General features: G+C 66.8%; 47 protein-coding genes, 2 pseudogenes and 1 riboswitch. Of the genes and pseudogenes, 24 read left to right on the forward strand and 25 right to left on the reverse strand.

From position 1 onward, the window contains the following. Positions 1-274: 274 nt before the first annotated feature. Positions 275-1,276 carry a 4-hydroxy-3-methylbut-2-enyl diphosphate reductase gene (locus tag NA10_RS28775; protein WP_067573536.1) on the reverse strand — a complete coding sequence of 334 codons (1,002 nt, stop codon included), beginning with the start codon at positions 1,274-1,276 and terminating at the stop codon, positions 275-277. A gap of 147 nt (positions 1,277-1,423) precedes the next feature. Between NA10_RS28775 and NA10_RS28780 the strand changes: the two genes are divergently transcribed. From NA10_RS28780 to NA10_RS28790, 3 genes are all read left to right on the forward strand, one after another. Next, positions 1,424-2,098 carry a lipid droplet-associated protein gene (locus tag NA10_RS28780; RefSeq protein ID WP_067573538.1) on the forward strand — a complete coding sequence of 225 codons (675 nt, stop codon included), beginning with the start codon at positions 1,424-1,426 and terminating at the stop codon, positions 2,096-2,098. A gap of 128 nt (positions 2,099-2,226) precedes the next feature. Further along, positions 2,227-3,501 carry an exodeoxyribonuclease VII large subunit gene (xseA, locus tag NA10_RS28785; RefSeq protein WP_067573540.1) on the forward strand — a complete coding sequence of 425 codons (1,275 nt, stop codon included), beginning with the start codon at positions 2,227-2,229 and terminating at the stop codon, positions 3,499-3,501. Then, positions 3,498-3,722, forward strand: a complete 225-nt coding sequence (locus tag NA10_RS28790) for an exodeoxyribonuclease VII small subunit (protein WP_067573542.1) — start codon at positions 3,498-3,500, stop codon at positions 3,720-3,722. The genes xseA and NA10_RS28790 overlap by 4 nt, the downstream gene beginning before the upstream one ends. A 228-nt stretch (positions 3,723-3,950) precedes the next feature. Here NA10_RS28790 and NA10_RS28795 read toward each other — a convergent pair whose 3' ends face one another. Then, complete coding sequence (locus NA10_RS28795; RefSeq protein ID WP_174562566.1) at positions 3,951-4,502, reverse strand: DUF4245 domain-containing protein; 552 nt, start codon at positions 4,500-4,502, stop codon at positions 3,951-3,953. Between the two features lie 245 nt (positions 4,503-4,747). On the opposite strand from NA10_RS28795, the gene glpX reads away from it, so the two are divergent. Together glpX and NA10_RS28805 are read left to right on the forward strand one after the other, a co-directional pair. Beyond that, on the forward strand, positions 4,748-5,791 hold the full coding sequence (glpX, locus tag NA10_RS28800; RefSeq protein WP_067573544.1) for a class II fructose-bisphosphatase: 1,044 nt from the start codon (positions 4,748-4,750) through the stop codon (positions 5,789-5,791). Positions 5,792-6,044: 253 nt separating this feature from the next. Further along, positions 6,045-7,451: a class II fumarate hydratase gene (locus NA10_RS28805; RefSeq protein WP_067573546.1), complete on the forward strand. Its 1,407-nt coding sequence runs from the start codon at positions 6,045-6,047 to the stop codon at positions 7,449-7,451. Between the two features lie 56 nt (positions 7,452-7,507). Here the strand turns inward: NA10_RS28805 and NA10_RS28810 are convergent, their stop codons facing one another. Next, positions 7,508-8,692, reverse strand: coding sequence for an FAD-dependent monooxygenase (locus NA10_RS28810; RefSeq protein ID WP_067573548.1), 1,185 nt, complete (start codon positions 8,690-8,692; stop codon positions 7,508-7,510). Positions 8,693-8,796: 104 nt separating this feature from the next. On the opposite strand from NA10_RS28810, the gene NA10_RS28815 reads away from it, so the two are divergent. Beyond that, positions 8,797-9,516 (forward strand): TetR/AcrR family transcriptional regulator, encoded by a 720-nt coding sequence (locus tag NA10_RS28815; RefSeq protein WP_067573551.1) that lies wholly within the window; start codon positions 8,797-8,799, stop codon positions 9,514-9,516. 134 nt (positions 9,517-9,650) lie between these two features. Then, positions 9,651-10,073, forward strand: a complete 423-nt coding sequence (locus NA10_RS28820; RefSeq protein ID WP_067573553.1) for a limonene-1,2-epoxide hydrolase family protein — start codon at positions 9,651-9,653, stop codon at positions 10,071-10,073. Between the two features lie 243 nt (positions 10,074-10,316). Here NA10_RS28820 and NA10_RS28825 read toward each other — a convergent pair whose 3' ends face one another. The 4 genes from NA10_RS28825 to NA10_RS28840 form a co-directional block, all read right to left on the reverse strand. Next, on the reverse strand, positions 10,317-11,171 hold the full coding sequence (locus NA10_RS28825; protein WP_067573555.1) for an acyl-ACP desaturase: 855 nt from the start codon (positions 11,169-11,171) through the stop codon (positions 10,317-10,319). Positions 11,172-11,331: 160 nt separating this feature from the next. Then, the gene (locus tag NA10_RS28830; protein WP_067573557.1) at positions 11,332-11,856 is read right to left on the reverse strand and encodes an LGFP repeat-containing protein; all 525 of its coding nucleotides are present in this window, start codon (positions 11,854-11,856) and stop codon (positions 11,332-11,334) included. Positions 11,857-12,055: 199 nt separating this feature from the next. Then, complete coding sequence (phoH2, locus tag NA10_RS28835) at positions 12,056-13,456, reverse strand: RNA 5'-3' helicase PhoH2 (RefSeq protein ID WP_174562567.1); 1,401 nt, start codon at positions 13,454-13,456, stop codon at positions 12,056-12,058. A gap of 229 nt (positions 13,457-13,685) precedes the next feature. Further along, a complete protein-coding gene (locus NA10_RS28840) occupies positions 13,686-14,072 on the reverse strand; it encodes a DUF488 domain-containing protein (RefSeq protein WP_067573558.1) in 387 nt (128 codons plus the stop codon). Between the two features lie 21 nt (positions 14,073-14,093). On the opposite strand from NA10_RS28840, the gene NA10_RS28845 reads away from it, so the two are divergent. Both NA10_RS28845 and NA10_RS36085 read left to right on the forward strand, forming a co-directional pair. After that, positions 14,094-14,366, forward strand: coding sequence for a hypothetical protein (locus NA10_RS28845; RefSeq protein ID WP_067573560.1), 273 nt, complete (start codon positions 14,094-14,096; stop codon positions 14,364-14,366). A gap of 332 nt (positions 14,367-14,698) precedes the next feature. Next, positions 14,699-15,049 (forward strand): glutaredoxin family protein, encoded by a 351-nt coding sequence (locus NA10_RS36085; RefSeq protein ID WP_084515375.1) that lies wholly within the window; start codon positions 14,699-14,701, stop codon positions 15,047-15,049. 137 nt (positions 15,050-15,186) lie between these two features. Here the strand turns inward: NA10_RS36085 and glyA are convergent, their stop codons facing one another. Both glyA and NA10_RS28860 read right to left on the reverse strand, forming a co-directional pair. Next, on the reverse strand, positions 15,187-16,482 hold the full coding sequence (gene glyA, locus NA10_RS28855) for a serine hydroxymethyltransferase (RefSeq protein ID WP_067573605.1): 1,296 nt from the start codon (positions 16,480-16,482) through the stop codon (positions 15,187-15,189). A gap of 126 nt (positions 16,483-16,608) precedes the next feature. Then, positions 16,609-16,693, reverse strand: a riboswitch (ZMP/ZTP riboswitch). A gap of 369 nt (positions 16,694-17,062) precedes the next feature. Further along, positions 17,063-18,259, reverse strand: coding sequence for a DUF885 domain-containing protein (locus NA10_RS28860; RefSeq protein WP_067573562.1), 1,197 nt, complete (start codon positions 18,257-18,259; stop codon positions 17,063-17,065). A gap of 169 nt (positions 18,260-18,428) precedes the next feature. On the opposite strand from NA10_RS28860, the gene coaA reads away from it, so the two are divergent. After that, on the forward strand, positions 18,429-19,361 hold the full coding sequence (gene coaA / locus NA10_RS28865) for a type I pantothenate kinase (RefSeq protein ID WP_067573564.1): 933 nt from the start codon (positions 18,429-18,431) through the stop codon (positions 19,359-19,361). Positions 19,362-19,364: 3 nt separating this feature from the next. Here the strand turns inward: coaA and NA10_RS28870 are convergent, their stop codons facing one another. After that, entirely contained in the window at positions 19,365-19,958 is a 594-nt protein-coding gene (locus NA10_RS28870) for a hypothetical protein (protein ID WP_067573566.1), read from the reverse strand. 117 nt (positions 19,959-20,075) lie between these two features. Further along, a complete protein-coding gene (locus NA10_RS28875; RefSeq protein ID WP_067573568.1) occupies positions 20,076-20,855 on the reverse strand; it encodes an isoprenyl transferase in 780 nt (259 codons plus the stop codon). A 167-nt stretch (positions 20,856-21,022) separates the two neighbouring features. Here NA10_RS28875 and trhA point away from each other — a divergent pair, with 167 nt between their 5' ends. The 3 genes from trhA (at position 21,023) to NA10_RS28890 (ending at position 24,149) form a co-directional block, all read left to right on the forward strand. Then, a complete protein-coding gene (gene trhA / locus NA10_RS28880) occupies positions 21,023-21,769 on the forward strand; it encodes a PAQR family membrane homeostasis protein TrhA (protein WP_373862443.1) in 747 nt (248 codons plus the stop codon). A gap of 149 nt (positions 21,770-21,918) precedes the next feature. Next, a complete protein-coding gene (locus NA10_RS28885; protein ID WP_245677972.1) occupies positions 21,919-23,505 on the forward strand; it encodes an adenylate/guanylate cyclase domain-containing protein in 1,587 nt (528 codons plus the stop codon). Positions 23,506-23,681: 176 nt separating this feature from the next. Beyond that, on the forward strand, positions 23,682-24,149 hold the full coding sequence (locus NA10_RS28890; protein ID WP_067573570.1) for a hypothetical protein: 468 nt from the start codon (positions 23,682-23,684) through the stop codon (positions 24,147-24,149). Between the two features lie 455 nt (positions 24,150-24,604). Here the strand turns inward: NA10_RS28890 and NA10_RS28895 are convergent. Then, positions 24,605-24,946, reverse strand: a pseudogene (locus tag NA10_RS28895) (SDR family oxidoreductase); the annotation flags it as partial. Position 24,947: 1 nt separating this feature from the next. On the opposite strand from NA10_RS28895, the pseudogene NA10_RS28900 reads away from it, so the two are divergent. After that, positions 24,948-25,808: pseudogene (locus NA10_RS28900) on the forward strand (helix-turn-helix domain-containing protein); the annotation flags it as partial. A 157-nt stretch (positions 25,809-25,965) separates the two neighbouring features. On the opposite strand, the gene NA10_RS28905 reads toward NA10_RS28900, so the two are convergent. The 6 genes from NA10_RS28905 to NA10_RS28925 all read right to left on the reverse strand — a co-directional run bounded on the left by NA10_RS28905 (position 25,966) and on the right by NA10_RS28925 (position 32,893). Then, on the reverse strand, positions 25,966-28,062 hold the full coding sequence (locus tag NA10_RS28905; protein WP_067573572.1) for a thioredoxin domain-containing protein: 2,097 nt from the start codon (positions 28,060-28,062) through the stop codon (positions 25,966-25,968). 320 nt (positions 28,063-28,382) lie between these two features. Next, complete coding sequence (locus NA10_RS38305; protein ID WP_218021605.1) at positions 28,383-28,778, reverse strand: hypothetical protein; 396 nt, start codon at positions 28,776-28,778, stop codon at positions 28,383-28,385. Continuing rightward, positions 28,775-29,416, reverse strand: coding sequence for a hypothetical protein (locus NA10_RS38310; protein ID WP_218021606.1), 642 nt, complete (start codon positions 29,414-29,416; stop codon positions 28,775-28,777). Before NA10_RS38310 ends, NA10_RS38305 begins: the two co-directional genes overlap by 4 nt. A gap of 552 nt (positions 29,417-29,968) precedes the next feature. After that, complete coding sequence (locus NA10_RS28915; RefSeq protein WP_067573574.1) at positions 29,969-31,390, reverse strand: MDR family MFS transporter; 1,422 nt, start codon at positions 31,388-31,390, stop codon at positions 29,969-29,971. Beyond that, positions 31,387-32,049 (reverse strand): hemerythrin domain-containing protein, encoded by a 663-nt coding sequence (locus NA10_RS28920; protein ID WP_067573576.1) that lies wholly within the window; start codon positions 32,047-32,049, stop codon positions 31,387-31,389. Before NA10_RS28920 ends, NA10_RS28915 begins: the two co-directional genes overlap by 4 nt. A gap of 61 nt (positions 32,050-32,110) precedes the next feature. Continuing rightward, on the reverse strand, positions 32,111-32,893 hold the full coding sequence (locus NA10_RS28925; RefSeq protein ID WP_245677973.1) for an SDR family NAD(P)-dependent oxidoreductase: 783 nt from the start codon (positions 32,891-32,893) through the stop codon (positions 32,111-32,113). Positions 32,894-32,989: 96 nt separating this feature from the next. Between NA10_RS28925 and NA10_RS28930 the strand changes: the two genes are divergently transcribed. The 6 genes from NA10_RS28930 (at position 32,990) to NA10_RS28950 (ending at position 36,543) form a co-directional block, all read left to right on the forward strand. Further along, positions 32,990-33,619, forward strand: coding sequence for a TetR/AcrR family transcriptional regulator (locus NA10_RS28930; RefSeq protein WP_067573580.1), 630 nt, complete (start codon positions 32,990-32,992; stop codon positions 33,617-33,619). A 352-nt stretch (positions 33,620-33,971) separates the two neighbouring features. Then, positions 33,972-34,280, forward strand: coding sequence for a PadR family transcriptional regulator (locus NA10_RS28935; protein WP_067573581.1), 309 nt, complete (start codon positions 33,972-33,974; stop codon positions 34,278-34,280). Beyond that, on the forward strand, positions 34,277-34,633 hold the full coding sequence (locus NA10_RS28940; RefSeq protein WP_067573583.1) for a DUF1048 domain-containing protein: 357 nt from the start codon (positions 34,277-34,279) through the stop codon (positions 34,631-34,633). Before NA10_RS28935 ends, NA10_RS28940 begins: the two co-directional genes overlap by 4 nt. Before the next feature lies 1 nt (position 34,634). Continuing rightward, positions 34,635-34,949 (forward strand): DUF1048 domain-containing protein, encoded by a 315-nt coding sequence (locus NA10_RS28945; RefSeq protein ID WP_067573585.1) that lies wholly within the window; start codon positions 34,635-34,637, stop codon positions 34,947-34,949. 164 nt (positions 34,950-35,113) lie between these two features. Next, positions 35,114-35,257 (forward strand): hypothetical protein, encoded by a 144-nt coding sequence (locus NA10_RS37165; RefSeq protein ID WP_157556796.1) that lies wholly within the window; start codon positions 35,114-35,116, stop codon positions 35,255-35,257. A 326-nt stretch (positions 35,258-35,583) separates the two neighbouring features. Next, complete coding sequence (locus tag NA10_RS28950) at positions 35,584-36,543, forward strand: ADP-ribosylglycohydrolase family protein (protein ID WP_245677974.1); 960 nt, start codon at positions 35,584-35,586, stop codon at positions 36,541-36,543. 31 nt (positions 36,544-36,574) lie between these two features. Here the strand turns inward: NA10_RS28950 and NA10_RS28955 are convergent, their stop codons facing one another. The 3 genes from NA10_RS28955 to mca all read right to left on the reverse strand — a co-directional run bounded on the left by NA10_RS28955 (position 36,575) and on the right by mca (position 38,643). Next, a complete protein-coding gene (locus tag NA10_RS28955; RefSeq protein ID WP_067573587.1) occupies positions 36,575-37,420 on the reverse strand; it encodes a helix-turn-helix domain-containing protein in 846 nt (281 codons plus the stop codon). 75 nt (positions 37,421-37,495) lie between these two features. Further along, positions 37,496-37,762 (reverse strand): hypothetical protein, encoded by a 267-nt coding sequence (locus NA10_RS28960; RefSeq protein WP_067573611.1) that lies wholly within the window; start codon positions 37,760-37,762, stop codon positions 37,496-37,498. Next, positions 37,762-38,643: a mycothiol conjugate amidase Mca gene (mca, locus tag NA10_RS28965; RefSeq protein WP_067573589.1), complete on the reverse strand. Its 882-nt coding sequence runs from the start codon at positions 38,641-38,643 to the stop codon at positions 37,762-37,764. Before mca ends, NA10_RS28960 begins: the two co-directional genes overlap by 1 nt. A 155-nt stretch (positions 38,644-38,798) precedes the next feature. Here mca and NA10_RS28970 point away from each other — a divergent pair, with 155 nt between their 5' ends. After that, the gene (locus NA10_RS28970; RefSeq protein WP_067573591.1) at positions 38,799-39,215 is read left to right on the forward strand and encodes a DUF4307 domain-containing protein; all 417 of its coding nucleotides are present in this window, start codon (positions 38,799-38,801) and stop codon (positions 39,213-39,215) included. A gap of 248 nt (positions 39,216-39,463) precedes the next feature. Further along, positions 39,464-39,958 (forward strand): transcription elongation factor GreA, encoded by a 495-nt coding sequence (gene greA, locus NA10_RS28975; RefSeq protein WP_067573613.1) that lies wholly within the window; start codon positions 39,464-39,466, stop codon positions 39,956-39,958. Between the two features lie 204 nt (positions 39,959-40,162). Here the strand turns inward: greA and NA10_RS28980 are convergent, their stop codons facing one another. After that, positions 40,163-41,308, reverse strand: a complete 1,146-nt coding sequence (locus tag NA10_RS28980) for a cystathionine gamma-synthase (RefSeq protein ID WP_067573593.1) — start codon at positions 41,306-41,308, stop codon at positions 40,163-40,165. Between the two features lie 238 nt (positions 41,309-41,546). On the opposite strand from NA10_RS28980, the gene NA10_RS28985 reads away from it, so the two are divergent. Next, on the forward strand, positions 41,547-42,722 hold the full coding sequence (locus tag NA10_RS28985; RefSeq protein ID WP_067573595.1) for an acyl-CoA dehydrogenase family protein: 1,176 nt from the start codon (positions 41,547-41,549) through the stop codon (positions 42,720-42,722). Between the two features lie 65 nt (positions 42,723-42,787). Here the strand turns inward: NA10_RS28985 and NA10_RS28990 are convergent, their stop codons facing one another. Then, complete coding sequence (locus NA10_RS28990; protein ID WP_067573597.1) at positions 42,788-43,543, reverse strand: alpha/beta fold hydrolase; 756 nt, start codon at positions 43,541-43,543, stop codon at positions 42,788-42,790. 170 nt (positions 43,544-43,713) lie between these two features. On the opposite strand from NA10_RS28990, the gene NA10_RS28995 reads away from it, so the two are divergent. Continuing rightward, the gene (locus NA10_RS28995) at positions 43,714-44,058 is read left to right on the forward strand and encodes a DUF6401 family natural product biosynthesis protein (protein ID WP_067573599.1); all 345 of its coding nucleotides are present in this window, start codon (positions 43,714-43,716) and stop codon (positions 44,056-44,058) included. A gap of 160 nt (positions 44,059-44,218) precedes the next feature. Here NA10_RS28995 and NA10_RS29000 read toward each other — a convergent pair whose 3' ends face one another. Both NA10_RS29000 and NA10_RS29005 read right to left on the reverse strand, forming a co-directional pair. Then, a complete protein-coding gene (locus tag NA10_RS29000) occupies positions 44,219-45,271 on the reverse strand; it encodes a mechanosensitive ion channel family protein (RefSeq protein WP_084515384.1) in 1,053 nt (350 codons plus the stop codon). Positions 45,272-45,480: 209 nt separating this feature from the next. Then, the coding region (locus NA10_RS29005; RefSeq protein WP_067573615.1) for a transglycosylase SLT domain-containing protein at positions 45,481-45,865 on the reverse strand (385 nt) is incomplete at its 5' end.

Genomic DNA, 45,865 nt, shown 5'->3' on the forward strand with positions numbered 1-45,865 from the left:
AGCGCAAGCCCCCGCCCGAGCGCCGCGCCAATCCGGCCGAGCGCGCCAATCCGGCCGCCGCCGCCGAACCGCGCCGCCGGCGTGCGCAGAACCCCCGTGCGCAGAACCCCGAGGTGCCGCCGCATCCGCGCCCGAATGTGCGCTACCGCGAACGCGATTCGGGTCGCATCGAGCGCTAGGGGCGAACAGGCTCCCGCCTTCGTGACAAAGAAGAATCCCCGCACCCCCGCGAATTATCGCGTCGGGTACGGGGATTCGTCGTAGGTGGCGGCGTCTAGCTACGCGCGGTGCGCAATTCGCGCGGCAGCGAGAAGACCAGCGTCTCATTGGCGGTGGTGACCGGCTGCACCTCGCCGAAGCCGTGCTGGGCCAGCATCTCCAGCACGCCCTCGACCAGAATCTCCGGTACCGAGGCACCGGAGGTGAGGCCGATCGTCCGCACGCCCTCGAACCAGGCCGGATCCACCTCGCGCGCGTAGTCGACCAGGTGCGCCGCACCCGCTCCCGCGGTCAGCGCGACCTCGACCAGGCGCACCGAATTGGAGGAGTTGCGCGAGCCGACCACGATCACCAGATCGCACGCCGGGGCCATGGCCTTGACCGCGGTCTGCCGATTGGAGGTGGCGTAGCAGATGTCATCGCTGGGCGGATCCTGCAGATTCGGGAACTTGGCCCGCAGCCGATGCACCGTCTCCATGGTCTCGTCCACCGACAGCGTGGTCTGCGAGAGCCAGATCACCTTGTTCTCATCGCGCACGGTGATCGCGTCGACCGCATCCGGGCCGTCCACCAGCTGCACATGATCGGGGGCCTCGCCCGCGGTGCCCTCGACCTCCTCGTGCCCCTCATGCCCGATGAGCAGAATGTCGAAATCATCGCGCGCGAACCGCTTGGCCTCCTGGTGCACCTTGGTGACCAGCGGGCAGGTGGCGTCGATGGTGTGCAGATTGCGCTCGGCGGCCGACTCGTGCACCGCCGGGGAGACTCCGTGCGCGGAGAACACCACGAGCGCACCCTCGGGCACCTCGTCGGTCTCGTCCACGAAGATCACCCCGCGGTCCCGCAGCGTCTCCACCACATGCCGGTTGTGCACGATTTCCTTGCGCACATAAATGGGCGCACCGTGCTTTTCGAGCGCTTTCTCCACCGTCACCACCGCGCGGTCGACACCGGCGCAATAGCCGCGCGGTTCAGCGAGCAGAACGCGCTTCGGGGCGTCGGCATCCACACCAGCGGACCGGACGATTCCGACATTCAAAGGGATAGCCGAGGACATGCACCTCAGAATACTGGCCGCACGCGTGGCCTGCCCCCCGGCTATAGGCGACACCACACCCGCCTATCGCTCGCCCATTCTCCGGCGACGAACCGAAAATACCGCTCTCACCTTTGCATCACACGGCGTTTCGGGCAGGCTAGGGGCATGTTCCGACCTCCGTTCCTGGCCCGGGTCGCCGCCGGGGCTGCTGTCTATGCCCTAGAGGAAACCCGGCGGCTACCTGCCAGTGCAATCAATTTCCCGATCACCGCGATCAGTCAGCTGCTGCAGACCACCATGCATCTGCAGCAGTTCGTGACCAGCCTCGCTCTCAAGGGTGACGCCGTTTTCGACCGTTTGGTCAATCAGCCGGAAGAACAACCGGCCTGGGCCACGTTCGATGAGGACGAGGTATTCGAGCAAACCCCCAGCGCCGCCCCGGAATCGGCGCGCAAGAGCAGTTTCGATCTGTTCGAACCGGTCGATTCAGTCGATTCGGTCGAGGAAACTCCGGTCGCCACCCCGCCCGAACCCGTTGTCGACGAGCCGGAACCGGTTGCGGCCGAACCGGAGCCGGTCGCCGAATCGGAGATCAACACGCCCGCAACGGCTTCCACGGCGTCCACCAATGGTCACAACGGCAGTGCGCCGGTGCTGGAGCCCGAGGTGGCCATCCGCTACGACTACACCAATATGACCCTGGCTCAGCTGCGTGCCCGGCTGCGCATGCTCACCGTCGAGGATCTGGCCTCGCTGCTCGATTACGAACAGCACACCCGCGACCGCGCGCCGTTCGTCACCATGTTGACGAATCGGATCGCGACCGTTCAGGCCAAGTGATTCCAACCCCCTGAGCGCCGACTACCCGTGGCCGGGTACGCCCGGATGGTCGGCGCTCTCTCATGTCCGGAGTAGGTTTCGGCGGGTGTGAGCACATCCCATCGGTGGGTGCTGCCAGAATCGGTGCGGTGACCTCCGACCAACCGGCGAAGCCGACCAGTACCGCGGATAGTCCGATGCCGGTGCGCACCATCGCCGTGAAGGTGTCGCAGTGGATCGACCGGTTGGGCGCGGTCTGGGTCGACGGGCAGATCACCCAGATCAATCTGCGGCCAGGTACCCGCACCGCGTTCCTGGTGCTGCGCGATACCGCCGCCGATATGTCGCTCACCGTCACCTGCGATCCGGATCTGCTGCGCAATTCCCCGGTGCCGCTACAGGAGGGCAGCCGGGTGGTGGTCTACGGCAAACTCTCGTTCTTCACCGCGCGCGGCACGGTGTCCTTGCGCGTCACCGAGATTCGACCCGTCGGCATCGGCGAACTGCTCGCGCGGATCGCGCGGCTGCGGGCGCTACTGGAGGCCGAGGGCCTGTTCGACCCGCGGCTCAAACGCCCGATTCCGTTCCTGCCCAATCGCATCGGACTCATCACCGGCCGCGCGAGCGCCGCCGAGCACGATGTGGTGACGGTGGCGACACAGCGCTGGCCCGCGGTGCGTTTCGATATTCGCAATACGGCCGTGCAGGGGCCGACCGCCGTACCGCAGATTCTGGAGGCGCTGGCGGCGCTGGACGCCGATCCGCGGATCGATGTGATCGTACTGGCGCGCGGCGGCGGCAGCGTCGAGGATCTACTGCCGTTCTCCGATGAGACGCTGTGCCGCGCAATAGTTTCCGCCAAGACGCCGATCGTCAGCGCGATCGGCCACGAACCGGATAATCCGCTCAGCGACTATGTCGCGGACCTGCGCGCGGCCACCCCGACCGACGCCGCCAAGCGCATCGTGCCCGATGCCGCCGCCGAGGCCGCGCTGCTGCGCGAACTCCAGGCCCGCGCCGCCGCCGCGCTGCGCGGCTGGGTGGATCGCGAATCCCGTGCGCTGCAACAGCTTCGATCCCGGCCGGTGCTCGCCGACCCGCTGCGACTACTGGATCAGCGGCACGATGAGGTGGAGCGGTTCCGCACCGCCGCGCGGCGCGCCATCAATCAGTCGCTGAGCACCGAATCCACCGCCACCCGGCATCTGCGGGAGAAGCTCTCCGCGCTCGGCCCCGCCGCCACGCTCGCGCGCGGTTATGCGGTGGTACAGAAGGTTATCGGTAAGGAACGCGAGGTGGTGCGCTCCATCGACGATGCCCCCGCGGGCAGTCAGCTTCGCATCCGAGTGGCGGACGGTGCGCTCACCGCCGCCGCGCTCGGCTCCCAATCCCTGCGTCCCCGAAAGGAATCCACCCCCGAATGACTGATACCGACCTCGCCGAGATCGCCACTTTCGGCTATGAACGCGCCCGTGACGAACTCGTCAATGTGGTGAAGATGCTCGAACAGGGCGGCCTCGACCTGGACGATTCACTCACCCTCTGGGAGCGCGGGGAGGCGCTCGCCAATCGATGTGAGGAACACCTCGCGGGCGCCCGCAAACGCGTGGAAGACGCACTCGCGCACCGGTCCGAGGAGGGCTGAGCGCGATCTGATCGACGCCGGAGGCCGCCGCGGGTGTGGATCCCGGCCCAAAGCGCCGGGATGACGGAGGTTCGGCGCGCGGCACGGCCGGGATCCAGGTACGCGGAAGGCGGGCCGGAACCGGGCACACGGGAAGACTGGGCCGGACGCGCGGGAGGATTGAGACCAGTCGCAGCAAGGCCCGGCTGGAGCGCGAGGTCTGGAGCCAGGCGGTCGGGAGGGCCGGGGCTAGGTGCGCGGGAGGGCCGGGGCGTTGCCGATCGCGGTGGCGAGGACGGTGAAGGATCCGGCGTTGCCCGCGCCCTTGATCAGGACCCGGGTGTCGCCGAAGTCGGTGATCCAGGCGGGTTCGGTGCCGGGTTCGGCGTAGACGACCCATTTGCGCGCCCCGACCTGCTGGGTGCCGGTGGCGTAGCGGGTGCCGACGATCTTCTTGGCCAGCACCTCCTCGGCCGCATTGGATTGGGTCAGCTGCATATAGCTGCCCTGCGGGGTGATGTAGCCGACGGTGCTCGAGACACCGGGATCGCGACTGCCGGAGTTGGGTTTCCAGTCGGCGGGCAGCGCGGGCTCGCGAATGTCGAACGGCAGCTGACGCGCGTCCTCGGCGAGTGCGGTGTGCGCGTCGAAGTTCGGGATCTGGCCCGCGGTCGGACCATTGGCGCTGAAGGTGCACTGGCTGGCGATGCCAGCGATGACCAGGCAGATCAGGACCAGGGGTAGGAGGGACCAGAACAGGTCCTTCCAGTCGTTCATGATCCGCGGCTTCGTGTTCGGCACGCCCCCAGTATCCACGGTGACCAATTTGCCTCCGCTCCGCTCCGGCGGTTCGTGGCCCTGTCACCCCATTTCTTCCCTCCCTCCGCTCCTTCGCTGCGCTCCCCCGCTCCGCTCAGTCCAGAAATGGGGGCGGGCCACGAACATGAACGTGATCTGGGCAAGATGTGGAACGCGAGTACTTGTCTAGGGCAGTTGGGCGCAATGAGACAATTCACGCAGCAGTAGACAACCAAGGAGGCACCGTAATGACGGCACCCACGCCCGCACCCAGCCGCCGCGAGGCCCCGGACCGTAATCTCGCGCTGGAGTTGGTCCGGGTCACCGAGGCCGGCGCCATGGCCGCGGGACGCTGGGTCGGACGCGGTGACAAGGAGGGTGGCGACGGCGCCGCCGTCGACGCCATGCGCCAGCTGGTGTCAACCGTGTCGATGCGCGGCATCGTGGTCATCGGTGAGGGCGAGAAGGACGAAGCGCCCATGCTCTACAACGGCGAACTCGTCGGCAATGGCGAGGGCGCGGAACTCGACTTCGCGGTCGACCCGATCGACGGCACCACGCTGATGTCCAAGGGCTCGCCCGGCGCGATCTCGGTGCTGGCCGTGGCCGAGCGCGGCGCCATGTTCGATCCCTCGGCCGTGTTCTACATGGAGAAGATCGCCGTCGGCCCGGACGCCGCCGATGTCATCGACCTCTCCGCCCCAATCGCGGAGAACCTACGCCGGGTCGCCAAGGCCAAGAACTCCTTCGTCTCGGACCTGACCGTCTGCATCCTGGACCGCCCCCGGCACGAGCCGCATATGCGCGAGGTCCGCGAGGCCGGCGCCCGCATCCGCCTGATCTCCGACGGTGACGTCGCCGGCGCGATCGCCTGTGCCCGTCCGGAATCCGGCGTCGACCTGCTCATCGGTATCGGCGGCACCCCCGAGGGCATTATCGCCGCGGCCGCGATGCGCTGCATGGGCGGTGCGCTGCAGGCCAAGCTGGCCCCGAAGGACGAGGCCGAGCGGCAGAAGGCCATCGACGCCGGACACGATCTGGATCGGGTGCTCGGCACCGAGGATCTGGTCTCCGGTGAGGACGTCTTCTTCAGCGCCACCGGCGTCACCGACGGTGATCTGCTGCGCGGCGTGCGCTACTACGGCGGCGGCGCGTACACCCAGTCCATCGTCATGCGCGCCAAGTCCGGCACCGTGCGCATGGTGGACGCCTACCACCGCCTGACCAAGCTGCGCGAGTACGCCTCGGTCGATTTCGTCGGCGACGAGGATGCCAGCCCGCCGATGTTCTGAGCCTGGGCAGGCCCGGAAGAAGTATTGAATCCCGCACCGGGGCAATAACTTCGGACGTCTCCTGCGGACGTCCCCCCGTCATCCGGCAAGTCTTTGGCCGGGATCCACACGATCGCGGTGGATCCCGGCCAAGAAGCGCGCCGGGATGACGAGGGGGTGGCGTCGGCCGTCACCGTATTCCCGACCGCGCGTGTGCGGATTCTCCCAAGCGTGGCACCCCCACGCACCCCCGTCCCGGCCTAGGGTCGAACCCATGACCGACGACACCCAGTACCGCATCGAGCATGACACGATGGGCGAAGTCCGCGTCCCCGCACAGGCATTGTGGCGGGCCCAGACTCAGCGCGCGGTGGAGAACTTCCCGATCAGCGGCCACGGTCTGGAGCGTGCGCAGATTCGCGCGCTCGGCCTGCTGAAAGCCGCCTGCGCCACCGTCAATCGCGACCTGGGGCTGCTCGACCCGATCAAGGCCGAAGCCATCGCCGCCGCCGCCACCGAGATCGCCGACGGCAAGCATGACGATCAATTCCCCATCGATGTCTTCCAGACCGGCTCGGGCACCAGCTCGAATATGAACGCCAACGAGGTGATCGCGAGCATCGCCGCGCACCACGGCGTCACCGTGCATCCCAATGACGATGTGAACATGTCGCAGTCGTCGAACGACACCTTCCCCACCGCAACGCATGTCGCGGCCACCGAGGCGGTGGTCAAGGATCTGGTGCCCGCACTGGACCATCTGCGACTGGCGCTGCTGGACAAATCCGTGCAGTGGCGCGAGGTGGTGAAGTCCGGGCGCACCCATCTCATGGACGCGGTGCCGATCACCCTGGGCCAGGAGTTCAGCGGCTACACCCGGCAGGTGAGCGCGGGCATCGAACGCCTGCTGAGCACCCTGCCGCGCCTGGGCGAACTGGCCATCGGCGGCACCGCCGTGGGCACCGGGCTGAACGCGCCGGACGGTTTCGGTGCGAAAGTCGTTGCGGAGCTGAAGAAGTCAACGGATCTGGACGCACTCTCCGAGGCGCGCAATCATTTCGAGGCGCAGGCCGCGCGGGACGGCCTGGTCGAGCTGTCGGGTGCGCTGCGCACGGTCGCCATCAGCCTGACCAAGATCGCCAATGATGTGCGCTGGATGGGCTCCGGTCCGCTCACCGGACTCGCCGAGATCCAGCTGCCCGATCTGCAGCCCGGATCCTCCATCATGCCGGGCAAGGTGAATCCGGTACTGCCGGAGGCGGTTACGCAGGTCGCCGCCCAGGTCATCGGCAATGACGCGGCCATCGCCTGGGGCGGCGGCAATGGCGCGTTCGAGCTGAACGTCTACATTCCGGTCATGGCGCGCAATGTGCTGGAGTCGATTCGCCTGCTGGCCAATGTGTCCCGGCTCTTCGCCGACAAGTGCATTACCGGGCTGACCGCGAACGAGGAGCGGCTGCGCCGCCTCGCGGAATCTTCGCCCTCGATCGTGACGCCGCTGAACTCGGCCATCGGCTACGAGGAGGCCGCCGCGGTCGCCAAGGAAGCGGTCAAGGCGCACAAGACGATTCGACAGACCGTGATCGATCGCGGGCTCATCGGCGATGGCCTCTCGATCGAGGAACTCGATCGCCGTCTCGATGTGCTGTCCATGTCGAAGGTCGACGACAAGAAGGAATAGGACGCGACGACAAAGGGGCCCGGTGACTGACGGTCACCGGACCCTTTTGTCGAATATCACCGCGCCGCAATGATTTCCGGGTAGTTCGTCAGCTCGATGTCGTTCTTGGACTTCTCGGTGGCCTTCATCATCATGCCGAAGGCCCACGAGGTCAGGAACCAGTTGCGGAAACGCAGGCCCAGCGCGGTCTTGGGGGCGAGGAACGGTCCGGCGTTGGCACCGCCCGCCAGTTTGCTGTAGCGCTTCATCATCTCCTGGTAGCGCGGGAAGGCGACGGTGTGATCGCCGTCGGCGAGGGCCAATTCACCGGCCAGCACGTACGCGCCGACCACCGCCAGCCCGGTGCCGAATCCGGCCATGGTGTTGCCGTAACCGGAATCGCCGAGCAGGGCCACGCGGCCATTGACGAAGTTCTTCATCCTCACCTTCGCGACGGAGTCCAGGAAGAAGCTGTTCAGCCGGGGCAGATCGGCCAGCATCTGGGGCACCTGCCAACCGAGGCCGGCGAACTTCTCGGCGACGATGCGTCGCTGCTCGTCGAGATCGTCCCGGTCGAAATCGAGCTTGGGCGAGGCGAACAGGTACATCTGCCCGGCCTTGGAGCTGCCCAGCGATGCCAGCCGTCCCGGGGTGTTCAGCGCGTAGGACACCGCCCGCACCCGCGGCGCGTCCGGCCGCGTCTCCCGGTTCGAGGCCCCCGCGATGCTGTAGTAGTGGCCCTGGTGCTTGACGAACTTCTCCTCCGGGCCGAAGGCCAGCGTGCGCACCCGGGAGTGGATGCCGTCCGCGCCGAAGACCAGGTCGAAGGTGCGGGCCGGGGCGTGCCGGAACTCCACGCGCACACCGGTTTCGGTCTCGTCGAGCGCGGTGATGGTGTCGCCGAACAGGTATTCGCAGCGGTCCGCGGTGCGCTCGTACATGACCTCGGACAGGTCGCCGCGCAGGATCTCGATATCGCCGCCGGTGAAGTCGCCCGAGATGAGCGCCTGCTGGTTGCCCGCCTCGTCGACGATGACGATATCGGTCTTACCGGTCTGACGGGCCTTGACGTCCTCCAGGATGCCCATGTACTCGAGCACCGTCATATGGGTCTCGCCGGTGAAGTCGACGGCCTGACCGCCCTGGCGCAGGGCCGGGGCCTTCTCCACGACGGTGACCTGGAAGCCGTAGCGGTCGAGCCAGTAGGCCAGGGCGGGCCCCGCGATCGAAGCGCCGGAGATGAGAACCGTGGTGTTTCGCATGATGTTGCCCTTCGAGTTATTGCGTCCTTCGGCCGCTGTTGTTGATTAGCGTATGCTGGACGCAGAAGAACGTCAAGTGGAGACTTTTCCGGAAGGATGGCGAGATGCCGACCGCTTTCGAACTGCTCTGGCCCCCACCCGCGCGCCCCAAACGCGGGCCCAAACCCTCCCTGACCCTGGAGGGCATCGTGAGCGAGGCGATCGCACTCGCCGACGCCGAGGGGCTGGCGAACCTTTCCATGCAGCGCCTGGCCGACCAGCTGGGGTGCGCCAAGATGGCGCTCTACCGGTATGTGCCCGGCAAATCCGAGCTGACCGCGCTCATGCTCGACACCGCCTTCGGGGCACCACCGGAAATGACTGCCGCACACACTGATTCGGCCGAACCGTGGCGGGCCTATCTGCGCGTCTGGACCGAGACCATCTACGACCGCTTCGGCGAGCACCCGTGGGCGCTGGAGCTGACGCCCGGCATTCGGCCACTGGGACCCAATGAGATGAGCTGGCTGGAACACGGACTCACCGCCCTGGACGGCTGCGCGCTGACCGCGGCCGAACGCTTCGACACCGTGGTGCTGCTACTCGGCCACGCGCGCAGCCTGTTACAGCAGGTGGGCGGCGTAGACGAGGACGCGGAGGCCGAACTGGCCAGGGAGATGGGCGCGGTGCTGATGCAGCACGGCGACCGCTTCCCCCAGGTCGCCGCCGCCCTGGCCGAACAGGGGACGCGGCCCGAGGACGATCCGGACCGCAATAACGCACTCGACTTCGGCATCGACCGGATCCTGGACGGCCTCGGGGCATACATCGGCGGCCGGAAGTAGGTTCGGCGGGTGGGGATCCCGGCCGCGAACAGGCCGGGATGACAACCGTGCCCGCGCGCCCGCGAGGGTGCGAAGTCGAAGGCGATGGCCCGAAGTCCTCCGAACGCGCGGGAACTCGGCCTAGAGTCGAAAATATGTCGGAGTTACCTGAGTTGCAGCAGGATGCGGTTACCACGGTGCGGGAGTTCTTCGCCGCCATGGAGATGAAGGCCGTCACGGAGGCGCTCGAGCTCGCCGATCCCGGCATCGTCTGGAAGAACACCTCGCTACCGGATGTGCGCGGTATCGATCGGGTGCGCTGGGTGCTCGACAAGCTCAGCAATCCCCGCTACGGATTCCGCGCCGATATGCACCACATCGCCGCCGACGAGGAGGGCGTGGTGCTCACCGAGCGCACCGACTACCTGCGCTTCGGACCGGTGGAGATCTCTTTCTGGGTGTGCGGAACGTTCGAACTCAGCGATGGCCGAATCACCCTGTGGCACGACCACTTCAGCTGGGAGAACTTCCTGCGCGGCACCGTGGTCGGACTATTCCGAGCAGCCCGCTCCCGCTGACGGCCACCGAGTCGTCGAGGCTCACCCCGTCATGCCGGCACGGCCGATCCCGTAATACCGGCATGAACCCACCCCGCCATCCCGGCGCGTTTTTGGCCGGGATCCACACGATTGCGGTACCGCACCTTCGGGTGTGGATCCCGGCCAAAGCATGCCGGGATGACAAATAGGGGGCTGCCCCCGGGGTTACGGCGGGGGCCTACCCCGGATGACGGTGGGTAGGCCCCCGGATGGTGCTGGGGCCTACTTCAGGTGTGCCAGTTCGGTGCGGGCCTTCTCGCCGGTTTCGCCGAAGTCGGTGCGGGTGAAGATATTCCAGCGCTCGAGCAGGGGGCCGAAGACCAGCGCCGGTTCCTGCGCCTTGTCGTAGATCCCCGCCTCGGCGAGCACCTCATCGCTGGTCTTACCGTCGGCCAGATCGACCACGGGGACGTGGAAGTCGGCGATGCGGTCGGCGATGGCGCGCACGGCCTGATCGGGGACCAGGTCCAGGGCGGCCGAGACCAGGTTGGCGAAGAACACCGTCTGCAGTTCGTCATCGGCGGCCAGCCGCTCGGCAATGCTCGCGACGATCGGGTTGTCCGCGGTGGCGGCCGTATTGCGATGCCGCACAGCCGCTGCCGCCTCTTCGAAGGCGCAGGTGGCCAGCACCTCGATCAGATGCATGGCGGGGCGGCGGAAGCCGGCGGTCATATGCGCCATGCGCATGCGCTCGAGTTCGATGGGGTCGACCGCGCGCGTCACCATGAGGTAGTTGCGGACCAGGATCTCGTGCCGGTTCTCCTCGGCGGTCCAGCGACCGACCCAGCGCCACCAGGGTCCGGTGCGCAGGTATTTGCCGATCTCCCGGTGATAGGAGGGCAGATTGTCGGCAATCAGCACGCTCACCGTCAGCGCGAGCTTGGAGACCTCACTGAGCTCGGATTGCCCGGGCTCCCAATCGGTTCCACCCAGGAACTCGAAGTTGCGGCCGTCATCCCACGGCACATAGTCGTGGGGCTGCCATTCCGCCGCCAGGGCGATATGGCGAACCAGGTTTGCTTCCACCTCCGCCGCCAGCTGTTCCAGCAGTTCGTGGTCGGCCAAATCGTTCTGCACGGAGACAACCTAGCGGCTTCGGAGCAAACGCAGGCATCTTCCCAGCGCATTCACAATCGCTATCGGCGATCATCGGGGTGAACCACAATGCCGAACCGGGCCGCGTGGTCCGAAGCGGGGAAGGCTCCGGACCACGCGGTCCCCTACCCGTTGGGCCGGTTCACTTCTCGATGACGGTGGTCTGGTTGTCCACCCAGGTGACGGTGCCGCCGGTGAATTCGCTCTGCTTACCGCCGGTGATGTCGGTTTCGTCCGAGGTCGGGTAGCCGAGTTTGCCGTTCGGGCCGCCGTTCTCCTCCCATGCCTTGCGAATCTCACCCCACACCACGTGAATTCCGGTGGCCGGGCTGCTCACGATGGCCCCGCCGGTGAATTCCTGCATCTTGCCGCCGCCGGGGCCGTCCTGCTGTGCGCCGGTGGGCAATCCGAGCGGTCCGGCGACCCCGCCCATGGCGGTGTACTTGGCGAGGAAGTCACCGGCGACGCTGACCTCGGCCCCGTCCCGGGTGGCGATCTTGGTCTCGGTGGCGTGCTCGGTGGTGGTCTCGGCCGCCATGGCGCTGGTGGTGGCCGCCGCGGTATCGGATTTCGAATCCTTGTCACCCTTGTCGCAGCCCGCGGTGAAAGCGGTCACGACGGCGAGGGCCGCGAGGAATCCGGCCGAACGTCGAGCGAAGGTGCGCATTTCATCCCTCTCGATAACTGGCCAGTTGCTCAGCAATCGTTCGGCAAAACGGTTGACGTTCACCGAACTAACAGCCGAGCAGGTATTTCAGCGCAATATACCCTGCCTACTATGAGATGAAACACAGGCCAAAGATTTGCCCGACCGAGTCGACGAATCGACCCGATCGGGCAAAGGCACAAAGGGTTTGGCCCGGCGCTTACGCGTTCGGCCCGAACTCCTCCAGCATCTCGGTGACCAGCGCCGCGATCGGCGAACGCTCACTGCGGGTCAGGGTGATGTGCGCGAAGAGCGGATGTCCCTTGAGCTTCTCGATCACCGCGGCCACACCGTCGTGTCGCCCGACCCGTAGATTGTCGCGCTGCGCCACATCGTGGGTGAGCACCACCCGCGACCCGCTGCCCAATCGGCTCAGCACCGTGAGCAGCACATTGCGCTCGAGGGACTGCGCCTCGTCCACGATCACGAAGGAGTCGTGCAGCGACCGCCCGCGAATGTGGGTGAGCGGCAACACCTCGAGCATGCCGCGCGCCTGCACCTCCTCCATCACCTCCGGGCTGGCGAGCCCGTCCAGGGTGTCGAAGACGGCCTGCGCCCACGGCCCCATCTTCTCGCTCTCACTACCGGGCAGGTAGCCCAGATCCTGACCGCCGACCGCGTACAGCGGACGGAACACCACCACCTTGCGATGGGTGCGGCGCTCCAGCACGGCCTCCAGACCCGCGGTCAGCGCGAGCGCCGATTTACCGGTGCCCGCGCGGCCGCCCATGGAGACGATGCCGATGCTCTCGTCCAGCAGCAGATCCAGGGCGATGCGCTGTTCGGCCGAGCGGCCGTGCAGTCCGAACGCCTCGCGATCCCCGCGCACCAACTGCACCCGCTTGTCCGGCGTCACCCGGGCCAGGGCGCTGCCGCGCGCGCTGAGCAGCCGAATCCCTGTGTGGCACGGCATATCCCGCGCATCATCGAGATCGATGACGGATTCGTTGTAGAGCCTGTCCACGGTGTCGGAACCGACTTCGAGCTCCACCATGCCGGTCCAGCCGGAGGTGACCACATCCTGCGCGTGGTACTCCTCGGCCCGCAGGCCGACCGCACTCGCCTTGACGCGCATCGGAATGTCCTTGGACACCAGCACGACTCGCTGACCCTCGGCCGCGAAATTGAGCGCGCAGGCGAGAATCCTGGAATCGTTGCTGTCGGTGCGGAATCCGACGGGCAGCACATTCGGATCGGTGTGGTTCAACTCCACCTGGAGCGTCCCGCCACCGGTTCCGACCGGTATCCGCTGATCGAGCCGACCGTGGACCAGACGAAGATCGTCCAGCATCCGAAGTGCCTCGCGGGCGAACCAGCCCAATTCGTGGTGGTGGCGTTTGGCCTCGAGTTCACTGATCACCACGAGGGGCAATACGACGTGATGCTCGCCGAAGCGAGTCAAGGCCCAAGGGTCGGAGAGCAGTACCGACGTATCCACGACGAAGGTTTTCAGTCCTGATTCGGACGACTGCGAGGCGCGAACTCCCGGACCTGTGGTGCGCTTGCCCCGGTTCGAGGCGGCGTTCCCGGTGGGAGCGTTGACGGAGCGTGCATCAGTCACGGTGGGCTCCTTTGCCACTCGCGCGGTACCGCGCAAGCGTTCTCGCTGGGCCGGTCGGGCTCTAGGGTCGTACGACCCGAGGGCCGGGTACCGGCCCCCTCGCACTGAATTGCTCAGTCACGATCAGGACCTCCCGTACGAACCGCACCTACGCGGCCCGCACTCCCGACGCTACCGTCGAAATCGCGATCCGGCTTCCCGACTGGCAGGCACATTGGTGAAGAACTCGTTAACGCGACCCCCCCGTGAGCGTTTCGTCCAATTCCGCGAGGAGTACCGGAACATGGCTGTGCTCCGGATCTTTCACCCCCGTCACCAGCGTCAATGGGCCTGCGGCGGCCTCGCGGCGCAAACGCGCCAACGCTTCCCGCGGCGCGTCGGCGGCGAGTTCAAGTCGATACCGTGTCCCGAACTCGGCGCGTCGTGTCGGTGGGTCGGCGTGATACCACTTCCGGAGATCGTTCGAGGGGGTCACCTCCCTGACCCATTCGTCGATGGCCGCCTGCTGTTTGCCGATGCCGCGCGGCCAGAGTCGATCCACCAGGATCCGGCGACCGTCCTCGGCGGCGGGCGCGTCGTACACACGCCTGACCCGGTACCTCGGTTGCTGTGCCATCGGTCCATTACAGTCGATCGCATGGCCGATACTCAGGATCTCGAGGCGCTCTCCACCAAGGATTTGCACGACCGCGCGGTGAAGCTGGCGGTTCGCCACGGTGATGTGAAGTTCCTCTGGGAGCTGCTCAAGTCCATTCCGGCCGCCGAGGCCGCCGCCGGCGATATCGGCGAGAGCGAAGCCGATATCAAGTACGTGCTGCCCATGCTGGACGATTACGTGCACGCCGGTGAGGGTGAGATCGGCGAGGTACTGCGGCCGATGTACATCGACTACCTGAGCAAACGCTCGTAACCGCGATCACGAGAAGCCGTGCAGGCCGGTCGGAACGGCCCGCACGAAGGGTCCGAAGCCTTCCGGCCCGGACCCTTTGTCCTTGGTATTGGCGACCCACGCGGCGCGCGCGCATCCTATGCACGGTCGTCGAATCGCTCAGCTCGAAGACCGCGCGCACGATGCCCAGACGTTGCTCGAGGTCCAGGCCCGTACCTACCACGACATGATCGATATGGGCTGGGCGAAAACCGTATTCATATGTGGTCGCCATATCGCCTCCGGTCCGCCTCGAATCCCAGAAGACGACGATGATGTTCACGGGCAATCCTTTTCACCTCTAAACTCCGGACATGACCGCTGAGACCACGCCGGAGCTGGTCGTCTACCGCCGCCCGGGCTGCCCGTTCTGCGCACGCCTGCGCCGGGTGCTGAATCGCCACGGGATCATCCACCGCGAGATCGATATCTGGGACGATCCGGAGGCGGCGGCCTTCGTCCGCACCGTCGCCGACGGCAATGAGACGGTGCCCACTGTGAAGCTGAAAATCGCTGCCAAGGAACGCTATTGGGTGAACCCGCGCCCACAATGGCTGCTCACGGTGATCAACACCGACGCCCCCGCCTTGACCGGCGGCCCCAAAAGCTACTGGCCGATCCGCCGCGACGACCTCCCCCGCCCGCGCCCGCCGCAGGCTGGCTGAAACCTCCGATCGGGACCGGCCCCTCCGTCATCCCGGCATGCTTTTGGCCGGGATGACGGGGGGCGATTGCGCCGCTCAATGCGAAGGCCCGCCGCGACTTTCGGTCGCGGCGGGCCCTATTCGCTTGTGGGACAGGCTCAGCCGAGCAGGCGCCAGTCCTCCAGGCCCTCGTAGAGGGGGAAGTCCTGGGCCAGCTTGGAGACGCGCTGGCGCAGCGAATCCAGATCGGCGGAGCCGGTGAGGGCGGCCGCGATGATCTCGGCGACCTCGGTGAACTCGGTGTCACCGAAGCCGCGGGTGGCCAGCGCCGGGGTGCCGATGCGCAGGCCCGAGGTGACCATCGGCGGGCGCGGGTCGAACGGAACGGCGTTGCGGTTCACGGTGATTCCGATTTCGTGCAGCAGATCCTCGCCCTGCTGCCCGTCGAGCTGCGAGTTGCGCAGGTCGACCAGCACCAGGTGCACATCGGTGCCGCCGGTCAGCACATTGATGCCCTTGGCGGTGCAGTCGGCGGCGGTGAGACGCTCGGCGAGAATCTTGGCGCCGGACAGGGTGCGCTCCTGGCGCTCCTTGAACTCCGGGGTCCCTGCGATCTTGAACGAAACCGCCTTCGCCGCAATGGCATGCATGAGCGGTCCGCCCTGCTGCCCCGGGAACACCGCCGAGTTCAGCTTCTTGGCGAACTCCTGCTTGGCCAGGATCAGACCCGAGCGCGGTCCGCCCAGGGTCTTGTGCACGGTGGAGGAGACGACATCGGCATGCGGCACCGGCGACGGGTGCAGACCCGCGGCGACCAGACCGGCGAAGTGCGCCATATCGACCCACAGGTACGCGCCGACCTCATCGGCGATCTCGCGGAAGGCCGCGAAATCCAGCTGCCGCGGGTAGGCCGACCATCCGGCGACGATCACCTTCGGACGGGTCTCGCGGGCGATCTTGCGCACCTCGTCCATATCGACGCGGTGGTCTTCCTTGGAGACGCCGTAGGCGTGCACCTCGTACAGCTTGCCCGAGAAGTTCAGGCGCATACCGTGTGTGAGGTGACCGCCGTGCGCGAGATCCAGGCCGAGCAGCTTCTCGCCCGGGCTCATCAGCGCCATCAGCACCGCGGCATTGGCCTGCGCACCCGAATGCGGCTGCACGTTCGCGTACTCCGCGCCGAACAGTTCGGTGACGCGGGCGCGGGCGAGATCCTCGACGATGTCGACGTTCTCGCAGCCGCCGTAGTAGCGGCGGCCCGGGTAGCCCTCGGCGTACTTGTTGGTGAGCACGCTGCCCTGCGCCTGTAGGACCGCGCGCGGCACGAAGTTCTCCGAGGCGATCATCTCGAGGGTGTCGCGCTGGCGGGCGAGTTCGCCGCCCATCGCGGCAGCGACCTCGGGATCGAGCTCAGCGAGGGACTGGGAATTGACAGAGGAGGTCGTCTGCGTCACGGCGCCGAGTCTATTGGCCGTGGTCGGAGTGTCGGCCAGGGGGTTCTGTGGTGTGTCGATTACTGGATGCTGATCCATCGCAACCTCCGTGCTCGGAGAGCTCTCGGGGGTACCGAAAGTCCTCTCGCCCAGCACCCAGGCGCGCGGTGCGGGACTTCGGTGCTTCCCGGTGGTTGCTTCCACCTCGAGTGCGCCAGTCGCGGTGCGCCCATCCTATCCGCACCCCGAATTCGCGGATCGAGCCCGACTCGACAACCGCTCGATGCCCCGAAAAACAGGGGCGCCGCAATTGTCGGCGCAGCGGAAGCGGGGGATTTGCCGGAGCAGTGGACAGCATCACAGATTCAGGCTATGGCGCGGGCGAGAATCTCGGTATTGTTGCGCATCGCTGGCCTCACTGCGCCAGTGTCATTGGCCCAACTGAATTTTCGAGGTAGAGAATGCTGTACAACATCGCAGGCGGCGGTATCCAGGACATGATCTTCGCACTGCTGAAGTCCATGTGCACCATGTCCAGCGGCGGCGCTGCCTGCGCCGGGTGGGGCGCGTAAGCCCCCGAAAGCATCGGCGGGGAGTCCCCTCACATCCGGCGAATCGCGCCGGGTGTGAGGGGTTCGTCCAAGAGGCGGCGGAATCGCTCGGACCGCTCCGGCGCATCGGCCGCCTTGTCCAGCCAGCCGCCGAGTAGGCGATAGCCCTCCACATACGTGGAGATGTAGGCACGCCACAGCGGCGAAGACAGAAAGCGCAGCGACTGCCGCGCCCGATCCGGCGTCACCAGACTCCAGCGCTGCAGGAACTCCGCGACATCATCGGCGCTGCGGCCCCGATCGTGCAGCAGTAGCGCCGCATCCTGGCGCACGCCCAGCAGTTTCGCCGAGGCGGTCGAAATCCGTTCCGCGCGTTCACCATCGAAGCGCAGTCCGAGGTCGGCGTAGATCTCCTGCGCCCACCGGCCCCAGCCCGGGCCGACAATCGACCGCAAGGCCAGATCGGCCAGGCCCTCGGCCATCAGGCACTGCGGGGTGTTCACCACGAAGAGCGTCTGCTCATCCTGTCCGGCCGCCACCAGCCCGGCCTCCTTGCGGCAGTGCTCGGTGTGATGACCGGGATACGACTCGTGCGCGATCAGATGCGGCAGCTGTGACAGATGCTGTTTGAGATCGGAGTTGATGGCCACCCGGGACCGATAGTTCCCCAGGTAGTAATTGAAGCCGGACCACGGCTTATCGCCGACCACCTCGTACTCCACCCGTTCGTGATCGGGTAGCGGATAGTGTTCGCGGACCAGTTCGCGCAGTGCGCTGGAGAAGGCGTCGACACATTCCCGGAGTCGTTCGGGCGGAATCTCGTCACCGCGGCGATGGGCGGTAATGCGATCGAAGAGCGCGCCCTCGCCGGGCAGCGCCTCGTCCAACCGCCGATGCGCCTCGCGGTAGTCGTCCTCGTCGCCGGGCGCGATATCGACATCGAAGTAGGCGCGCACCTCATCGATGAAGGAGATGTCGTCACCCGCGAATTTGCGGCCCGAGCACTCCAGCGCGCGCAGGTGCGCGTCCAGGAATTCGGTGCGCTCGGCGGTGAGCCCGGCCTCGGGCAGTTCCTTGCGCAGTGCGGCGGCCTGGTCGGCGAGGTCGCGCGGCTGCGGTGCGGGTGCGTTCTCGATCTCGCGGCGCAGGGCCGGATCACCGGTGTAGGCATCGACGAAACCCTCCTCCAGCCGGTCGAAAGCCAGCCCGAGGCGGAGGTATTCGGTGACGAGTGGATGCGCTGCCATAACAGGCGACTGTATTGGATTGCACGGCTTCCGGTGTCGTGGACGGCACCCCCGCTATGGCATATGTCACGTGGGTTACCGGCCAGTAGCAACACCTGGTGTTCACCCGGTTGTTGGACCCGAGCACAATTCGGCTATGCGTTGTCGGCCGATCCTGGGACGTGGATAAATGGCACGGATGAGCGAGCCGAGTCCCTATGTGGAATTCGACCGGAAGCAGTGGCGCACACTGCGTAAGTCGACTCCCCTGGTGCTCACCGAGGAAGAGCTGACCGGCCTGCGCGGTCTGGGCGAGCAGATCGACCTCGAGGAGGTCGCCGAGGTCTACCTGCCGCTGGCCCGTCTGATTCATCTCCAGGTCGCCGCCAAGCAGCGCCTGTTCGCCGCGACCGCGACCTTCCTCGGCGAGACCCACCCGGATCGCCAGGTGCCGTATGTGATCGGTGTGGCGGGCTCGGTGGCGGTCGGCAAATCCACCACCGCCCGCGTGCTGCAGGCGCTGCTGGCGCGCTGGGATCACCATCCGCGGGTGGATCTGGTCACCACCGACGGATTCCTGTATCCGACAGCCGAACTCACCCGGCGCGGCATCATGCATCGCAAGGGTTTCCCGGAGTCCTACGACCGCCGCAAACTGCTGCGCTTCGTCACCGAGGTGAAATCCGGGGCGACCGAGGTGTGCGCACCGGTCTACTCGCATATCGCCTACGACATCGTTCCGGGCGAATTCCACTGTGTGCGCCAGCCCGACATCCTGATCGTCGAGGGCCTGAACGTGCTGCAGACCGGACCGCGGCTGATGGTCTCGGATCTATTCGACTTCTCCGTCTACGTGGACGCGCGCATCGAGGATATCGAGAACTGGTACGTGCAGCGCTTCCTGTCCCTGCGCGAAACCGCCTTCGCCGATCCGAATTCGCACTTCCACCACTACGCGCGCTTCAACGACTCCGAGGCCACCAGTGCGGCCAAGGAGATCTGGAACAACACCAACCGGCCGAATCTGGTGGACAACATCCTGCCCACCCGCCCGCGCGCGACGCTGGTGCTGCGCAAGGACGCCGATCACGCCATCAACAGGCTGCGCCTGCGCAAGCTCTGAGTTTCATAGTCGCCAGGCCGCGTCCAGCCGCGCCGCCACATCGATATCGGTGGCTGCCTGGATATTCGGCTTGCAGATCTCCGCGGCGATATAGCGCGAGACGAAGCGGCGGATCTCATGATCGACGCTGGCCAGAATGCGCAGCAGCTCCCCGCGCCGGGACGCGCTCGCCACATTGATGCGCACATTGCTGGGTTGCGGCTCGTCGATTTCGATGAGCACCCGCAGCGGTTCGGCGGTGCGGACGGTGAGGTGCAGGTGAATGGTGCCGTCCACATGGAACCGATAGCGGTCCACCGCCAGGTCGATGAGCAGATCGACATCCAGCGGGATCACCAGATCGTACGAAATGTAGTCCTGCGGTTCACGATTCAATCGCGGTTGCCCCAACCGCACCGCCGCCGAGAGTTTCGCGATGCGCCCGGGCCCCACCCCGATCGGACCGAATTCGAAGGCCTCGCCGGTGAGTTTCTCGAATGCCCCCGCTATGCGCTCCGGTGAGGCCGCGTACTCCAGGAACCGGCGACCGAACTCCTCATAGCTGAGGTAGGACTGTACATCCGCCGGGCCGCTCCGCCCTTCGTTCAGCTCACTCATGCACTCCGACGGTACGGCAGCGACAAGCTCGCGAACCACGGAAGCCATTGCACTGCAACACAACCGTTGACTTGCCGTGTTGCAAGCACAACCGGGATCACCCGCCGAGGCGGCGTGCTAGACGCCGAAGCGGCGGTGCCTGGCGGCGAAATCGCGCAGGGCACGCAGGAAGTCGACGCGGCGGAATTCGGGCCAGTACGCCTCGGTGAACCAGATCTCCGAATACGCGCTCTGCCACAACAGGAATCCGGAGAGCCGCTGCTCACCGGAGGTGCGGATCACCAGATCCGGATCGGGCTGCCCGGAGGTGTACAGGTGTTGCCCGATGGCGTCGACGGTGATCGACTGCACCAGATCCTCACCGGTCTCCCCGGCCTCGACCTCCTGGCGCACCAGCGAGCGCACCGCATCGGTGATCTCCTGCCGTCCGCCGTAGCCGATGGCCACATTCACGTGCACGCCGCTGCGGCCGCTGGTGCGTTTGGCGGCCTCCCGCAATCGCCCGGCCACATCCTCGGGCAGCTGATCGAGCGCACCCACGATGCGGACGCTCGAATTCTGTTCCGGCGCGGAGAGTTCGTCGACCACATCGGTGATGACCTCGAAGAGCGTGTCCAGCTCGTCCTGATCGCGGCGCAGGTTCTCGGTGGAAAGCAGGTAGACGGTGACCATTTCGATCCCGGACTCACCGCACCAGCCGACCAGCTCGGCGATTTTGAGCGCACCCACCCGATGTCCGTGACTCACATCGGTGAAGCCGTTCTCGCGCGCCCAGCGCCGATTACCATCGCACATCACGGCAACGTGGCGCGGATGCTGCTTACCTGCCAGTTGCTTGGTCAACCGCGCTTCGTAAATGCGATACGGCAGTCCACGGACCTGACTCGCAAGCTTCACGGAGAGGAACAGTACGCCCCCGCGGCGGCTGCCGGAGCGACCGGGACGGTGGTCTGAAACAGGACCGCAGCCGGATACGGACGACCCGGACGAGTCGATGAGTCGCCGGACACTTCCGGGCAATGCGCCGCGAACCTACGGTACCGTAGGTTACCGAGGAGGAACCTGTGTCCGATACCGTGCCACCGCCACCCCCCGCCCCCGCGGCGGACGCCCCGCTCCACGCGCCCGGCCTCGTAGAGAAGGGACTCGCGGCCGTGGGAGACGAGCTCACGCTGATCAAACCTCGTATGCGCGGCTGGATTCACGCCTGGGCCGTCGGTATCGCCGCCATCGCGGTGATCGTGCTGGTGAGCGTGGCATCGACCGTCTCCGCGACCGCCGCCTGGTCGACGGCCGTCTACGGGCTGACCGTCTGCGGCGTTTTCGGTATCAGCGCCACCTATCACCGGGTGAACTGGCGAACCGCCCGCGCGCGCATGTGGATGAAGCGGGCCGATCACTCGATGATCTTCCTGTTCATCGCCGGGTCGTACACGCCGTTCGCCCTCCTGGGCGTGCGCGGCCGGGCCGGAACCATCCTGTTGATCACCGTCTGGGCGGGTGCGCTGGCGGGTGTCGCATTGAAGATGCTGTGGCCCACCGCTCCTCGATGGGTCGGGGTTCCGCTGTATCTGCTGCTGGGCTGGGCCATTGTGCCGGTGGCCGGGACGCTCATCTCGAATGTCGGCTCGACACCGGTATTGCTGCTGCTCGCGGGCGGTATCGCCTATAGCGTCGGCGGAATTCTGTATGCCGCGCGCTGGCCCGATCCGTGGCCGGAGGTCTTCGGGCATCACGAGTTCTTCCATGCCGCGACGGTGGTCGCGGCGCTCTGCCATTACATAGCCGTCTGGTTGGTACTGCTGCGCTGAGTTCCGACGCGGCGCCGAGCAATTACTCACAAACGTGCACTGAGGGCCGAAAGGTCTCTAAAGTCCTGAGAAACACCCGGCCGGACGACCCCTAGGCATGACACCGCAATGACACCACCGACCGTCGCCCGCGCGACGCCCATGGCGACGTGATCAGCAGACTCATTCTGTGGGCGCTGCGCGCGCGGTGGGGTTTGTCGGCCGTGGTCATGGCGTGCAACCTCGGCGGTCTCGCGGTCATCACCATCGAACTCTGGCTCAGCGGGTTCTTCGGCCGCCTCGGCCCGGAGTGGGTGAACACCTTCACCCAGGTCGCCATCTATCCGAGCATCGGCGCGGCCATCGGCATCGTGCTCGCGGTGCGGGATCGGCAGTTGAACTTCGGCTGGCTCGATCAGCGCCGACCGCCGACCGAAGCCGAGGCACGGCGACTGCTCCAGGTGCCCTTGGCGGTCACCCTGCGTGCCCTGGCCATCTGGGTGCCCGGTGTCATCATCGCCGCGGCGGTGTTCGCGCACGCCACGCCGCAGCGGGATTTCGCGGTGGTGCTGTCCATGTTCACGCTCGGCGGGATGGAATCGGCGGCGATCACCTATCTGATCGTGGACCGGTTGATCCGGCCCACGATTCCGGTGGTCGCGGAGGTGCTGGACGATACCGCGCACTGGAGTTCGACCGTGCTGATGCGGGTGCTGGTCACCTTCGCGGTGGTGGGCGCGGTGCCGCTGTTCATGCTCATCACCGTGCTCGCCGACCCGTCCTCGGCCTATCCGGATCGGGTGCGCACCGCCATCTACCTTGCGGTGGTGGGACTTTCGGCCGGATCGGTCGCCACCGCGGCCCTGGCGCGCGCGGTCGCCACCCCCATGCACACCCTGCGCGACGCACTCGACCGAATAGCGCACGGCGATCTCGACGTGCGGGTGCCGATCGGCAGCACCAGTGAGATCGGTCGGCTGGAGCATTCGGTCAACGAACTCGCCACGAATCTGCGTGAGCGCGAACGGATGCGGACCGTCTTCGGGCGGCACGTCGGCCAGGAGGTGGCCGAGCGGGCGCTGTCCGGGAACGATATCTCCGGGGTCACCAATCTCACCGGCGATACCCGGGTGGTGACGGCCCTTTTCGTGGATGTCACCGGATCGGTCGCGCTCGCCACCGAACTCGCGCCGCACGATTTCGTCGCCAAATTGAATCGGCTGCTGTCGATCGTGGTGGCGGCCACCGAGGAGAACCACGGGCTGGTCAACAAGTTCGAGGGTGATGCGGCGCTGTGCATCTTCGGCGCGCCCCTGGCCTTGGACGACAATGCGACCCCGGCCCTGCGCGCCGCCCGGCGGATTCGCGATGAGGTGGTCGCCGCCGGTGAACTCGATATCGGCATCGGGGTGGCGCGCGGGGTGGTCTTCGCCGGTGATGTCGGCGCGGACACCCGACTCGAGTTCACCGTCATCGGCGACGCGGTCAACGAGGCCGCCCGCCTCACCACCGAGGCCAAACTGGTGCCGCGCCGCATTCTGGCCAGTCAGGCGGTTATCGACGCCGCCGCCGAGTTCGAGCGCAGTAAGTGGGAGCTGCGCGACATCCTCCACCTCCGCGGCCGCAAAGAGCCCACTCCAAGCTGGACCGATATTCCGTCCCGCACGTCAGCCCGCCGCAACGGCACCGTCCCGCCGGGCGAGCGGGAGTCGGCCGCACCCCCGGAGACCGCCGCCGACCTGGCAAACGATCACTAGTCATGCATGGCATTCGCGGTGACGAAGGAACGGTACGAGAGCGGAACGGTACACATGCCCCGGACTGTAGGGACCGCGACCGGGGCTGAGCAAAGGGTTTTGTCCTACTCGGGGACTAGTCGGATCGGTACCTGTGGGGGATTCGGCGATGGGGTGGGAGAGGTCACGCTGGAAGCATGACCGACGTCAGTGCTTCGCATCGATTGCCCGCCACCCCGGAACCCGTTCGCGCACCGCTACTTTCGCTGGCCTACCGGGCGATCGTCATCGCGCTGCTGGCCGGGGTGGGTGAGACGGTGCTGCGTGCCGGCATCGCCCTGGCCGATCCGGACACCAATGCCGGTGGGCTGGTGTACGGATTACTCATCCGCGCCGCCATCTACCTGACCGTATTGACCGTCGCGGTGCGCATGGCCGCCGGAATCGGCTGGGCGCGAATAGCTTTGATCCTCGGCCTGGGAACCGTCGGGCTGGCGTCGCTGGTCGCCGAGCCGATCGGCGCGGTGTTGTCCGGAACGGTGTCGGTGGACTGGAACGCCGGATCGTTGGCGATCGGTGCGCTTCGGACGGTGCATATCATCGCGGTCCTGGTCGCCGTCCCCGCCATGATCCGCGCGGGCATGCGGGTTCGGGGGTTCCGGTAGTAATCGCCGAAAAAACAACGGATATGCGTAATCCTTTGTTAGCGAACTAGTTTCGCGCTCGGGCTGCGGGTTTGGGCTGGTAGTGCTTGGCTTGGCGCTGATGTGAGTGGTCGCCGTGGAGGGGTCGGGGTTCGCGGCAACGCGGGGTATTCGCGGACGGGGGAGGCTGGTCAGGTCGCCCATGGCCTGTGGCGACGGTTTGAAGCTGGGTGTTCGCAATCCTCCCGTTGCCGGTCATCGCCGGCTGTGGCGGAATCGCGGTGTCGATGAGGACGGCGGCTTCGCGGGCGGTGTCTGCGAGCCGCGCGGCGACGGCCTTCTTGTAGTCGCGTGCGCACTGGGACGCGCGCGGTGCTGCGGGTCGTGGAGTTCGACGGCGATGTAGGGGCGCAGGGGTGTCGTGGGGGATGTCGAAGGCGGGTCGGGGTGGTCACCGAGGGTTCTTTCGATGGTGGTCAGCGCTGCCGGGCCGGCCGCACGACGATTTCGTTCACGTCGACATCGGCGGGCTGATCGATGGCATAGGAGATGGCCGCGGCGATGGCGTCCGGTGCGAGGGCGTGTGCCCGATAGGCGCGCATCGCCTGCGCCGCAACGGGATCGGTGATGGAATCCGCCAACTCGGAGGCGACCACGCCTGGTGAGATGGTCGTGACCCGGATCGACGGATCGCATTCCTGACGCAGACCCTCGGTGATCGCCCACGCGGCGTATTTACTCCCCGAATACACGGCGCTGGTCGGCACCACCTGGTGCGCACCGATACTCGCGACGGTGACGAAGTGTCCGAATCCCTGATACCTCCGTGCCCGGCGAGCGCACCTTCGCCCCGAGCAGGTGAATCTGCCGTCTTCGGGGCCGCGCCGGGTCCCGGGCTTGCGGCGCGAGGAAGTGGCTCTGCTGGTCGGTGTCAGCGTCGACTACTACATACGACTCGAACAAGGCCGCGAGCGCGGGCCGTCGGTTCAGGTCGTCGATGCGCTGTCCATCGCGTTGCGGCTGACCGAGGACGATCGGCAGCATCTGCTTCGGCTGGCCGGGCTCACGCCCCGAGCTCGGTCGACCGCCGTACGCGACCGCGTCGATCCGAGCCTGCTACAGCTGATGGACCTCTGGCCCGGCAATCCCGCCATTGTTTACAACCGCGCCTACGACGTGCTCGCCTCCAACGCGCTCGCCGACGCGCTGTTCCACGATTGGGCCCATTCACGCAATCTGATGCACGTCGTGTTCGCCGATCCCACCGCGCGCACCTTCTACCGGGACTGGCACGAGGTCGCCCGCAACTCGGTAGCCGGGTTCCGGCTCGGTTACGGTCACGCACCCGACGACCCACGGATTCAGCAGGTGCTGACCGAATTACTCGATCGCAGCCCCGAATTCGCGCATCTGTGGACCCGCCATGACGTGCGCGGCAAGGCCCTCGAGCGCAAACGCTTCGACCACCACGCCGTCGGCGCACTGACCCTGACCATGCAGACCTTCGACGTCCGCTCCAGCCCCGGCCAGGAACTCGTCGTCTACCACGCCGAATCCGCGTCCCCCAGCCACGAGGCCCTCGCCCTGCTGGGTTCGCTGGCCGCCACCAGTCGCGTGGAGTCTTTTGGTTCCACCGACCCTCTCATGGTCTCCGAACAGGGGCCGCCCGCCGAGCCCTGATCAAGAATCGGGCGAGCGCTCCGAAGGCAACCACGGCGGACGGCCCAAAGTCATCGATGACGACTCACTCACCTTCGCCGGCATGCTTGTGGTCGGGATCCACACCACTTACGCCCCAACGGCTTTCGGTGGATCTATCCCGAGGTGGCAGTCCAGCTCAGACCGGGGGCCGCAGCGCCGTGCGCACCTCCGCCAGCGTGGTGACCGGCAGATCGCAGACCGAGCCCCGGCAGACATAGGCGGCCGACAGGTCGTGCACCGGTGGGCGGTCCGCCAGCAGGGGCTGGGAGTCCTGGTCTCCGGAGACGATCACGGTGCCGCCGGGGGCCGCCACGCGCGCGGCGGTGAGTAGACAGGCCGCCCAGCCGTCCAGATCGGCATCACCGGCGGACACCGCCACCTGGATGGGACCGCGCAGCGCGGCTTCGGCCACCGCGAGCCAATGTCCCGCCGAGCGTGGGGCTTTGGCGAGCAGGACGGTGCCGCGGGCGAGGGTCTGATCGGCCAGCTCGCGGTATCGCAGGGCCTGCTCCGGATCGCTCAGCGCGGCGGCGGTGAGCAGTGCGTCGGCGAGAACCGAAGTGCCGGAGGGGGTTGCGCCGTCGATCGGATCGCGGGGGCGGGTGACCAGGGTTTCCGCGTCGTCGGCGGTGTCGAACCAGCTGCCCGGGGTCTCCGGGTCGGCGAAGTGCGTGATGGCGGCGTCCAGAATCCGCTGCGCCCGCGCCAGCCAATCGCCACTGCTGGTTTGGTGCAGGGTGAGCAGTCCCAGTGCGAGCCAGGCGTAGTCCTCGAGGACGCCCGGCGCGGTCCCGGCGACACCGCCGAGCGAGGCGCGACAGGGGCGGTCGTCCCGGACATGGGTGTCCAGCAGGAAGCGCGCGCAATTCTCCGCGGCGGCGATCCACACCGGATTCAGATGTGCCGCACCGGCTTCGGCGAGCGCGGTGATCGCCATACCGTTCCAGGCGGTGACCACCTTGTCGTCGCGTTCGGGCTGCGGCCGTCGTTCCCGGGCATCGCTCAGCATGCCCCGGACGCGTTCGAGACGCTCGTACTCCGCGTCCTCCGGATCGGCGTACCGGGTGAGCACCGACGTGCCGTGTTCGAAGGTTCCCGCTGTGGTGACGCCGAAAACCGCTGCGGCCCAAGCTCCGTCGATCGCACCGAGGACACCGTTCAGCTCCGCCGGAGTCCAGACGTAGGTGGCGCCCTCGACACCGGGTTGCCCCGGCTCCAGATGCGTATCGGCGTCGAGCGCCGAGGCGAATCCGCCCTGCGCGGTACCGAGATCGTTCAGCAGGAACTCGACGGTCTCCCGAGTCACCCTGAGCGCCAGCGGTTCCGAGGCGTCGGGCGCGGCCAGCGGATCCCGCCAGGGCGCATCCTGTCCGTCCTGGCCCCGGCGCGCCAGATGCGAATACACCCGCACCAGCTGTGCGTTGTCATAGAGCATCTTCTCGAAATGCGGCACCACCCAGGCGGCATCCACCGAATACCGCGCGAACCCACCCCGCAGCTGGTCATAGATCCCGCCCCGCGCCATGGCCTCGGCGGTGAACGAAACCGCCTGCAACACAGCGGAGTCGCCGGTCCGCTCATAATCGCGCAACAGCCCCTCGAGCAAGGCCGACGGCGGAAACTTGGGCGCGCCGCCGAACCCGCCGTGGCGCGGATCCAGGTCCTTCGATATCGAGGCCACCGCATGATCCAGCAGATTCGCGGTCAACCGGCTGCTGCTCTCCGGCAACCCCGCGGTCTGCTGCCGCAACGCCTCCCCCACCTGCCCCGCCGCCTGCTCGACCTCACCCCGCCGATTCACCCAGGTATCGGTGACCGCGGTCAGCAACTGCGTGAACGAGGGCATCCCCTGCCGAGCCGTCTTCGGGTAATACGTCCCGCAATAGAACGGCTCCCCCGCAGGCGTCAGGAAACAGGTCATCGGCCACCCGCCCTGCCCGGTCATGGCCACGGTGGCATTCATGTACACCGCGTCCAGATCGGGCCGCTCCTCCCGATCCACCTTGATACACACGAAGTTCGCGTTCATCAGCGCGGCCGTCTCCGCATCCTCGAACGACTCATGCGCCATCACGTGGCACCAATGGCAACTCGCGTACCCGATCGACAACAGAATCGGTACGTCCCTAGCCGCCGCCTCCGCCAGCGCCCCGGCACCCCACTCCCGCCAATCAACCGGATTGTCAGCATGCTGACGCAAGTAAGGCGATGTCGCACCAGCCAATTGGTTCACGGTTCCAGCCTCCCACGCCCGGTAAGCACACAGCGTGACCCACGCACTACCGCGCAGGGGCGAACGGTACACGGGCGCACAGCCGCCACGGCACCTACCATCCGCCCCCGTTCCTACTAATGCGCCATCACACAGGACTAGTTACATCATCATTGTGCCAACCGATCCGGACGGCGCTCGGAGGCGCTCAGCCTGCGATCTTCGGTGGCCCCGGCTCCCGAGTCGACGCCCTTCGGGCGATCATGCGGCCGGGCGGCATCCGGTTCGAGGTCCGTCCGCCTGGCTCACCGGAACCGGGTGGAGCCGTTCGGCCGACCGGATCAGAGCCCTGCTGGGTATGGCGCCCGCCTGGTCTCGTAACGGAGCAGATTGAAGAAGTCCGTCATTGCGACGGCGACGGGCGCGTCGCGGATGAGCATCGCCGCGGCGGTCTCCGGGATCCCAGTTGGCGCCTGGCCTGACGCGTACGCACGCAGGCGGGACTCGCGCTGATCACGACCGAGACCGAAGAGCTCGGTCACCAGCCACTGCCCCGTGTACATCGCGGCGTAGCAGCGGTCGTAGTTCACGTGCCGCTCGAAGAAGGCGAGCTCGTCCGCCGCCAGCTCGAACCGGGAGGAGATCGCCAGTCCATAGTCTGCGAAGTAGAGGCGCTCGCCGTCTGTGAGCAGATTCTGAAAGTGTGCGTCGAAATGCAGCAGGCCGTTGGCGTTCATGAACGCGAGACCTGCCGCCAGGTCCCGATCCGCCATGGCCAACGCGCGGTCAGCGGCCGCACCGTCGGCCCGGAGCTGCTCACCGAGCCAGTCGAATAGGTTCCGTGGGATGTATCCAGGAATAGCGCGAGGCTCGCCGAGGACGAGCGCTGCTCCTCGAGTCGCCGTCGGATCTGTGCCCCGCCTCCCCAGTATTCGACGACCCGATCGACATCGGCCAGCTCCTGGGGCAGCGGCGTCGTATCCGGCAGAACGCGCCAGTGGTACATCAGCGGGACTCCCGCGAACTCACCCGCCAGCGCCCAGTTGGTGGTCATGGCATGCGCGGCGAGTTCGCGCCACGCTCCGAACCCCGGGCCGCCGATGCCGTAGTGGCAAAACATCGGTAGTTCGAAAAGATTGGCCGTGGAATGGACGTTCTCGGGCCGCAGTTCCAAGTCCGTCAGCGGTACCCGCTTGACGAACACCGGCCTCCCGGCGACCTCCAACAACACCGACTTCCCGCCGATGCCCGATCCGACCGGCTCCGCGGCGTCCAGCGCCTGCTGCAACGCGAGATCGCTGAGCAAAGCCAGGGACGTCGCGACGGAACCATATGCGGCAAGGCGTGTTTCGGAGCACAGGGACGACATGGACATCAGACTGTACTAGCGCCGAACCGGCCAGCGCAGAGGCGAGAGATCGACCCATGTCGCCCGGCTCTAAATCTCGACACCGGCAGCACCCCCGCACCCGGCGGAACACTCGTCCATTCGGCTGCCCGCTGTCTTGTTTGGCGTCGCACTCCTCCGGGCCGCACTGACGGCCCGCTCCGCGATGTGGCGGCCTATACCTCCACGATGCGAATCTGCTTGCCGCACAACTTGGTTAGGTCATCCACAGCCGAAGTCATGAGCACGACCGGCTGCACCGCCCGCAGCGCTCGGCCTCGCACACGGGCGGGCGCATCACACGGCACCGCGCCCGCTCGATCGCGATCTCGCGGCGCAGCCACCGCCGACCTCCGTTCGGCCGGAAACGCTTGCCTGCCAAGAAAAGAACTAGGATCCTGATGTACGGCAGTGGCCGGTCGGCCGCCGATCGCGCTCGTCGCCGAGCAGCAACGGGAGGGTTCCCATGAAGCGGCGGGTATCCGACAGACCGGCGGGTTTCGTGCCGATACTGGGTCGCAGGGCGACGTTCCCGCTGATCTATCCGCTGGCCGGGATCGCTCGCGAACCGCCCCGGCGGGCCGGGAGCAGCAGCGCGGGCAGGACCGCGACGGCGGCGATCACGAGGGCGTACCAGTACGTTCGGGTGAATGAATCGAGGTCGGGGGGTTGGGACTGCTGATCGCGCTGGATCAGCACCAGCAGGGCGGCCACGCCGAAGGAGCTGCCGACACGCAGGCCGACATTGGTAGCTGTTGTGGCCGAAGCGATTTCGGAGTGGCGCAGGGTTTCGTAGCTGGCGCCCATTGCCGCGGGCATGACCATGCCGTGCCCCAGGCCGATCACGAACAGCATTGTCATGATCAGGATTTCGCCGGTGTTCGGGTGGATCTGGGTGAGGCCGACGATGCCGAGCAGGGCCACCGGCAGTCCGGCGAGGATCAGAAGTCTCGGGGAGTATGCGTCGCTGAGCTTGCCGGTGATGAGCGTGGTGATTATCGCGCCCACTCCGAGCGGCGCGACCAGCGCTCCGGAGCGCAGCGGGCTGTCGCCGTCGACGATCTGAAAGCTCAACGGCAGCAACGCCATCAGGCCGGAGATGGTGCCGATATAGAGGAACATCATCGCGTTGACCGCGGCGAAGCTCCGATTCCGTAGCAGCCGGACGTCGACCAGCGCCGTGTCACCCCTGCGGTGCGCGTGCCAGAGGTAGCAGCCGACCAGCGCGACCCCGGCCAGCACGGGCGCGGCGACGCGAATGTCGGTCGGACTCCTACCGCTGCCCGCCTGCGCGGTGCCGTACACCAGTGCGCCCAAACCCGGTGACAGCAAAGCCAATCCGAGGAGGTCGAGCCTGGCGTCGGGGTCGCGGACCGGATCGGCGGGCAGCAGCCGCATCGCGGCGAGCACCGCGATCGCACACAGCGGAATGTTGATGAAGAACATCCACCGCCAGGACAGGTGTCCCAGGATCAGGCCGCCGACCGTCGGGCCGAGCACCGGGGCGAGCATCGCGGGCACCGCGACCGCGCTCATCACGCGCCCCATGCGGGCGGGTCCGGCGGCGCGGGCCAGCATCGTCTGCCCGATCGGCAGGATCATCCCGGCGCCGAAGCCTTGCAGCACCCGAAAGACGATGAGAGCCGTTATGTTCCAAGCTATTCCGCACAGGATGGATCCGGTGATGAACAGCAGCAGCGAGACGATCCACATGGCCTTGGGACCGAATCGGGTGATCGCCCACCCGGTCAGCGGGATACTGGCCGACAGTGCCAGGGTGTATCCGGTCAGCACCCACTGGATCGCGGTGAGCGAGGCATGGAACTCGGTGCCGAGGGTTTTCACGGCAACGGTGGTGATCGTGGCGTCCAGGATCGTCATGATCGCGCCGAGGACGACCACGGTCACGAGCTTGCGCAGTGCCGGGTCGAAGTCGGTCGACGCCGGGGGTGCCTGTGTCATTTGTTCTGTCCCTCATCGATATCCGGTGACAACCAGCCGCGGCGCGGGCGGATATAACCGGGCTCGAGCACATAGCGGTAGAGGACGCGGATCGGAGCGGGCAGGAAGCCGAGCATCTTGGCCCGCGCCTCGGCGGGCGCATCGTCCAGTGCCCACGGCAGGTACTCGGTGACGGCGCGAATTCCATTGCGTTTGCGCATTTCCGTACCGAAGGCCGCCCATCCGGACGGGCCGACGGTGCGGTCGATGAGCGGTAGCGCCAGCTGTTCCTCATGGGTGAAGTGCGTATCGAGCGCGGCGGCCAATGCGTCCACATCGGACCGCGGTCCGGGGCCGCCGTCCGCGGTGGCGATACCGTGTTCGACCTTGCCCAGCAGGTCCTCGATGCCTTCGTGCTCGGCCTCCATGTCGTCGAGAATCGCCAGGTCAGCGGGGTCGGTGACGGTGGTGCGCACCAGCGGCCAGAGCGCGTGATCCTCGGTGCTGTGATGGCGGTCGAGTTGACGCCGGAAGGTCTCCCAGCCGATCCGCACCGAGGGTTCGGTGAGGCGATTCTCGGCGACGGCGGCCGTGAGGCGGATCAGGTCGCGCATAAAGGCGTCGTGGGCCAGATACATTCCGAAGAAGTCGATCGTGGTGGCAGGTCTGTGATTATCCATGGCTCTTCGCACTCGCTATCGGTGAAAATCTTTGTGCTACAGCAGGTTCGAGTACCGGGGCTCACGGCATGACCGAGCCGCCCGCAATGTCGAGCGTGATGCCGGTGATCCAGGACGATGCGGCGGAGGCGAGGAACAGCGTCGCGGCGGCGACGTCGTCGGGGGTGCCCAGCCGGCCGAGCGGGAAGCCGCGCGTCAGCTGCTGCCGTTGTTCGTCGGATATGGAATGTCGTACGCGCTCGTGTTCGATCATGGCGGGCGCGACACAGTTGACCCGAACACCCTGCGGTGCGAGTTCTTTGGCCAGATGGCGGCTCATTCCCACCACACCCGATTTGGCCGCGGCGTAGGCGGCGGCGGCCCGGGTGGCCTGCCGGGCCGCCGAGGACGCCATGGTCACGACGGTGCCGCGACGAGCGGTCAGGTCCGGCAGGAAGGTCGAGATGGTCAGGAAGGCCGCCGTCAGGTCGGAATCCACGACGTGCCGCCAATGTTCGGCGTTCTCCTCGATCGACGGCACGGGTTGGCCGTAACCACCGGCGAAGGCGATCACGATGTCGACCCCGCCGAATCGATCCAGCACCAGCGCCCGCAACCGGTCCAGATCGGGTTGGGCGGTGCAGTCGGCCACGGCCGCGAGGGCCCGGCCGCCCGCATCGGCGATCGAGGTCGCGACGCCGTCCAAGGCATCACGGTCGCGGCCCACCACCGCCACCGCGACGCCGTTGCGGGCCAGCGCGGCGGCGGTGGCCGCGCCGATCCCACGGGAACCGCCGGTCACCACGGCGGTCTTGCCCGCCAGATCCGGATGGTCGGCCGGCACTACAGGGTCCCGAGTAGTCACACCACTGTCCCTTCGCCCGCACGGTGTCCCATGCGATTTAATTTAGTCAGACGGTGTGTATGAATAAATCAGCCGCACCCGGTAATGTCAACGCTCATGAGTCCCCGCCAGTACAACCTGGGCAAGCGCACCGCTCAGATCGAGCAGAGCCGCCGCCAGGTTCTCGATGCCGCCCGGGCACTGCTGGGCGAGACCGACAACTATCACGGATTCACCCTCGACGCGGTGGCCAAGCGCGCGGATGTCTCCCGCGCCACGGTCTACTACCAGTTCGGATCGAAAACCGGTCTGCTGGAAGCGGTCTGCGATGATCTCGCGGTAGCGGGCGGTCTCTCCGAACTGGTCAAGGCATTCACCAACCCCGACCACCGCGCCGCCCTCGCCGAATTCATCACCTGCTTCGCCCGATTCTGGCAAGCCGACCGCCCCGCCATGCGCCGACTCCGCGCCCTGGCCGCCCTCGATGCCGAGGTCCACGCGGTGATCAGTGCCCGCGACGAGCGCCGTCGCGAGGGCTTGGCGGTGCTGTCCGCCCGATTCGCCGAGGGTGCCGCGCCCGCGCCGGACACCACCCAGCGTGTCCGTATTCTGTTGGCCCTCACCAGCTTCGAAACCTTCGACACCATGGCCGGACCGGACGGCGACCTGTTCGCCGCCGTCCCCGTGATCACCGGCCTGGCGGCCACCGTGCTGGGAGTCGAGGAAAGCGACGTGGCGGCGGATTGAGCCGGGTGCCGCCCGTCGCTGCTCACGGGATATGCGATTCAGGGGCCGGTGGAAGCCGAAACCGGTTGCCGGACAAGGCAGGTACGGGTGCGCAAGCTGGGACGGCGGATTCGGCGGATTCGGGGGCCGCGCGCAGAATCCAGGTTTGCACGCCAACGGGGATGCCGCCGAAGGACAGACGCTGACCCGCCGGATCCCGGTGACCGCGGCGTGGCGGCCGGTGCTCGGCGCCGCCGAGGCCGCGGCGGCCTGATCACCGCGGGCGACCACTACTCTGTGCTACAGTCTACTGGTAGTCAGTAGCACTGAATAGTGCGGAGGGCAGGAGGACGCCACGGACAATTTGACGGAAATGCTGAAGGGCACGCTGGAGGGGTGCGTACTCCAGATCATCGACAACGATGAGACCTACGGCTACGCCATTACGCGCCGACTCAATGAACTCGGATTCGCCGATGTCATCGAGGGGACGGTCTACGCCATTCTGATCCGCCTGGAGAAGAACGGGCTGGTCGATGTCTCCAAGCGCCCCTCCGGCGTCGGGCCACCGCGAAAGTTCTACGCGCTCAACGATGCCGGGCGTGCGGAGCTCGCGACATTCTGGGCGAAATGGAAGTACGTCTCGGCGCGCATCAATGAACTCGAGGGAATAAGGAAATGAGTTTCTGGGAGAAGGTCACGGGAAGTGATCTCAGCAGGGAGTACCAGGGATTCGAGGCTCGCGCCCGGGTACTTCCGACCGAATACCAAACCGCGTGGGAGCAGATCAAAATCCAACTCGCACCGTATGGAGACTTCTCGGGCCGCAATCTGATGCCGATTCTCGACGGCGTGCTGGGCCTGCTCGAGGAAACCGCGGCGGACGGCCAGCGCGTAGGCGAGGCGGTCGGCGATGACATCGCGGGCTTCTGTGCGGCCATTGCCGGTGAAGAAGGGGTCAAGAGCTTTCGCGAGAAATGGCGCGAGGAGCTGAACGACAATGTGGCGCGCAAACTCGGCCGGTTGGGAGCATGACATGGGAATCCGGGACATGATCGACGGTAAGCGGGAGTGGCGCGCGCATATGGCGCGAATCAAGGCACTCCCGCCCGACTACCAGATCGTCTACAAGGAAATGCAGAAGTATTTCTTCAAGGTCGGCCCGGTCGATCTCGCCGATGGCGGCCTGCTCTCCGGAATCCTCGACTTCTTCGAGGAGGGCGTCGACAACGGCAAGGGCGTCATCGAATTGACCGGCGCCGACGTCGCGGCCTTCTGCGACGACCTGATCAAGGACTCCCCCACCTACGCCGACATCTATCAGGATTCACTCGGCAAGGGCGAGAAGTAATCCCGTCGAATCCGCGCGGGACGGTCAGGGCCGGTGCCGCAGCACGAATTTCCCCGGAACGCCGTTTTCCCTGTCCGCGAAGGCTTTCCGCGCCTCGGCAAGCGGGGTGGACGACGGCCTCGGGCAGCCGGATGGCGCCGGTCGCCAGGAGAGTGGCCAGTTCGGTGAGCTGGTCGCGATTCGGCTCGACAATGAAGTACACCGCCCCGCCGCACGGCGGTACGGGCGGCCGAACGGTGCGCGGCGACGGCGGCCAGCGCACCGAGTGCGGCGATGACGGCAAGGCCGAGCTCCAACAGGCGCGGTGAAGCCCGCGCGGAATCGCCGAGGTTCACCAGTACGCCGGAGAGGGCTGCGCCCGCACTGACCACCTGCGCCGGCGTCCAGCCCAAAGATGCCGCCGCGCCGACGAATCCGGCCGCCAGCGGGGCCCGCTCACCCAGCTCCTGGGCGAAGAGCGGTACGAAGTTCTCCACCACCGCGTCATCGAGTCCGGGGAGCAGTTCACCGTGCGAGAGCGCCGGACTGGAATCGGTGGGCTCGGCGGTGATCCGCCCTCACCAACCGCTCACCGCGCGCTCGCCACCCGATCGGACGGCACGATGATGTCCGACCGCGGCTACGATCGGACGCGATGCATATCGATCTGATGCTCGATTCGCTCGATGGTCTCTCCATCGGGGATGCGGTGGGGGCCGAATTCCCGGTGCTGGGGCGGCCGCTCACGGAGCTGGCCGACGGTGATCTTCCGGCTGGGCGGTGGGAGTGGACCGACGACACCGAGATGGCCTGCACCGTGGTCGGCGAACTGCGCGAATACGGTGAGATCAATCAGGATCGGCTGGCGGCCGCCTTTGCCGAGCGGTTCGACGGTCGGCGCGACTACGGGTTCATGACGGTGGACACGCTGGGGCGGATCCGGCGCGGTGTGCCCTGGCGGGAGGTGTCCGCGGCGGCCTTCGACCGGCAGGGGTCGTGCGGCAATGGGGCGGCCATGCGGGTCGCACCGCTGGGCGCGTTCTACGCCGGGGATATGGAAAGGGTTGTGGCCGAGGCGGTTCGGTCCGCACAGGTGACGCATTGGCATCGCGAGGGTGTCATCGGCGCCGTCGCGGTCGCCGTCGCGGCGGCGACCGCCGCGCAGACCCGAATGGCCGAAACCCGGCCCACACCCGCGGAATTCATCACCGCGGTGCTCGACCGGCTGGACGGGGGCGATACCGCCCGGCTGATCCACCGCGCCCGCGCCCTGCTCGGCGCACCGGTCGAACAGGTCACCGCGGAGCTCGGCACCGGTATTCGGGTGACCGCACAGGACACCGTGCCCTTCACGATCTGGGTCGCGGCAACATATCTCGGCGACTACCGGTCCGCGGTCGCCACCTGCGTCGGGGCGGGCGGGGATACCGACACCACGAGCGCCATTGCCGGCGGAATCGTCGCCGCCCACACCGGAATCGGGGCTGGCGGGGTGCCGCCGGCCTGGGTGGCGGCGCGAGAACCGTTGCCCGCCTGGCTCGATCAGACCCGGCCCCGGCCGCGCGCGAAATCGGCTTCGGCTCGCCTGCGCCGGTGGCTGTCCGGCACAAGCTGATCCATCGCGCGGCGCGCCCGGGGTATCCCGGTCAGGTTCGCGGGGCGTAGGCCGGGGCGGCCCAGGCGAGCGGATCGACCGCCAGCCAGGGCGCGACGGCGAGCGCCTTGGGCGTCAGGCCGGTGAAGGCCATGACATCGCGATGGAAGTGGGATTGGTCGACATAGCCGCACTCAGCCGAGACCCGGGCAGCACTGTGCCCGGCGGCCAGGCGATGCGCCGCACAGTCGAACCGGACCAGCTGTGCGCCGTATTTCGGTGTCAGACCGATCTGGGATCGAAAGCGCGACCACAATCGCTTCCGGCTCCAACCCGTCTCGTCAGCGAGCCGATCGATGCGAATCCCGCCGTGGCTCAACATGATCCGCCGCCACGCGAACGCCACCTCGGGATCGACCGCCCGCCCCGCCCGCTCCCGGGCGGTCAACAGGTCGGCAATGATCGCGAAACGTTCGTCCCACGATCGGGTGGCATGCAATCGCTCGCGCAGGCTTTCCACTCCGCGGCCCCAGAGCGCGTCCAGCGGCGCCACCCGCCCGGACAGACCGGATGACACACCCAGCACGGAATGCGCCGCCACCGGCGACAACCGCACCTGGATGAGGTCGATATCCCGCCCGCCCCCGTGCGCCCCGACCGTGCCGAAGCCGACCACGCTACTGCCGTGTGTCCGTGCGCCATTCGCCTCGTCGAGCATCAAATCGTCACCGAGATCGATGAACAGGGTCAACGCCGGGTACGGAACCATCTGCAGGTCCACCCACTCCATCGCCCGGCCCCGGAACCCGGCCATACTCACCCCCGGTACACCACCGGACCGCACCGGGACCGCGATCTCCACCTCGGCCCCCGCTATCCGGAACGGCTCCACGGGCATACCACCCAGCTTACGACCGGTACGAAATCGCCGGCGAGGCCGGCGAACGCGCGGACTGGCCGTTCTGAAAACGGTTCAGCTGGTGGAGGACTCCGGCTTGACGGTTTCCTGCTCCTGCTTGATGACGCTGCGCTCGGTGCCCTCGTCCGCCTCCTGATCCGGCTCCGGATGCTCCGGGGAGAAGGTGGCGGGCAGGTTCTTCAAATGCCGGTTCATGCTCACCACGAGCAGCACCGTGCCGACCAGCAGCACCAGCACGATCACCAGGCCCAGCGGTGACGCCTTACCGAACTCCGGTCCGGTGGGCGCGTTGTTCTGGGCCTGGGCGAGCAGGGTGAGCATCATCGGTCGAAGTCCTCGGTATCAGCGTCGTCGATCCCCGCGAACAGGTCGGTCTCCGGAATGGCGGTGCGCACCCGGGTCTTCGCGAGCTCGAACTCCTCGGTCGGCCACAACTTCTGCTGCAATTCGATCGGGATGGCGAAGAACGCGCCATTCGGATCGATCTGGGTGGCGTGCGCGCGCAGGGCGTCATCGCGCTGCGGAAAGTACTTGGCGCATTCGATCTGGGTGGTGACCCGGCCCATGATGTCGCCGCGATCGCGGGCGTACCCGCGCATCCGGTCCATCCACTCCTGCATGGGGAAGGGTTCACCGCGCCGCTCGTACTCGTCGGCGAAGATCTCCAGCCGGGCCAGGCTGAAACCGTGGTTGTAGTACAGCTTCAGCGGCGTCCAGGGCTCGCCCGCGTCCGGAAAGCGCTCGGGATCGCCCGCCGCCTCGAAGGCCGCGACCGAAACCTGGTGGCACATGATGTGATCCGGGTGCGGATAGCCACCCATCTCGTCGTAGGTCGTCATGACGTGCGGCTTGAATTTCCGCACCACACGCACCAGCGCCTCGGTGGCCTCCTCCAGGGGCACCAGCGCGAAGCTGCCCTCGGGCAGCGGCGGCAGCGGATCCCCTTCCGGCAGACCGGAATCCACGAAGCCGAGCCACAGCTGCTCGACGCCGAGCACGTCCGCGGCGGCCGCCATCTCCTGCTTGCGCACCTCGGAGATGTTGTCCTTGATACCGGGGGTGTCCATGGCCGGGTTGAGGATGTCACCGCGTTCGCCACCGGTCAGGGTGACGACCAGGACCTCATTGCCCTCGGCCGCATAGCGCGCGGTCGTGGCCGCGCCCTTGCTGGATTCGTCGTCGGGGTGCGCGTGTACCGCCATGAGGCGAAGACCACTCACTTCTCGTTCACCTCACCGATCACTGTTTTCACCTCATCGCTCTCCGCCAGGTCCAGGCAGGGGGTGTCCGATCTCCATTCCCTATAGTTCCATCCGACCATCGTTTGTTCCGACCTACCCCCCGGGAGGGGCCTGTCATGAGCGAAAGACCGGCCGGGCGGTACGGCGCGGCGCGGCGCAAGACCCCGCGCTGGATGATGCTCGCGATCGGCGCGGTGGTCATAATCGCAGGTCTGGTCGTTTCCTATGTCGGCTACAAGCAGTACGGCCCCAAGGACATCGAACCCGATCGACTGGGGTACACCGTGGTCGACGACGCCACCGTCGAGGTCGACTTCAAGGTGACCCGCAAGGATCCAGGCAAACCGGTCGTTTGTATTGTTCGCGCCATGACCGCGGACAGCGAAGAGGTCGGCCGCCGCGAGGTGCTCATCCCGGCTTCGGACAGCGGCACCGTCCGGCTCACCACCACGATCAAGACCACCGCCCGCGCCGGCGCGGGCAATGTCTACGCCTGCACCGATGATGTGCCGGCGTATCTGCGCGCCGGGTGAAAAGTCCGGTACGCGACCCGCTTTGATGCCTCTACCTGCATCTTTGCGAATCGTGCTAAAATAGCTCAACACACGGTTCCGGGGTTCGGAGCCGTGTTTGCTGCATTGACGGCCGGCGCTGTCGGGAACCTCCCCCAGGATGGCTCTGGCTGTCCGCTGTTGTCATGTCCGCCCTCGGGCAGGTGTGAACAACGGATTTCAGGGAAATCCCGACACGCGTCGGGGACAACTACTAGGGAGTGATCGAGATGACTGAGACGAACGTGACCTGGCTGACCCCGGAGTCGCACGAGAGGCTCACGAGCGAACTCGGCGTCCTCATTGCCAACCGTCCGGTCATCGCGGCCGAAATCAATGAACGCCGCGAAGAGGGCGACCTCAAGGAGAACGGCGGCTACCACGCGGCGCGTGAGGAGCAGGGCCAGCAGGAGGCGCGCATTCGCCAGCTGCAGGAACTCCTGAACAACGCCAAGGTGGGCGTCGCCCCGACCAAGTCCGGCGTCGCGCTGCCCGGTTCCGTCGTCAAGGTCTACTACGACGGCGATGAGAGCGATACCGAGACCTTCCTCATCGCCACCCGCGAAGAGGGCCTCAATGGCGACAACCTGGAGACCTACTCCCCCGCCTCCCCGCTGGGCGGCGCCCTCATCAACGCGAAGGTCGGCGAGACCCGCGAATACACCCTGCCCAACGGCAACACCATGAAGGTGACCTTGGTCAGCGCGGAGCCGTACCACAGCTAGCTCTCCCGCCTCTCCGCGACTTCGGCGCACGGCTGAGGGCCGTTGACCGTTGGGAACGCGTAGGAGCGGTTACGCGCGACACCGATTTCGGGGGTACCCGGGGAGTTACTCCGAACTTGCGAAATCAGTTGTCCCGCCCCGCAACAGACGAAAGCGCCGCACCGGAATTCCGGTGCGGCGCTTTCGTTCTTCTCATGCTGAGCGTCAGGCGAGAGCCTGCTCGATGTCGGCCAGCAGGTCGCTGATGTCCTCGATGCCGACCGAGAGGCGGACCAGGTCGGCGGGGACCTCGAGGGCCGAGCCGGCGGTGGAGGCATGGGTCATCGCGCCCGGATGCTCGATGAGCGATTCCACGCCGCCGAGGGATTCGGCGAGGGTGAAGAGCTTGGTGCGGGCGCAGAAGTCCAGGGCGGCTTCCTTTCCGCCGTGCACGCGCACCGAGATCATGCCGCCGAAGCGGCGCATCTGCTTCTGCGCGACGGTGTGACCCGGATGCTCGGGCAGGCCCGGATAGATGACCTGCGCGATCTTCGGGTGATTGGAGAGGAATTCGGCGATGGTCTCGGCATTGTCGCAATGCCGGTCCATGCGCAGGGCCAGGGTCTTGATGCCGCGCATGGTCAGGAACGCGTCCATCGGACCCGGAACCGCGCCCGCGCCGTTCTGCAGGAACGCGAACTTGGTGTCCAGCTCCTGATCATTGGTGATGAGCGCACCGCCGACCACATCGGAATGCCCGCCCAGGTACTTGGTGGTCGAGTGCAGCACGATATCCGCGCCCAGCAGCAGCGGCTGCTGCAGGTACGGGGAGGCGAAGGTGTTGTCCACCACCAGCTTCGCGCCGCCCGCGTGCGCCACCTCGGCCAGCGCCGAGATATCGCCGATATTCAGCAGCGGATTGGTGGGCGTCTCGATCCACACCAGCTTGGTATTCGGCCGCATGGCCGCGGCCACCGCGTCCGGATCGTTCACATGCGCCACCGAGTACTCGATGCCCCACTGGGTGAACACCTTGTCGATGAGACGGAAGGTGCCGCCGTACGCGTCATCCGGAATGACCAGGTGATCGCCGGGGCGCAGATTCGCGCGCAGCGCACAGTCCGTCGCGGCCATACCGGAGGAGAAGGCCCGGCCGTACGTACCCGACTCCAGCGCCGCGAGATTCGCCTCCAGTGCGGTGCGGGTCGGATTACCGGTGCGCGCGTACTCGTACCCGCCGCGCATCCCGCCGACGCCGTCCTGGGCGAAGGTCGAACTCGCGTAGATCGGCACGTTCACCGCACCGGTCTGGGGGTCCGGATCGAACCCGGCGTGCACGGCCCGTGTGGAGAAACCCAGCTGATCGCTCATATCGTAAGCCTAAGTCGCTGCATATTCGCCCTAAACGCCGGGCCGGGCGCGGGTGTTCCCCGGCAGAACGCTCCGCCGGAAGCCGACCGAAATCCGCCGCGCGGACGCTTCGCCGCGGGTGTGGATTTCGGTCGAACGCCAGCGGGGATGACGAAGGCACGTCCGCGTTCAAGCCCTGCAGCGGATATCGAGAACGGAGTACGCGGGGAGAGCGGGCACGCGCGCTTAGGCTGGGGGCATGGTCACCGTAGACGAGCTGTTCGCCATCGATTCCCTGCTCAGCGATGAGGAGCGGGCCATTCGGGATACCGTACGGGATTTCGCGGCCGAGCGGTTGCGGCCGCATATCGCGGATTGGTTCGAGGCGGGGACGTTCCCGGCTCGGGAGTTGGCCCCGGAGCTGGGCAAGCTCGGGCTGCTGGGGATGCATCTGGAGGGGTACGGGTGCGCGGGCACCTCGGGGACGGCGTACGGGCTGGCGTGTATGGAGCTCGAGGCGGTGGATTCCGGTGTGCGGAGCATGGTTTCGGTGCAGGGGTCGCTCGCCATGACCGCGATCCACAAGTACGGCTCCGAGGAGCAGAAGCAGCGCTGGCTGCCGGGGATGGCGGCGGGTCAGCTGCTGGGGTGTTTCGGCCTGACCGAACCGGATTTCGGGTCCAATCCGGGCGGAATGCGCACGCGCGCACGGCGAGACGGGGACGACTGGATTCTGGACGGCGCCAAGATGTGGATCACCAACGGATCCGTCGCGGATGTGGCGGTGGTGTGGGCGCAGTCCCGCGAGGGTGAGCGCGACACCATTCGCGGCTTCGTAGTACCCACGGACACACCGGGATTCACCGCCAACGAGATTCACCGCAAGCTCTCCCTGCGCGCCTCGGTCACCGCCGAACTCTCACTCGACGGCGTGCGACTGCCCGCCGATGCCATGCTGCCGGAGGCGCGCGGCCTCGCCGCACCGCTGGGCTGCCTCTCCGAAGCCCGCTTCGGCATCATCTTCGGCGCACTCGGCGCGGCCCGCGATTGCCTCTCCGCCGCAATCGATTACGCCCGCACCCGGGAGGTGTTCGACAAACCGCTCGCCGCCTATCAGCTCACCCAGGCCAAGCTGGCCGATATGGCGGTCGAACTCGGCAAGGGCCAGCTGTTGGCACTGCATCTCGGGCGACTCAAGGATCGCGGTGTGCTGCGCGGCGAACAGATCAGCGCGGGCAAACTGAACAGCACCCGCGAGGCCATTGCCATCGCACGGGAATGCCGAACCATCTTGGGCGCGAACGGAATCAGCCTGGAATACCCGGTGCTTCGGCACGCCAACAACCTCGAATCGGTGCTCACCTACGAGGGCACCGCCGAGGTGCATCAGCTCGTGCTCGGCGAGGCGCTCACCGGATCCAAGGCGTTCCGCTGACCGAGTTCACTGCGAAAGTCACTCCGCGGGAAGGTTTTCGAGCCATTCGCGAATGATCGGGTTGGTCAGTGCGGGTGGGTGTAGGGCACGGCGTGACAGGCGCCCGGGGCGTCGATGACCTCGATCCGGGTCGGGCCGCCCAGCTGACCGGCCAGCTCCTGCTGGATCGCGGGCCCGTGCGTGGCATCACCGATACCGCACATCAGCAGGGCGGGCACGGTGATGCCGCCGACCACGTCCACGGTGCTTTCGCGTTCGATCAGACTGCGCACCGCGCCCTCGGGCCGGCGGCGATCGGCGGCCCATTTCTCCAGCCAGGGCGCGCGCTGCTCGCGGGCGCCGCCGATCATCTGTGCCGAGATCGGCTCGGTCAGTTCCTCGAGCGGGCCGTCGCCCAGCACCCAGGTCTCGAGCAGAATCCGCCTATAGCCCGCACGTTCCTCGCCGCTGTAGGGCTTGGCGCTGCTGCCGATCAGGATCAGGCCGCGAATGCGCCGGGGTTGCCGCACGGCCATGCGCATGGCGATGCCGCCGCCCTGGAAGACGCCGCCGGCGACGAGGGTGTCGATGCCGAGGTGGTCCAGGACCGCCCAGCAGTCCGACGCCAGTCGCCACCAGTCGAAGGGGGTGCCGGGATCTTCGGTGCGGCCGTGGCCGCGCGCGTCGACGGCGATGATCCGGTAGTCCGGGTGCAGGTCGCGCTGCCCCTCCCACATGTCGGCGTCCATGAAAATGGTGTGCAGCAGCAACAACACCGGTCCCGCGCCGCCGGTATCGGTGAAGTGGATTTTCGCTCCGTCATCGGTGGTGACGAACGGCACGATGCGGCCCCTCCCTGTGAATTCGCCTGCCCCGAGCCACATTCGAGGCATCAGGCGGCGCTAACAGTAACGTGTTCTAGTAACTCCGCCCGGATTCGCGGCGCGAGTGCGCGGTGCGCGATATCTCACAGGCGGTGCCGGACCCGTACCGGAATTGCTAGCATGACCAGGTGTTTTTGCCCGGCTCCGCGTTGCTCGTCGTCTCGGCGCGTAAGACTTTGAACCGCCTGCAGCGCACACACGGAGCTCCGGCCGTCGAAGCCATGCGCGAGTTTCCCGGTGTGGCCGCGGCGGTCGATCAGCATGCCGCCGCCGTTCGCGACATTCTCGAAGTGGGCGTGGAGAATTCCAGCGCCGTCCCGGTGAGCGTGCTGCTCGCCGGTTACGCCCGCGGCCTGCTGGAGGATCTGCGCGAAACCGGCCTACAGGCCCCGTACGACTCCGAGGATTGGCAGTCCGCCGAATGGGTGCACCTGCGCCTGGCCGCGGTCTGCACGCTCGCCCGCGGCGAGTAGACACTCGCTCCGGCGGGCATATCGGCCCGCCCGCAGCCGATCGGCGCATTGCCTTGGCACACAACGATATTCACGTAATAGCAGAAACACAGCGGCCCGCGTATCTGGTACGCGGGCCGCTGTGTTTCGTCTTACGGGTCAGAGCATTCCGGGTTACGGGTCAGAGCATTCCGGGCTGACCGCCGCGGCCGGGCATCTGACCCGGCTGCTGACCGGACTGCCACGGCTGTTGCCCACCGTGCGGCATCTGCCCGTATCCGGGCTGGCTACCGTAACCCTGCGGGCTCTGTGCCGAATAACCCTGCGGGCCGTTTCCCGCATAGCCCTGGGGGCTCTGCCTCGAATAGCCCTGCGGGTTCTGCCCGGGCGCACCGGTCGACTGGTCGGCCCATTTTCCGGGAGGCGACTGCTGGCCACCCATGGCGCGCTGACCGCCCGCACCCTGATGCGCCATCATCGCCTGATGCTGCGCGGACTCGCGCTGCCGTGCGGCATCCTCACGGCCACGCTGGAAGGCTTCGGCGTGACCCTTCACCTCGGGCATTTCGCTCTCGATGGTCTCGAGCCAGCCTTCCCAGCGCTGTTGCATCGGCTTGATGAGACCGCCGCCGACACCGACTACGAGCACACCACCGATCACCGCGAGCACCGTGATCAGGATCGGCATGGTGACCGAGGTGGCGACCCCGATCTGGTTCAGCGCCGCGATAATGCCTACGCCCCAGATGAATACGGCCGCGATACGACCCATCATCCGGCCGTACGAGAGTCCGCTGAGCATATTCGCGATCATGTCCATCACCACGCTGGCGATGGCGCCCGCCACACAGACGATGACGATCGCGACCGCGAGCCGCGGCAGCCAGGAGACGACGCCGTCGAGCATGGTGCTGATCGGATTCGGCCCGAACACACCGAATCCCAGCTGCAGAGTGATCAAAAGGATTGCGTAGTAAGCCAATTTGGCGATGATGCCGACCGCGTCGTAGCTGCTGTGCGCCAGCATGTCCTTGACACCGCCACGCTCCACCAGTCGGTCGAAGCCGACCTGATGCAGAATTCGCGTCACCAGCCGGGCGACGATCTTGGCGATCAGCCAGCCAATGATCAGGATGGCCAGAAAGCCCGCGAACTTCGGTACGAATGTGGCGACCGAACTCCACGCGTTCGACAGCCCCTGCTGGAAATCGATAGCCAAACTCGAGGTGTGCATACCCCGTCCCTTCGCTATCCGTTCCGGCCGGGTTGCCGGAACTTGCTCCAGGGCGGTTATACCCCGCGGCCGATCACCGGAATCGCGAGTTTGCGAAATAGTTGCCAAATCGGGTGCCTGTGATTTGCCAGACATTGCCGACCGGAAACCGAAACCCTCCCGGAGCACATGCTCGGGGAGGGCTCTGACGGGGTCTTACCGGGGCCGGCTCAGTACGCGCTGTTGACGTTGTCCATCGAGCCGTAGCGCGCGGCGGCGTAGTTGCACGCGGCGACGATGTTGGCGACCGGATCCCAGACGTCGGTCGAGGTGCCCGGGACGTGGTACGCGTTGAAGGTCGGGTCGATCACCTGGAGCAGGCCCTTGGACGGGATGCCCATGGCGGCATTGGAGTCGTACAGGTTGATCGCCTGCGGGTTGCCACTGGATTCGCGCAGCACGTTGCGGAGGATGCCGTCGTAGCTGCCGGGGATGCCGTGGGCGGACATGATGTCCAGCGCCTGACGGATCCAGCCATCCAGGTTGTCCGGGTAGGACGGGGCGGGCGGCGCGGCGGGCACCTCGGCCGGAGCCGGAGCGGGCATCGGCGCGGGC

Source organism: Nocardia acidivorans NBRC 108247 (assembly GCF_001625085.1).
Taxonomy (GTDB): Bacteria; Actinomycetota; Actinomycetes; order Mycobacteriales; family Mycobacteriaceae; genus Nocardia; species Nocardia acidivorans.

Coding starts and splice junctions, on each gene's coding strand:
- NA10_RS28775 (WP_067573536.1), bottom strand. CDS start 1,276: ATGTCCTCGGCTATCCCTTTGAATGTCGGAATCGTCCGGTCCGCTGGT.
- NA10_RS28780 (WP_067573538.1), top strand. CDS start 1,424: ATGTTCCGACCTCCGTTCCTGGCCCGGGTCGCCGCCGGGGCTGCTGTC.
- NA10_RS28790 (WP_067573542.1), top strand. CDS start 3,498: ATGACTGATACCGACCTCGCCGAGATCGCCACTTTCGGCTATGAACGC.
- glpX (WP_067573544.1), top strand. CDS start 4,748: ATGACGGCACCCACGCCCGCACCCAGCCGCCGCGAGGCCCCGGACCGT.
- NA10_RS28805 (WP_067573546.1), top strand. CDS start 6,045: ATGACCGACGACACCCAGTACCGCATCGAGCATGACACGATGGGCGAA.
- NA10_RS28810 (WP_067573548.1), bottom strand. CDS start 8,692: ATGCGAAACACCACGGTTCTCATCTCCGGCGCTTCGATCGCGGGGCCC.
- NA10_RS28815 (WP_067573551.1), top strand. CDS start 8,797: ATGCCGACCGCTTTCGAACTGCTCTGGCCCCCACCCGCGCGCCCCAAA.
- NA10_RS28820 (WP_067573553.1), top strand. CDS start 9,651: ATGTCGGAGTTACCTGAGTTGCAGCAGGATGCGGTTACCACGGTGCGG.
- NA10_RS28830 (WP_067573557.1), bottom strand. CDS start 11,856: ATGCGCACCTTCGCTCGACGTTCGGCCGGATTCCTCGCGGCCCTCGCC.
- NA10_RS28840 (WP_067573558.1), bottom strand. CDS start 14,072: ATGGCACAGCAACCGAGGTACCGGGTCAGGCGTGTGTACGACGCGCCC.
- NA10_RS28845 (WP_067573560.1), top strand. CDS start 14,094: ATGGCCGATACTCAGGATCTCGAGGCGCTCTCCACCAAGGATTTGCAC.
- NA10_RS36085 (WP_084515375.1), top strand. CDS start 14,699: ATGACCGCTGAGACCACGCCGGAGCTGGTCGTCTACCGCCGCCCGGGC.
- NA10_RS28860 (WP_067573562.1), bottom strand. CDS start 18,259: ATGGCAGCGCATCCACTCGTCACCGAATACCTCCGCCTCGGGCTGGCT.
- coaA (WP_067573564.1), top strand. CDS start 18,429: ATGGCACGGATGAGCGAGCCGAGTCCCTATGTGGAATTCGACCGGAAG.
- NA10_RS28870 (WP_067573566.1), bottom strand. CDS start 19,958: ATGAGTGAGCTGAACGAAGGGCGGAGCGGCCCGGCGGATGTACAGTCC.
- NA10_RS28890 (WP_067573570.1), top strand. CDS start 23,682: ATGACCGACGTCAGTGCTTCGCATCGATTGCCCGCCACCCCGGAACCC.
- NA10_RS38305 (WP_218021605.1), bottom strand. CDS start 28,778: ATGAACGCCAACGGCCTGCTGCATTTCGACGCACACTTTCAGAATCTG.
- NA10_RS38310 (WP_218021606.1), bottom strand. CDS start 29,416: ATGTCCATGTCGTCCCTGTGCTCCGAAACACGCCTTGCCGCATATGGT.
- NA10_RS28915 (WP_067573574.1), bottom strand. CDS start 31,390: ATGACACAGGCACCCCCGGCGTCGACCGACTTCGACCCGGCACTGCGC.
- NA10_RS28920 (WP_067573576.1), bottom strand. CDS start 32,049: ATGGATAATCACAGACCTGCCACCACGATCGACTTCTTCGGAATGTAT.
- NA10_RS28930 (WP_067573580.1), top strand. CDS start 32,990: ATGAGTCCCCGCCAGTACAACCTGGGCAAGCGCACCGCTCAGATCGAG.
- NA10_RS28935 (WP_067573581.1), top strand. CDS start 33,972: ATGCTGAAGGGCACGCTGGAGGGGTGCGTACTCCAGATCATCGACAAC.
- NA10_RS28940 (WP_067573583.1), top strand. CDS start 34,277: ATGAGTTTCTGGGAGAAGGTCACGGGAAGTGATCTCAGCAGGGAGTAC.
- NA10_RS28945 (WP_067573585.1), top strand. CDS start 34,635: ATGGGAATCCGGGACATGATCGACGGTAAGCGGGAGTGGCGCGCGCAT.
- NA10_RS28950 (WP_245677974.1), top strand. CDS start 35,584: ATGCATATCGATCTGATGCTCGATTCGCTCGATGGTCTCTCCATCGGG.
- NA10_RS28955 (WP_067573587.1), bottom strand. CDS start 37,420: ATGCCCGTGGAGCCGTTCCGGATAGCGGGGGCCGAGGTGGAGATCGCG.
- NA10_RS28960 (WP_067573611.1), bottom strand. CDS start 37,762: ATGCTCACCCTGCTCGCCCAGGCCCAGAACAACGCGCCCACCGGACCG.
- mca (WP_067573589.1), bottom strand. CDS start 38,643: ATGGCGGTACACGCGCACCCCGACGACGAATCCAGCAAGGGCGCGGCC.
- NA10_RS28970 (WP_067573591.1), top strand. CDS start 38,799: ATGAGCGAAAGACCGGCCGGGCGGTACGGCGCGGCGCGGCGCAAGACC.
- greA (WP_067573613.1), top strand. CDS start 39,464: ATGACTGAGACGAACGTGACCTGGCTGACCCCGGAGTCGCACGAGAGG.
- NA10_RS28980 (WP_067573593.1), bottom strand. CDS start 41,308: ATGAGCGATCAGCTGGGTTTCTCCACACGGGCCGTGCACGCCGGGTTC.
- NA10_RS28985 (WP_067573595.1), top strand. CDS start 41,547: ATGGTCACCGTAGACGAGCTGTTCGCCATCGATTCCCTGCTCAGCGAT.
- NA10_RS29000 (WP_084515384.1), bottom strand. CDS start 45,271: ATGCACACCTCGAGTTTGGCTATCGATTTCCAGCAGGGGCTGTCGAAC.